Annotated in this window: 50 protein-coding genes, 2 tRNA genes and 1 other RNA gene (1 of these 53 cut by a window edge); 34 read left to right on the forward strand and 19 right to left on the reverse strand. The window is 65.0% G+C overall.

Going from position 1 to position 56,734, the window contains the following annotated elements; genetic code table 11:
• The 3 genes from KYN89_RS00005 to KYN89_RS00015 form a co-directional block, all read left to right on the forward strand.
• A partial coding sequence (locus KYN89_RS00005; RefSeq protein ID WP_222823257.1) for an acyl-CoA dehydrogenase family protein occupies positions 1–753 on the forward strand: 753 nt, incomplete at its 5' end.
• A gap of 14 nt (positions 754–767) precedes the next feature.
• A complete protein-coding gene (locus KYN89_RS00010; RefSeq protein ID WP_222823258.1) occupies positions 768–1,832 on the forward strand; it encodes an acyl-CoA dehydrogenase family protein in 1,065 nt (354 codons plus the stop codon).
• Positions 1,833–2,076: 244 nt separating this feature from the next.
• Positions 2,077–4,806: a TonB-dependent receptor gene (locus KYN89_RS00015; RefSeq protein WP_222823259.1), complete on the forward strand. Its 2,730-nt coding sequence runs from the start codon at positions 2,077–2,079 to the stop codon at positions 4,804–4,806.
• A gap of 106 nt (positions 4,807–4,912) precedes the next feature.
• Here KYN89_RS00015 and KYN89_RS00020 read toward each other — a convergent pair whose 3' ends face one another.
• From KYN89_RS00020 to KYN89_RS00030, 3 genes are all read right to left on the reverse strand, one after another.
• Positions 4,913–5,206: a GNAT family N-acetyltransferase gene (locus KYN89_RS00020; protein WP_222823260.1), complete on the reverse strand. Its 294-nt coding sequence runs from the start codon at positions 5,204–5,206 to the stop codon at positions 4,913–4,915.
• Between the two features lie 96 nt (positions 5,207–5,302).
• Positions 5,303–6,265: a FecR family protein gene (locus tag KYN89_RS00025; RefSeq protein WP_222823261.1), complete on the reverse strand. Its 963-nt coding sequence runs from the start codon at positions 6,263–6,265 to the stop codon at positions 5,303–5,305.
• Positions 6,262–7,098 carry an RNA polymerase sigma factor gene (locus KYN89_RS00030; protein WP_248284920.1) on the reverse strand — a complete coding sequence of 279 codons (837 nt, stop codon included), beginning with the start codon at positions 7,096–7,098 and terminating at the stop codon, positions 6,262–6,264. Before KYN89_RS00030 ends, KYN89_RS00025 begins: the two co-directional genes overlap by 4 nt.
• Here KYN89_RS00030 and KYN89_RS00035 point away from each other — a divergent pair.
• Together KYN89_RS00035 and KYN89_RS00040 are read left to right on the forward strand one after the other, a co-directional pair.
• Positions 7,097–10,183 carry a TonB-dependent receptor gene (locus tag KYN89_RS00035; protein ID WP_222823262.1) on the forward strand — a complete coding sequence of 1,029 codons (3,087 nt, stop codon included), beginning with the start codon at positions 7,097–7,099 and terminating at the stop codon, positions 10,181–10,183. The two genes, KYN89_RS00030 and KYN89_RS00035, sit on opposite strands and share 2 nt — an antisense overlap.
• Positions 10,184–10,251: 68 nt before the next feature.
• A complete protein-coding gene (locus KYN89_RS00040) occupies positions 10,252–13,161 on the forward strand; it encodes a M16 family metallopeptidase (protein WP_222823263.1) in 2,910 nt (969 codons plus the stop codon).
• 282 nt (positions 13,162–13,443) lie between these two features.
• On the opposite strand, the gene KYN89_RS00045 is transcribed toward KYN89_RS00040, so the two are convergent.
• Positions 13,444–13,520, reverse strand: a tRNA-Pro gene (locus KYN89_RS00045).
• Positions 13,521–13,764: 244 nt separating this feature from the next.
• Between KYN89_RS00045 and yajC the strand changes: the two genes are divergently transcribed.
• Genes yajC through secF form a run of 3 tightly spaced genes read left to right on the forward strand, consistent with a single transcriptional unit; the run spans position 13,765 to position 16,695 of the window.
• Complete coding sequence (gene yajC / locus KYN89_RS00050) at positions 13,765–14,079, forward strand: preprotein translocase subunit YajC (RefSeq protein WP_010239239.1); 315 nt, start codon at positions 13,765–13,767, stop codon at positions 14,077–14,079.
• Positions 14,080–14,099: 20 nt separating this feature from the next.
• Positions 14,100–15,698, forward strand: coding sequence for a protein translocase subunit SecD (gene secD / locus KYN89_RS00055; protein ID WP_222823264.1), 1,599 nt, complete (start codon positions 14,100–14,102; stop codon positions 15,696–15,698).
• Positions 15,699–15,717: 19 nt separating this feature from the next.
• Positions 15,718–16,695, forward strand: a complete 978-nt coding sequence (gene secF / locus KYN89_RS00060) for a protein translocase subunit SecF (protein ID WP_222823265.1) — start codon at positions 15,718–15,720, stop codon at positions 16,693–16,695.
• A 63-nt stretch (positions 16,696–16,758) separates the two neighbouring features.
• On the opposite strand, the gene KYN89_RS00065 is transcribed toward secF, so the two are convergent.
• Positions 16,759–17,940: a glycosyltransferase gene (locus tag KYN89_RS00065; protein WP_222823266.1), complete on the reverse strand. Its 1,182-nt coding sequence runs from the start codon at positions 17,938–17,940 to the stop codon at positions 16,759–16,761.
• A gap of 11 nt (positions 17,941–17,951) precedes the next feature.
• A complete protein-coding gene (locus KYN89_RS00070; RefSeq protein WP_222823267.1) occupies positions 17,952–18,524 on the reverse strand; it encodes a helix-turn-helix domain-containing protein in 573 nt (190 codons plus the stop codon).
• Between the two features lie 98 nt (positions 18,525–18,622).
• On the opposite strand from KYN89_RS00070, the gene KYN89_RS00075 reads away from it, so the two are divergent.
• Positions 18,623–19,096 carry a DUF6456 domain-containing protein gene (locus KYN89_RS00075; protein ID WP_222823268.1) on the forward strand — a complete coding sequence of 158 codons (474 nt, stop codon included), beginning with the start codon at positions 18,623–18,625 and terminating at the stop codon, positions 19,094–19,096.
• Between the two features lie 38 nt (positions 19,097–19,134).
• Here the strand turns inward: KYN89_RS00075 and KYN89_RS00080 are convergent, their stop codons facing one another.
• Together KYN89_RS00080 and KYN89_RS00085 are read right to left on the reverse strand one after the other, a co-directional pair.
• Positions 19,135–19,731: a uracil-DNA glycosylase family protein gene (locus KYN89_RS00080; protein ID WP_222823269.1), complete on the reverse strand. Its 597-nt coding sequence runs from the start codon at positions 19,729–19,731 to the stop codon at positions 19,135–19,137.
• The gene (locus KYN89_RS00085; RefSeq protein ID WP_222823270.1) at positions 19,728–21,527 is read right to left on the reverse strand and encodes an ABC-F family ATP-binding cassette domain-containing protein; all 1,800 of its coding nucleotides are present in this window, start codon (positions 21,525–21,527) and stop codon (positions 19,728–19,730) included. Before KYN89_RS00085 ends, KYN89_RS00080 begins: the two co-directional genes overlap by 4 nt.
• A 101-nt stretch (positions 21,528–21,628) precedes the next feature.
• On the opposite strand from KYN89_RS00085, the gene KYN89_RS00090 reads away from it, so the two are divergent.
• From KYN89_RS00090 to KYN89_RS00105, 4 genes are all read left to right on the forward strand, one after another.
• Complete coding sequence (locus KYN89_RS00090) at positions 21,629–22,354, forward strand: SIMPL domain-containing protein (protein WP_222823271.1); 726 nt, start codon at positions 21,629–21,631, stop codon at positions 22,352–22,354.
• Positions 22,355–22,450: 96 nt separating this feature from the next.
• Positions 22,451–22,786: a PepSY domain-containing protein gene (locus KYN89_RS00095; RefSeq protein WP_248284921.1), complete on the forward strand. Its 336-nt coding sequence runs from the start codon at positions 22,451–22,453 to the stop codon at positions 22,784–22,786.
• A 104-nt stretch (positions 22,787–22,890) separates the two neighbouring features.
• A complete protein-coding gene (locus KYN89_RS00100; RefSeq protein ID WP_010239256.1) occupies positions 22,891–23,568 on the forward strand; it encodes a response regulator transcription factor in 678 nt (225 codons plus the stop codon).
• Positions 23,525–25,036 (forward strand): sensor histidine kinase, encoded by a 1,512-nt coding sequence (locus KYN89_RS00105; protein ID WP_429699532.1) that lies wholly within the window; start codon positions 23,525–23,527, stop codon positions 25,034–25,036. The genes KYN89_RS00100 and KYN89_RS00105 overlap by 44 nt, the downstream gene beginning before the upstream one ends.
• A gap of 83 nt (positions 25,037–25,119) precedes the next feature.
• On the opposite strand, the gene KYN89_RS00110 is transcribed toward KYN89_RS00105, so the two are convergent.
• Both KYN89_RS00110 and KYN89_RS00115 read right to left on the reverse strand, forming a co-directional pair.
• Positions 25,120–25,347 (reverse strand): hypothetical protein, encoded by a 228-nt coding sequence (locus KYN89_RS00110; RefSeq protein ID WP_010239258.1) that lies wholly within the window; start codon positions 25,345–25,347, stop codon positions 25,120–25,122.
• 213 nt (positions 25,348–25,560) lie between these two features.
• Positions 25,561–25,767 carry a hypothetical protein gene (locus tag KYN89_RS00115; protein WP_222823273.1) on the reverse strand — a complete coding sequence of 69 codons (207 nt, stop codon included), beginning with the start codon at positions 25,765–25,767 and terminating at the stop codon, positions 25,561–25,563.
• Positions 25,768–25,959: 192 nt separating this feature from the next.
• Between KYN89_RS00115 and KYN89_RS00120 the strand changes: the two genes are divergently transcribed.
• On the forward strand, positions 25,960–26,982 hold the full coding sequence (locus KYN89_RS00120) for a polyprenyl synthetase family protein (protein ID WP_222823274.1): 1,023 nt from the start codon (positions 25,960–25,962) through the stop codon (positions 26,980–26,982).
• A 176-nt stretch (positions 26,983–27,158) separates the two neighbouring features.
• Here the strand turns inward: KYN89_RS00120 and KYN89_RS00125 are convergent, their stop codons facing one another.
• Positions 27,159–27,683, reverse strand: a complete 525-nt coding sequence (locus KYN89_RS00125; protein ID WP_222823275.1) for a hypothetical protein — start codon at positions 27,681–27,683, stop codon at positions 27,159–27,161.
• Positions 27,684–27,892: 209 nt separating this feature from the next.
• On the opposite strand from KYN89_RS00125, the gene KYN89_RS00130 reads away from it, so the two are divergent.
• The 6 genes from KYN89_RS00130 (at position 27,893) to ffs (ending at position 32,455) form a co-directional block, all read left to right on the forward strand.
• On the forward strand, positions 27,893–28,297 hold the full coding sequence (locus KYN89_RS00130) for a hypothetical protein (protein WP_248284922.1): 405 nt from the start codon (positions 27,893–27,895) through the stop codon (positions 28,295–28,297).
• Positions 28,297–28,515, forward strand: a complete 219-nt coding sequence (locus KYN89_RS00135) for a helix-turn-helix transcriptional regulator (protein WP_222823276.1) — start codon at positions 28,297–28,299, stop codon at positions 28,513–28,515. Before KYN89_RS00130 ends, KYN89_RS00135 begins: the two co-directional genes overlap by 1 nt.
• Positions 28,516–28,566: 51 nt before the next feature.
• Positions 28,567–31,047 carry an ATP-dependent helicase HrpB gene (gene hrpB, locus KYN89_RS00140; RefSeq protein ID WP_222823277.1) on the forward strand — a complete coding sequence of 827 codons (2,481 nt, stop codon included), beginning with the start codon at positions 28,567–28,569 and terminating at the stop codon, positions 31,045–31,047.
• Between the two features lie 110 nt (positions 31,048–31,157).
• The gene (locus KYN89_RS00145; protein ID WP_222823278.1) at positions 31,158–31,436 is read left to right on the forward strand and encodes an ETC complex I subunit; all 279 of its coding nucleotides are present in this window, start codon (positions 31,158–31,160) and stop codon (positions 31,434–31,436) included.
• Positions 31,437–31,443: 7 nt separating this feature from the next.
• The gene (gene bla, locus KYN89_RS00150) at positions 31,444–32,331 is read left to right on the forward strand and encodes a class A beta-lactamase (RefSeq protein ID WP_222824068.1); all 888 of its coding nucleotides are present in this window, start codon (positions 31,444–31,446) and stop codon (positions 32,329–32,331) included.
• A 29-nt stretch (positions 32,332–32,360) separates the two neighbouring features.
• Positions 32,361–32,455, forward strand: an RNA gene (ffs, locus tag KYN89_RS00155) — signal recognition particle sRNA small type.
• Here the strand turns inward: ffs and KYN89_RS00160 are convergent.
• Positions 32,455–32,937, reverse strand: coding sequence for a DUF4188 domain-containing protein (locus KYN89_RS00160; RefSeq protein WP_054523985.1), 483 nt, complete (start codon positions 32,935–32,937; stop codon positions 32,455–32,457). The genes ffs and KYN89_RS00160 overlap by 1 nt on opposite strands.
• A gap of 92 nt (positions 32,938–33,029) precedes the next feature.
• Here KYN89_RS00160 and KYN89_RS00165 point away from each other — a divergent pair, with 92 nt between their 5' ends.
• The 4 genes from KYN89_RS00165 (at position 33,030) to KYN89_RS00180 (ending at position 38,203) form a co-directional block, all read left to right on the forward strand.
• Positions 33,030–34,847 carry a DNA polymerase III subunit gamma/tau gene (locus KYN89_RS00165; RefSeq protein WP_222823279.1) on the forward strand — a complete coding sequence of 606 codons (1,818 nt, stop codon included), beginning with the start codon at positions 33,030–33,032 and terminating at the stop codon, positions 34,845–34,847.
• Positions 34,844–35,185, forward strand: a complete 342-nt coding sequence (locus tag KYN89_RS00170) for a YbaB/EbfC family nucleoid-associated protein (protein WP_010239277.1) — start codon at positions 34,844–34,846, stop codon at positions 35,183–35,185. The genes KYN89_RS00165 and KYN89_RS00170 overlap by 4 nt, the downstream gene beginning before the upstream one ends.
• Positions 35,186–35,332: 147 nt before the next feature.
• Positions 35,333–37,729, forward strand: a complete 2,397-nt coding sequence (lon, locus tag KYN89_RS00175) for an endopeptidase La (RefSeq protein WP_222823280.1) — start codon at positions 35,333–35,335, stop codon at positions 37,727–37,729.
• Between the two features lie 201 nt (positions 37,730–37,930).
• A complete protein-coding gene (locus KYN89_RS00180) occupies positions 37,931–38,203 on the forward strand; it encodes an HU family DNA-binding protein (RefSeq protein ID WP_010239281.1) in 273 nt (90 codons plus the stop codon).
• A gap of 103 nt (positions 38,204–38,306) precedes the next feature.
• Here KYN89_RS00180 and rlmB read toward each other — a convergent pair whose 3' ends face one another.
• A complete protein-coding gene (rlmB, locus tag KYN89_RS00185; protein ID WP_222823281.1) occupies positions 38,307–39,104 on the reverse strand; it encodes a 23S rRNA (guanosine(2251)-2'-O)-methyltransferase RlmB in 798 nt (265 codons plus the stop codon).
• Positions 39,105–39,231: 127 nt separating this feature from the next.
• On the opposite strand from rlmB, the gene KYN89_RS00190 reads away from it, so the two are divergent.
• A tRNA-Tyr gene (locus tag KYN89_RS00190) sits at positions 39,232–39,317 on the forward strand.
• A 49-nt stretch (positions 39,318–39,366) separates the two neighbouring features.
• Here KYN89_RS00190 and KYN89_RS00195 read toward each other — a convergent pair.
• Positions 39,367–40,515: a CaiB/BaiF CoA transferase family protein gene (locus KYN89_RS00195; protein ID WP_248284923.1), complete on the reverse strand. Its 1,149-nt coding sequence runs from the start codon at positions 40,513–40,515 to the stop codon at positions 39,367–39,369.
• 121 nt (positions 40,516–40,636) lie between these two features.
• Between KYN89_RS00195 and KYN89_RS00200 the strand changes: the two genes are divergently transcribed.
• The 3 genes from KYN89_RS00200 (at position 40,637) to KYN89_RS00210 (ending at position 45,471) form a co-directional block, all read left to right on the forward strand.
• The gene (locus KYN89_RS00200) at positions 40,637–41,815 is read left to right on the forward strand and encodes an iron-containing alcohol dehydrogenase (protein WP_222823282.1); all 1,179 of its coding nucleotides are present in this window, start codon (positions 40,637–40,639) and stop codon (positions 41,813–41,815) included.
• A 10-nt stretch (positions 41,816–41,825) separates the two neighbouring features.
• Complete coding sequence (locus KYN89_RS00205; protein WP_222823283.1) at positions 41,826–43,451, forward strand: AMP-binding protein; 1,626 nt, start codon at positions 41,826–41,828, stop codon at positions 43,449–43,451.
• A gap of 64 nt (positions 43,452–43,515) precedes the next feature.
• Positions 43,516–45,471, forward strand: coding sequence for a flavin-containing monooxygenase (locus KYN89_RS00210; protein WP_222823284.1), 1,956 nt, complete (start codon positions 43,516–43,518; stop codon positions 45,469–45,471).
• Positions 45,472–45,626: 155 nt separating this feature from the next.
• Here the strand turns inward: KYN89_RS00210 and KYN89_RS00215 are convergent, their stop codons facing one another.
• The 3 genes from KYN89_RS00215 to KYN89_RS00225 form a co-directional block, all read right to left on the reverse strand.
• Positions 45,627–46,511: an MBL fold metallo-hydrolase gene (locus KYN89_RS00215; protein ID WP_222823285.1), complete on the reverse strand. Its 885-nt coding sequence runs from the start codon at positions 46,509–46,511 to the stop codon at positions 45,627–45,629.
• 16 nt (positions 46,512–46,527) lie between these two features.
• The gene (locus KYN89_RS00220) at positions 46,528–48,825 is read right to left on the reverse strand and encodes a TonB-dependent receptor (RefSeq protein ID WP_222823286.1); all 2,298 of its coding nucleotides are present in this window, start codon (positions 48,823–48,825) and stop codon (positions 46,528–46,530) included.
• A 98-nt stretch (positions 48,826–48,923) separates the two neighbouring features.
• Positions 48,924–49,565 carry a TetR/AcrR family transcriptional regulator gene (locus tag KYN89_RS00225; RefSeq protein WP_222823287.1) on the reverse strand — a complete coding sequence of 214 codons (642 nt, stop codon included), beginning with the start codon at positions 49,563–49,565 and terminating at the stop codon, positions 48,924–48,926.
• A 199-nt stretch (positions 49,566–49,764) separates the two neighbouring features.
• On the opposite strand from KYN89_RS00225, the gene KYN89_RS00230 reads away from it, so the two are divergent.
• From KYN89_RS00230 to KYN89_RS00240, 3 genes are all read left to right on the forward strand, one after another.
• A complete protein-coding gene (locus tag KYN89_RS00230; protein WP_222823288.1) occupies positions 49,765–50,943 on the forward strand; it encodes an alpha-hydroxy-acid oxidizing protein in 1,179 nt (392 codons plus the stop codon).
• 112 nt (positions 50,944–51,055) lie between these two features.
• Entirely contained in the window at positions 51,056–52,201 is a 1,146-nt protein-coding gene (locus KYN89_RS00235; protein WP_222823289.1) for a beta-ketoacyl-ACP synthase III, read from the forward strand.
• A 42-nt stretch (positions 52,202–52,243) separates the two neighbouring features.
• Complete coding sequence (locus tag KYN89_RS00240; protein ID WP_222823290.1) at positions 52,244–52,981, forward strand: phosphatidylserine decarboxylase; 738 nt, start codon at positions 52,244–52,246, stop codon at positions 52,979–52,981.
• Positions 52,982–52,995: 14 nt separating this feature from the next.
• Here KYN89_RS00240 and KYN89_RS00245 read toward each other — a convergent pair whose 3' ends face one another.
• The gene (locus KYN89_RS00245; protein WP_222823291.1) at positions 52,996–53,334 is read right to left on the reverse strand and encodes a hypothetical protein; all 339 of its coding nucleotides are present in this window, start codon (positions 53,332–53,334) and stop codon (positions 52,996–52,998) included.
• Positions 53,335–53,591: 257 nt separating this feature from the next.
• On the opposite strand from KYN89_RS00245, the gene rpsB reads away from it, so the two are divergent.
• Entirely contained in the window at positions 53,592–54,335 is a 744-nt protein-coding gene (gene rpsB, locus KYN89_RS00250) for a 30S ribosomal protein S2 (protein WP_197635937.1), read from the forward strand.
• 89 nt (positions 54,336–54,424) lie between these two features.
• Entirely contained in the window at positions 54,425–55,351 is a 927-nt protein-coding gene (tsf, locus tag KYN89_RS00255) for a translation elongation factor Ts (RefSeq protein ID WP_222823292.1), read from the forward strand.
• 21 nt (positions 55,352–55,372) lie between these two features.
• On the opposite strand, the gene KYN89_RS00260 is transcribed toward tsf, so the two are convergent.
• A complete protein-coding gene (locus tag KYN89_RS00260) occupies positions 55,373–56,266 on the reverse strand; it encodes a metallophosphoesterase (RefSeq protein WP_222823293.1) in 894 nt (297 codons plus the stop codon).
• A gap of 136 nt (positions 56,267–56,402) precedes the next feature.
• Between KYN89_RS00260 and pyrH the strand changes: the two genes are divergently transcribed.
• Positions 56,403–56,734, forward strand: the 5' end (the start) of a protein-coding gene (gene pyrH, locus KYN89_RS00265) for a UMP kinase (protein WP_010239297.1). 388 nt of this gene lie beyond the right edge of the window; 332 of the gene's 720 nt are visible here — the first part of the coding sequence; the start codon lies at positions 56,403–56,405; its stop codon lies beyond the right edge, outside the window.

Raw genomic sequence — 56,734 nt, forward strand, 5'->3', positions numbered from 1 at the left:
GCGGAGGACAAGGGCGACCACTACCTCGTCAACGGGCAGAAGACCTGGACCAGCGGCGGGCAATGGGCGGACAAGTGCTTCTGCCTCGTGCGCACCAGCCGCGCGGACAAGCACAAGGGCATCTCGTTCCTGCTGATCGACATGCACGCGCCCGGCGTCGAGGTGAAGCCGATCAAGATGATTTCGGGCATGAGCCCGTTCTGCGAAACCTTCTTCACCGATGTCGAGGTGCCCAAGGAAAACCTCGTCGGCGAGGAGGGGCAGGGCTGGACCATCGGCAAGAAGCTGCTCCAGCACGAGCGGACCAATCTCTCGGGGGGCGGCGCGCTCGCCGCGCTCAATTCGCAGCCGCTGGGCAAGGTGGCGGAGCGCTACATCGGGCTGGACGAGAACGGCAAGCTGGCCGACGCCGAACTGCGGGTGAAGATCGCCGATTTCGAGATGCGCTGGAACGCCTTCCTGCTCACCGCGCGGCGCGCGATGGAGGAAAGCAAGGCGCAAGGCGGCGTGTCGGAGATCAGCTCCATCCTGAAGAAGGCGGGCACGAAGCTGGGCCAAGAACGCGCCGAGCTGATGATCGCGATCCAAGGCTATCGCGGGCTCGGCTGGGAGGGCGAGGGCTTCGAGCAGAAGGAGCTCGACGGCACGCGCGCCTGGCTCTTCGGCAAGGCGACCACGATCTACGGCGGGTCGACCGAAATCCAGAACAACATCATCGCCAAGCGCATCCTCGGGATGCTCGACCACCAGTAAGGGGAGCGGGACTCATGGCGGTTCTCAACGACGAACAGGAAATGCTGCGCGACATGGCGCGCGAGTGGACGAAGAACGAGCATCCGGTGGGTGCCTGGCGTAAGGTGCGCGATGCGGGCGAGCCATTCGACGCGGACGCGTGGGGCGCGATGGCCGAGATGGGCTGGGCAGGGATCATCGTCCCCGAAGAGCACGGCGGTAGCGATTTCGGCTGGATGAGCCTCGGCTTGGTGGTCGAGGAACTGGGCAAGAGCCTCGCCGCGAGCCCGCTGATCGCCTCCGCGCTCGCCGCATCGGCGATCGTGCTGGGCGGTAGCGACGAACAGAAGGCGCAATATCTGCCCCGGCTGGCGAGCGGGGAACTGATCGGCACGCTCGCCTTCGATGAAGGCCCGCGTCATGTCGGGCTGAAGGCGAACGCCAGCGTGCACGACGGGCGTCTGACCGGCACCAAGGCTTTCGTCCATGAAGCCAGCCGTGCCGGGCTGTTCGTCGTCTTGGCGAGCGATGGCGTCTATCTGGTCGAGCAGGGGCAGGGCGTTACGCTCTCGAGTCGCGCGCTGGCCGACATGCGCGACCATGCCGAGATCGACTTCAACAATGCGCCTGCGCAGAAACTGGCCGCTGGCGGGGATGATCTGGCGCAGAAGATCCTCGACCGGGCGCGCGTGCTGACCGCCGCCGAAATGCTGGGCATGTGTCAGGCGGTGTTCGACACCACGCTCGACTATCTGAAGCAGCGCGTGCAGTTCAATCAGGTGCTCAGTTCCTTCCAGGCGCTGCAGCACCGGATGGCGGACCTCTACAGCGAACTGGAAATGACCCGTTCGGCGGTAGAAGGCGGACTGCAGGCGCTCGACAGCGGGTTCGCGGTGACCGAGGCGGCGATGCTCGCCAAAACGCGCGCGAACGATGCGCTGCACCTGATGAGCAAGGAGGGCATTCAACTGCATGGCGGAATCGGGATGACCGACGAATACGACGTGGGCTTCTACCTCAAACGTGCGCGCGTGCTGGAGGCGGCGTGGGGCGCGAGCAGCCATCTGCGCGACCTTTATGCGATGACCAAGGGCTACTGACGTTACGGAATGCAAGCGCGTGCCGCACAGTGTTACGCAACTGTCACAGTCGCACGGCGACCGCAGGTCGCGCTTGTAGTTTGACGAGAACACGCGCAGAATAGCGCGGCTTGGGAGAGCATGCATCGGTGGGCGCGACAGGCAAAAAGCTGCGCGCCCCCTTTAAAACCAATCACGCAACCGCCGTTGGCGGTGCGTCGAGGCGCAGTCTCTCCCCCGCAAGAACATTGGGATTGGGAGACCTATGAAAGCCATTCTGACTCGCTCGATCGCGCTCGGTGCACTTGCCGGAGGCCTCGCCTTCCAGCCGGTGGCGGCGCTGGCCCAGACGACCGACGCACAAGATACCGAAGCCGAACTGCAGGACGAGCTCACCGAGGGAACGACGATCGTTGTTACCGCGCAGGGCCGTACGCAGGAACTGACAGATGTGCCAGTCGCGGTGAACGTGGTCTCCGCGGAAGAGCTGCGCAATTCGGGCGCCAGCGACATTCGCGAACTCAACCAGGTCGCGCCGTCGCTGCTGGTCTCCTCCACCGGCAACGAAGCCAACGGCTCCGCCCGTATCCGCGGCATCGGCACCGTGGGCGACAACCCCGGCCTGGAAAGCTCGGTCGCGGTGTTCGTCGATGGCGTGTACCGCTCGCGCTCGGGCAACGCGCTCAGCGAACTGGGCCCGATCGACCGGGTCGAAGTGCTGCGCGGCCCGCAGGGCACGCTCGGCGGGCGCAACAGCTCGGCCGGCCTGATCAACATCTACACCGCGCCGCCCGAGTTCGAATTCAGCGGCTATGGTGCCTTCACCTACGGCAATTACGACGCGATCAAGATCGAAGCCGGAATCAACGCACCGCTCGGCGATACGGTCGCCGCACGTCTCGACGGCGTCTATTTCAAGCGTGACGGTTTCTACAACGACGTCGTCAATGGTACCGACGTGAACGATCGTGACCGTTACCTGATCCGCGGCCAGATGCTGTTCGAGCCGACCGATACGCTCTCGATCCGGCTGACCGGCGACTATTCGAAGAAGGACGAGGCGTGCTGCGCCGCGACCTTCGTGCAGCCCGAGTTCGCTCCGCTTGCGCGGGTCAGTCCGGGGCTCGATCCGTTCACCCGCCCCAATGGCGGTCCGGCGCTGACGAGCACGCAGAACCCCATCGTCAACATCCTGCTGGGCCTGGGGCAGAACCCCAACGCGCTGACGCAGAGCACCTTTGATCGCGATATCTATGTCACCCCGGGCCGCAGCTATGCCGGCCAGACCGAGGACTATGGTGCCGCGCTGGAACTGAACTGGGATTTCGGCGGTGCGCGACTGACTTCGATCACCGGCTATCGCGACTATTCGAACACGCAGGGGTCCGACACCGACTACACCCAGGTCGATATCCTCTATCGCGCGCCTGGCCCCAACGCCGGGGCGCGTGAGTTCCGCACCTTCAGCCAGGAACTGCGTTTGCAGGGTGAGGCTTTCGACGGCACGCTGGACTGGCTGGTCGGCGGCTACTTCGCCAACGAGAAGCTGGAAACCCGCGACAACCTGCGCTTCGGTACGCAGTACGGCACCTTCGCCAACTGCCGCATCGCGCTGGCGATCAACCCGGCGCTGGCCAATCCTTCGGCGGCCAACTGCTTCGGTGCCAATATTGGTGCGCTGACGGCGGCCAATGGTGGTGCCGGCGCGTTCGGGGCGGCCACGCCGCTGATTATCGCGGGGATCAACAACCTCGCGACCGTCAGCGACCGGGGCAGCACAGGCGACCTGTACAATCAGGAAAGCACCAACTGGGCGCTGTTCACCCACAACATCATCAACATTACCGACCGGCTGAACCTGACGCTCGGCCTGCGGTACACCAACGAGAACAAGGATTTCTCGGCCACCTTCGGCAATGACAACACCGCCTGCCCGGCCAACCGTGCGCTGCTTGGGCCGCTGCTCGGCGTTCCGGCGCTCGCGGGTCTCGCCGGCGGCCTCATCTCGCTCTCGTGTCAGGGCAACAGCACCAGCGAACTGAACGGCGTTTCGATCGCCGACAGCCGCGACGAGGACGAGTTCACCGGGACTGCGATCATCTCGTTCAAGCCGACCGATCGTCTGATGACTTACGCCAGCTATTCGCGCGGCTACAAGGCAGGCGGGTTCAACCTCGACCGTTCGGCGCTGGCAAACCCGCTGGCGCTCAACGTGGCGGCGCTCAATACCGCGAACCTCCAGTTCGGGCAGGAAACGGTCGATGCGTTCGAGGTGGGCGGCAAGTATGACGGCCGCGACTGGACGCTGACGGCCGCTGCCTTCTACCAGCGGTTCTCAAACTTCCAGCTCAACACGTTCAACGGCTCGGTCTTCCTGGTCCAGAACGTCAATTCGTGCGGTGCGGACCTGGGCGGGGCGGATCGCGATGCGAGCGCCACGACCGGTGCCTGTGCAGCCGACGACGTGCAGCCGGGCGTGATCGCCAAGGGTGTCGAGCTGGAGCTGAGCCTGCGGCCCGCGCGGTTCCTCAACGCAACCCTCGGCATGACCTATGCCGATACGAGCTATGAGGATGATCTCATCGGCAATGACACGGGCGCTCCGCTGGACCCGGCGCTGCGGCTGCTTCCCGGCGACAACCTGTCGAACGCGCCCGAGATCACGGCCACGGCCTCGCTCAGCTACACTCCGCCGCTCGGTAACAGCGGTCTGAGCGGCCTGTTCTACCTGAACACCCGCATGACCAGCGACTACAACACCGGCTCCGACCTGGTGTATGGCAAGGAGCAGGACGGCTACATTCTGGTCAACGGCCGCATCGGTATCCGCGGCCCGGACGAGAAGTGGGCGATCGAACTGTGGGCGCAGAACCTGTTCGATCAGGACTACACCCAGGTCGCGTTCAACACGCCGTTCGTGGCTCCGCAGCAGACCTATTCGGCCTACCTCGCCGAACCGCGGACCTACGGCATCACGGTGCGCGCGGGCTTCTGATCCACGCAGCGCCGTAAGGGCGAAGAGAAACGGCGCGGGGGGCAACCCCCGCGCCGTTCTTCTTATGGCGTGTGAAGAGCGGGTTAGCCCAACCGTGCGCGCAAGATTACTGAACTACGTCAGCCCAGTCGGGATGGCGCATCGCCTGCGCCTTGAAGAAGGGGCACAGCGGCACGATGCGGAAGCCTTCCGCGCGCGCATCCGCCACCACCCGCTCTGCCAGTGCCGAGCCGACGCCCTTGCCGCGCAGGCTATCAGGAACGCCGGTATGATCCACGATCACCAGCGTGGGGCTGGCGCGCGAGAAGGTCAGTTCGCCGACTTCGTCGAAACCATCGACCTGGGCCACGTAGAGCCCCTTGGTGTCGTTATCGACACGCGTGATCGTGATGCTGCTCATGATGCAGGTGGCTTACCGCAATGCACACCGCGTGCAATAGTGTGCCCGTCGTAGCCATGCCGATCGCGCCTGACGGCCAAGCCTCAGGGCGCCGGATCAGCGCTTGAGTTCGATCATATCCTCGCCGCGATCGACATGCAGGCCGTAGGCCGATTCCAGCAGGTCGAGAAATGCATCGGCGTTGTGCGTCTGGAACGAGCCGCCGATCCTGATCTGCTGGATGTCCGGGGCCACCTGGATCGGCTTGCCGGAATAGCGGTTGAATTCCGCCACGGCGGTGCGCAGCGGCGTGTTGTCGAACACCAGCAACCCCTCGCGCCACGCAGTCATCGCGTTGACCTCGTCTCCGTTGGACCCGACCACCAGCGTGTTCTGCTTGCGTATGTACGCGACATCACCGGTCGACACGATTGCTGCACCTGCGCTCTCGGCGCTGGCGCTATCTTCGACCTTCACCCGTCCCGAAACCACGGCCACGGTCACATCGTCGCCGGAGCGCTTGACCGAGAAGCGCGTGCCGAGAACGACGATCCGCCTGGGTCCGGCATGGACGATGAACCGGCGATCCGGGCGGTGCACGATGTCGAAAAAGGCCTCGCCTTCGTCAAGCCACACCTCGCGTGCGTCCGGGCCGCTGGCGGCCCGCAGCCTGGTTGCGGTATTCAGTTCCACCGTGCTGCCGTCGGCGAGTTTCACAGCTTCGCGCGCCCCGCGCGCCGTCTCGTACCGGGCAGGCGGCTCGGTCGGCACCGGCGGACTCCACATCGCAATCCCGGTCAGCGCCAGAACGAGCGAGGCGGCCAATGCGCCGACAAGCGCGAAGACCGTCCGGCGGCGGCCCGGAGCCTCCTCTTCCTCAACGCAAGACGGCGTGTCGCCCAATGCGGGAATGCGATCGGCCTCTCGCCAGCCGTGCTCCAGCCGCCAATAGGCCGCCTTGTGCGCCATGGACCGCTTCATCCAAGCGGCGAACTCGGCCTCGTCCTGGTCGGTCCAGCCGGGTTCCTCGCGTCTGATCAGCCAGCCGGCTGCGACATCTTCGATCTCTGCGGCGCTCATTGCGATTTGCTCCGCCGCGCACGCTGCGGCTTTTCGCGCTGGATCCGCCCCGATCCGCCGAGCATGGCATCCGCCATGGCACGAATGCCGAGCCGCAATTGCCGGTCGATCGTGTCGAGCCCGACGCCCATCGCCTCGGCCGCTTCGAGCCGCGACATCCCTTCTACCTTGCGCAGGCGGACCACTTCGCGGCAGCGCGGGGGCAGGTCTTCCATACCCGCTTGTGCCCGGCGCAGGGCATCGCGCGCGGCAAGATGACGCTCCGAACCTTCGATATCGATGTGCACGTTCGCCGCGCTTTCCAGGTCGGCCACCTGTTCGAAGGAGACAATTCGGTCGCGCTTGGCCCGGTTGATCAGAATGTTGCGCGCGATGGTGAACAGGTAACCCTGCGTGCGATCGGGCAAGCCGCGACGCGCGCCGTTCAGGGCGGCCTCGTATACGTCTTGTCGCAGATCGGTCACGTCGTCCTCGGTGCGCCAGTTCTTACGCAAATAGCGCGTCAGCGAGGGTTCGAGGGGAAGAACCTCCTCACAGAACCATATCTGAAGCTGGGTGTCGTCCACCATCGCCCTGCCGACGCCATTTCCCTTGCGGTCACGAATGCCACGACAATCGAACGCGGCAAATCCGTAACATCTTTTTGCACCCGGCTTGAAAATTTCACGGCGGTGACATTTTTTTGAGATCGGCGTTACGGATCGATGACGCTCGCTTGTCCCAGTGTTCGAGGCCGGCCCAAAGCGCGTGCCGGCGAAAAGAACCGGGGGGTTACTTATGTCATTTGCGAAATCCGTCTCACTGCTGTTGGCCGGGGTTGCAGGCGGTGTCATGGCCGTGCCGACGGCAGCCGTTGCGCAGGGAGAGGTTGCCTCCACCAAGCAGCAATTCGCCATTCCGGCAGGCACGCTCAAGGGCGCACTCGACCGCTGGACGCGTCAGTCGCGCCGCGAACTGGTCTATCGCGAGGCGGATATCGCAGAGGTTCGCAGTCAGGGTGTCTCCGGGGTCTTCACGCCGGAAGAGGCGCTGATGAGGATTCTCGACGGGACGGGCTTCGGCGTCGCCTTTCACGAGAGCGGCGCGATCGCGATCGTCCGGCAGGAGGCGCGGGGAAACGCCACCCCCGAAATCCTCGTCACCGGAAAGCGCAACTGGTCGCTCAACACCGGCATCGAACGTAGCGAGGACGACAGCCAGCCGTTCATCGTCCTCACCCAGAAGGACATTCAGGAGTCCGGCGCGCCGGATCTCGACACCTTCCTGCGCAACCAGCTGAACGTGAATTCCGCCCCCTCGACCAGCGATATGAGCGGGCGGACCAATTACACCCAGCGCGGCCTCAGCAATATCAACCTGCGCGGTCTCGGTTCGCGCGATACGCTGATCCTGGTCGACGGGCGCAGGCAGCCGGGAATCAATCTGGGGCAGGGGCAGATCAACCAGCCGCAAATCACCGGCATCCCGCTGGCCGCGGTCGAACGGATCGAGGTGCTCGCCTCCTCCGCCTCGGGCCTTTACGGCAGCGGCGCGAGCGGGGGCGTCATCAACATTATCCTGCGCCGCGACTATCAGGGTGCGGAGATCAGCGCCAACTACTCCGACACCTATGATTTCGCGCAGCCTGACTTCCGCATCGACTTCACCGGCGCGACCACGATCGAGGGTGGGCGGACCAACATTTCGTTCACCGGCAGCTGGCGCAAGCAGGCCCCGCTGCTCTACGGCGATCGTTCGGAACTGTTCGAGCGCGGGCGTCAGCGCATTCTCGAAAACGATCCCACGTTCTTCTACGGTGCGTTTCCGCCCTCCGGCGCGACCCCTAATATCCAGACCGTCGACGGAAGCCCGCTTCAGCTCGATCCCGAATATGGCGGTACGCTGTTCGACAGCCCGATCGCTTATGTGCCCAATGGCTATCGCGGGGTGGCGCTGGACGGGGTCGATCCGCTGATCGCGACGATCGGCAGTTACAATTTCGATCAGCCGATCAGCGCCGTTGGCGAAGGGAAGCTCGCGCCGCTGCTCTACGGTGCGGAAAATCTCGCCGGCACCCTCGCCGTGCGGCGCGAGTTCAACGACTGGCTGAGCGTCTATGTCGAAGGCGCGGCCTCGCGGGCGATCTCGCGCACCACGGTTACGCGCGCTCCTTCGAGCGTGACGCTGCTTGCCGATGCGCCGAACAATCCCTTCGCACAGGATATCAGCGTCGCACTGCCGCAGGGCGATGCCGAGGCCGACGTATCGAGCCGGAACGACCAGCTGCGCGGGGTCGCCGGCGCGATCGTGAAGCTGCCGTATGACTGGCAGGCGGTGGCCGACTTTTCCTGGTCGAAGAACCGCTACACCGCAGACAAGTCGCCTTCCAACTACACCCCCGGCCTGACCCTTCTGCTGGGGTCGGGATCGCAGGATGTGCTGCGCGACCTGCGGCTCGATCCACTCGACCTGACCTATATCGACAGCGATTTCGGCTCGATCACGACGCCCGCCACCACCACCATCGCGACCCAGTCGCTGCGGCTGGCGGGACCGGTGCCGATCGACCTGCCGGGCGGGCAGCCGCGCATGACGCTGAATGTCGAGCGTTCGGTCGAGGTGGCGGGCAGCGTGATTTCCGCGATTAATAGCGAGTTTTCGAGCGTGACCTACACGCCCGAGCGCAAGCAGACGATCCTCGCCGGGTTTGCCGAGATCGCCTTCCCGATTATCGGCGCGGATAACGGGGTTCCGCTGATCCGCTCGCTCGAACTGCGGATCGCCGCCCGGCACGAGCGGTACAAGGGCGAAGGCGCGCTGGCCAATATCATTTGCCAGTTCGGGTTCGGCGCGCTGCCCAGCGACGACATCTATCAGGATTGCCCGCCGCAGGGGGCGGACCTCGGCCTGGCGACGACCGAGAACAGCCATACGGACCCGTCGGTCAGTGTGCGCTGGTCGCCGATTGAGGACGTGACCTTCCGCGGCTCCTACACCACCGGCTACCTGCCGCCCACGCTCGACCAGCTGACCAAGCTTCAGGGCGTTCTGGGCGTGGAGGCTCGCGACCCCCTGCGCGGAGGGGAGCCGATCGGGACGCCGACAGCGTTCGGGTATGAGATCCCGGGCTATTACGGCGGCAACCCCGACGTGAAGCCGGAAAGCTCCGAGACCTGGACCATCGGCGTGATCCTGACGCCGCGCTTTCTGCCCGGCCTGCGGTTCTCCGCCGACTGGACCCGGATCCGCAAGGAAGACAACTACTTCACGCCGAACCTGCTATACGCGACCGACGAAGCCACGCAGGAGGCGCTGGAGATATTCCTCGAACGCTATCCGGACAGGGTGGAGCGTGGCCCCGCGTCGGACGGCTACGACGTCGGCCCGATCACCTCGATCGATATCTCGATGGCCAACCTCGTCGGGTCGACGGCGGAAGCGGTCGATTTCTCGCTCGACTACAGCGACGAACTGTTCGGCGGGACAATCGATTTCTCCGCTTCGGCGACCTGGGTGCGCGAATTGTCTGTCGAGACCTATCCGGGCCAGCCCGAGGAAGACTACGCCGGTGTGAACACGGTGAGTTACGGCCAGGGCTACGGCGAAAACGGCGCGCTGCGCTGGCGCGGCAACGGCAGCATCCGCTGGAGCAAGGGGCCGCTCTCGATCGCGTGGCAGGGCCGCTATGTCGACAGCTACTACCTCCAACTGGACCGGTCCGTCGTTGCAACCCAGGGCTCGGCCAAGGTGGATAGCGTGTTCTATCACGATATCGCGGCAACCTACGATTTCGATCGCGGGCTCAAGGTTCGCGCCGGGATCAACAACGTGCTCGGCAGCAAGCCGCCGATCGACACGCTGGCCTCTCCGATCTTCTACAGCCGCAACGCCGATCCGCGGCTGACGAACTTCTATCTGACGCTCACCAAGTCCTTCTGATCCGTAGCTGCGGGCTGGCACGATCACGTGCCGGCCCGCACCTGCGCGCATTCCCCCGGAGCCACACCATGAACCTCAAAGCCCTTTTCCTTGCCGGCTGCGCATTGTCGCTGCTTCCCCTCCCGGTTGCGGTCCAGGCACAGGAAGCCGCGCAGGACACCGCTGCGCAAGCAGCGGATGCCGTCGAGGCGACGACCCCGCTCGAAACCTTCGTTTCGCAGATCGACATCCCCTATGCCGAGTTCACGCTCGACAACGGCCTGACCGTGATCGTCCACACCGACCGGACCACACCCGAGGTTTCGATCGGCGTATGGTACGATGTCGGATCGAGGAACGAGCCCGAGGGGCGCAGCGGCTTCGCCCACCTGTTCGAACACCTGATGTTCAACGGCAGTGAGAACGTGCCGGGCGACTTCTTCAAGCCGCTGGAAGAAGCCGGCGCGACCGGGATCAACGGCACCACCAGTAACGACCGGACGAACTATTACGAGACCGTGCCGGTCTCCGCGCTGGAGCGCGCACTGTTCATGGAATCGGACCGGATGGGCTACCTGCTGGGCGCGGTGACGCAGGAGGTGCTGGATGAACAGCGCGGCGTCGTCCAGAACGAGAAGCGGCAGGGGGAGGACAACCCCTATTCGGTGATCAGCGACCGGATGACCGCGACGCTTTATCCCGCAGACCACCCCTATGGGCACAGCGTGATCGGATCGATGGCCGATCTCGATGCCGCCAATCTCGACGATGTGAGGGGCTGGTTCCGAAGTCATTACGGCCCCAACAACGCGATCCTCGTGCTTGCCGGCGATATCGGCGAGGAAGAGGCGCGCCGGGTGGTGACGAAGTATTTCGGCGCGATCCCGCGCGGGCCGGAAAACCCGGAAATCGTCGCGCCCGTGCCGACCCTTCCCGAACGGATCGACGAGACGGTAACCGCGCCGGTCACCCAGCCCACCATCGTGCGCACATGGGCCGTGCCGGGTTACGACAATACCGATGCCCTCGGCCTCGATGTCGTGGCGGGCGTGCTGGGGCAGATCGACAATGCGCTGCTCGACCGGGTGCTGGTGCGCGAGCGCAAGCTGTTCGACCGCATCGGGACCGAGAATTCGACCCTCGCCCGGGGCGGTACCTTCACCATCCGTGGACAGGTGGCCGAGGGGGTCGATCCCGAGGTCGCAGGCAAGGCGCTGGACGAGACGATCGCACAGTTCCTGTCCCGCAAGCCGACCGAGGACGAAGTGACCCGGTGGGTGACGCGGTTCGTTGTCGGCTATGCGATGGGGCAGGAATCGCTCGCCGGACGCGGTCAGGCGCTGGCCAATGGCAAGGTCCTGATCGGCGATACCGACGCCTACCGCCGCGATATCGACTTCTACGCCCGGCAGACGCCTCAGGATGCGTTCGACACGGCACGCAAATGGCTGACCCGCCCGGTTTACGCGCTGACCGTGGTGCCCGGCGCGCGGATCGTGGAAGAGGATGCCGCGACGCGGTCGGAAACGCCGTCGGCACAGACGCCCTCCGCAGAGGCGAGCACTGAGGCGACTGGGGTCGTGCGCAAGCAGCGCATGCCGATGCCGCCGCTGGGCGAGCCGAGCGGAACACGCTTCCCCGAGGTGACTCGCACGACGCTGTCGAACGGTATCGAGGTGATCTACGCGCAGAAGGACACCGTGCCCTTCACGCAGATCTCGCTCAATTTTCCGGTCGGCACCGCGGTGGACGCGCCGAGCGAGGATGGCCTGTTCGGAATGATGATGGCGACGCTCGACCAGGGCATTCCCGGTCGCGATTCCGCCTCGATCGAAGCCGAGAAGGAACGGCTGGGCCTCTCGCTCGGCGGCGGGGCCACGGTCGATGAAAGCTCGGTCTATGTCCTGACCCCGTCGATCAACCTCTCATCCGCGCTGGATCTGATGGGCAGCGTGGTGAAGGAGCCGACCTTCCCGCAGGAAGAGATCGACCGGCTGCGCCGCGATTATCTGACCCGCTATGACAACAGCCGGATCCTGCCCGACGCACTGGTGCAGGAGGTCCTGCCGCGCCTGATCGACGCCAATTCGCCCTATGCGATCCATCAAGGCATGGGCGATCCCGCGGTTCTCGCCAGCATCACGCCCGCGCAGCTCGACGCGTCGCACGACGAATGGGTCCGACCCGAGGGCGCCCGGATCTTCGTGGTCAGCGATCTACCGCTGGCGCAGCTCCAGCCCGGACTAGAAGAGGAATTCGGTACCTGGGAGGTCGCCGGTACGGCGCCGCCCATGCCCACGCGGGCGGCGCCCGATCCGGCCCCGCCGCAGATCGTCCTCATCGACCGGGTGGATTCGGCCCAGACCACGATTGCGGGCGGCCAGCTGGTCGAAGGCGTGACCAGCGACGATCTCGTCTCACTGGACCTCGCCGACCAGGTGCTGGGCAGCGGATTCCTCAGCCGGATCAACATGAACCTGCGCGAGGACAAGCACTGGGCCTATGGGGCGAGCGGCAGCTTCGTCGATCAGCTGCAGGAGACATCCTATGTCGCCGCCACCAGCGTGCAGCAGGACAAGGCCGGCCCTGCGGTGGACGAGCTGCGCAAGGAGGTGACCGATTTCGTCACCACCCGCCCGATCAGCCAGGAAGAGCTCGATTTCGTGCGCGACAGCCGCCTGCGTTCGATGAGCAGCTGGTTCAGTTCGGCTGGCGGTGTGCTGGCGGGCATGCAGGAAAACGTGCGTCGCGGACGGCCCGACGATTATTACGCGACGCTGGGCGAGGAGTACAAGACGGTGGAGCTGGACGAGCTACGCGCCGATGTGAAGGCCGCGCTCGCGCCATCGCAGTGGGTGTGGGTCGTCGTCGGCGATGCCGACATCGTCAAGCCGCAGCTCGAGCCGCTGGGACTGCCGATCACCGTGCTGAAGCCCGAGGACGTGCTGCCGCCTTTCCGCAGCGGCGATTCGGGCGACGCGGAAGAACCCGAGGGCTGATCGCCGACAGGCGCGATCCGTGACAGCGAAGAGCGGCAGGCCTGCATGGGGTCTGCCGCTCTTTGCATGTCTGGCTGCCACGCGCTGCTGAAGAGCGGCGCGCTGGCGGAGCCGGGGTATGTGGCGCCGCTCGGCCTTGGCAAAATGGGTGAGGGGAGGCGTCTGCATCAGCTGTGCAGGCCTGCCAGAGTGCTCTGCTGAAAGGGGACTCCCGACTAAAACCCGGCCGCAGCCGATACGGCAAGGCGTCGTGCGGGATGGGTTTTAAGGGGGTAATTCCACTGGTCGGGAAGACAGGATTCGAACCTGCGACCCCCACACCCCCAGTGTGATGCGCTACCAGGCTGCGCTACTTCCCGAGCAGTGGAAGGGGGCCTATAGGCGCGCACTTCGCGGCTGGCAATGCCCGTTTGCCACTGTTTGTGAATGCTGGCCGGAAGGCGCGCTGCGCCGCAGATTGCTCTTGTCTCCCAAGGCTGCTAGGCGCGCGGGTCTGGAGGGCTGGTGGCGCTGCAGCGGGATGGATTTGTTTCCGCCCGGCTTGTGCTCGCCACATGGACGCTCCATTTCTACACTCGGATTTCAACAGGTACCCGTACCCTCATGCTCGACCTTATGACCGCCGCGGCCAGCGCATCAGCGCCCCCGGCCTGGATCCAGTTCCTGCCCTTCGTGGGCATGATCCTCATCTTCTGGTTCCTGATCATCCGCCCGCAGATGAAGCGGCAGAAGGAACACCAGGAAAAGATCGGCGGCCTCAAGAAGGGCGACCGGGTGGTCACCGCAGGCGGACTGATCGGCAAGATCGTCGCCGTGCGTGACGATGAGGTCGAGCTGGAACTGGCGCGCGATGTGCGGGTCAAGGCCGTGAAGAGCACGATCGGCGACGTGATCCTGCCCAAAGCCAGCAACGACTGAGCGCGAAGAGGCTTCTACCAATGCTCGAATTTCCGCGCTGGCGTAAGATCTGGTTGTGGGCGTTGACCCTGGCGGTGGCGGCGTGCGCCATCCCTTCGTTCTTCTCCATCGCCAACATTCCTTTTCCGCGCAGCCTGCCCGATCCGACGGTCAATCTCGGGCTCGACCTTGCCGGTGGCAGCCACATCCTGCTGGAAGCGCAGCCCGCACAGGTCGCGGCGCAGCGGCTTGAAAATCTGGAGGAATCGGTCCGCACCGCAATGCGCGATGCGAACCCCGAGATCCGCATCGGCGATCTTTCGACCCGGGGCGGGCGCCTGTCTTTCATGCTCGACGATCCGAGCGAGATCGACCGGGCGCGCGAAGTCCTCACCCCGCTGATGAATGGCACCGGGCTGACCCGCCAGTGGGAGCTGAGCGTGGTCGATACCAGCCGGATCGTGCTCACCCCCACCGCACAGGGCCTCGACGAGGCGGTGACCCAGGCGATGGACAGCGCGACCGACGTGGTCCGCCGCCGGATCGACGAACTGGGCACGCGCGAGCCGACCATCCTGCGCCAGGGCGACACCCGCATCGTGGTCCAGGTGCCGGGCCTGCAGGATCCCGAACAGCTCAAGGAACTGCTCGGCCAGACTGCGAAGCTCGAATTCAAGCTGGTCGATGAGGAAGCCCTGCCAAGCGACGTTGCCGAGGGTATCGCCCCTCCGGGCAGCGAGATCTTCCCCTTTGCACAAGGCTCAGCATTCGAAGGCAGCAGCATTGCTGTTCGCCGGCTTGGCGGCATTCAGGGTGACAGCCTGGTCAATGCGCAGGCCGGGGTCGACCCGCAGGACAACAGCAATATCGTCAACATCCAGTTCGACAGCCAGGGCGGCCAGCGTTTCGCCCAGCTGACGACGCAGAACGTGGGTAAGCCCTTCGCGATCATCCTCGACGGTGAAGTGCTTTCCGCACCCAACATCAACGAGCCTATTCGTGGCGGCGCGGCGCGCATTTCTGGCGGGTTCACCGCCGACAGCGCCAACGCACTCGCCATCTCGCTGCGTTCGGGTGCGCTGCCGGTCGATCTCTCGATCGTCGAGGAACGCACCGTCGGGCCCGACCTTGGCGCCGACTCGATCCGTGCCGGCCTGCTCGCGATGGGCATCGGTTCGCTGCTGGTGGTCGCGCTGATGATCGTTACCTATGGCCGCTTCGGGGTCTATGCGACCTGCGCGCTGGTCATCAACGTGATCATGATCCTGGGTATCATGGCGGCGCTCAACACAACGCTGACGCTGCCCGGTATTGCCGGTTTCGTGCTGACGATCGGCGCGGCGGTGGACGCCAACGTGCTTATCAACGAACGCATTCGTGAAGAACGAAAGCGCGGGCGGCGTGTCGTCACCGCGGTGGAGAACGGCTACCGCGAGGCAAGCCGTGCGATCTATGATGCGAACATCACCAACTTCATTGCCGGGGTGCTGCTGTTCCTGTTCGGCTCGGGTCCGATCCGCGGCTTCGCGGTGGTCCTGATCATCGGCCTGTTCACCAGCGTGTTCACCGGCGTGACCATGACCCGTATGTGGGTCGCGGGCTGGCTCAAGGCCAAGCGTCCGCGCGAAATCAACATCTGACGGGGCATCGAGTAACATCATGAAACTTCTCAAGCTCGTTCCCGACGACACCAACATCCTCTTCCTGCGCTGGCGGGTGCCGTTCTACATCGTCAGCGTGATCCTGATGATCCTGAGCTGGGTCGCGGTGTTCACCATGGGCCTCAACTACGGGGTCGACTTCGCCGGTGGTCAGGAAGTGCGTCTGACCTTCCAGCAGCAGAAGGAAGCCCCGATCCCGCAGCTGCGCGATCTGGTCGGCGACCTTGGCTATGGCGAGCCGGTGGTGCAGGAATTCGGCCAGCCCAACCAGGTCTCGATCCGCGTGCCGCTGCCCGAGGATGTCGAGAACACGCCCGGCGCGGCGACCGAGATCGGCAACAAGGTGATTGCCGCGATCGACCAGCAATATCCCGACGCGCGGACCGACGGTAACGACACCGTTTCCGGCAAGGTCGCGGGCGAGTTCCGGGAGCGCGCGCTGTGGGCGCTGCTGGCCGCGATGGCCGCGATCGCGATCTATATCTGGGTCCGCTTCGAATGGCAGTTCGGGGTGGGCGCGCTGTTCGCGCTGGTCCACGATGTCTCGCTGACGATGGGCTTCTTCGCGATCACCCAGCTGGAATTCAGCCTGCAGATCATCGCCGCGATCCTCGCCATCATCGGCTATTCGCTGAACGATACCATCGTCGTATATGACCGTATCCGCGAGAACCTGAAGAAGTTTCGCAAGATGCCCGTGCCCGAGCTGCTCGACCTGTCGGTCAACGAGACGCTGGCACGTACAATCATGACCTCGCTGACGCTGCTGGTCGCGCTGATCCCGCTGCTGCTGTTCGGCCCGGCCAGCCTGTTCGGCATGGTCGCTGCGATCACGCTGGGGATCTTTATCGGGACCTACAGCTCGATCTACATGGCCGCACCGATCCTGATCTGGATGGGGGTGACCGGCACCAGCTTCGTGCCCCAGGAAAGCAAGGCCGATCAGCAGGAGAAGGTCGCCCGCGGCGAAGCCTGACGATCCGCTTACGTCTGAATTTGAGGCCGCTCGTCCCGATGGGGGCGGGCGGCCTTGCTGTTTCTAGCGCCCGATGATGTCCGAATAGATCGCGTCGAGCGCCTCTGCGTGCTCGGCCCAGCCGAACCGCTCGACCATCTGCGCCGTATCCCTCGGCGCGGGCGGGTCGCGCAGGATCATCCGCACACCGTCGGCCACCGCATCGCTGTTTCGCGCTACCAGCACCCCGGCAGCCGGGCCGCGCACCAGCTCGCGCGCGCCGCCGACATCGGCGACCACCAGCGGGGTGCCGCAGGCAAGCGCCTCGACCCACGCATTGGCGAGCCCTTCGCTGGCCGAGGGCAGGACCATCGCATCGGCGGCGGAGAGCACCAGCGGCAGCAGGTCGTGGTCCAGCAGGCCCAGGAAGTGGACCCGCTCGGCGACCCCCCGCTCGCCCGCCAGCGCGCGCAGCTGCGCCTCGTCCGGCCCCTTGCCGACCAGCAGCAGCTGCGTATCGGGCAGCTGCGCCAGCGCGCGCACGACCATCTTCTGCCCCTTGCGCTCGATCAGCGCGCCGACCGTCGCGATCAGCGGTCCTTTTTCGGGCAGCGCCACGCCCAGCCGCCCGCCCAGCATCCTGCGCAGCCCTGCATTCTGCAATGGCCGGAAGCGGTCGCGGTCGAGCCCGGTGTAGTGGATCGCGATTCTACCCCGGTCCATCCCCAGCGCGGCCATATCCTGCGCCAGCGCCTCGCTCACCGCGAGCACCCGGTCTGCCTGCCGTGCTGCGTCGAGCATCTTCGCCCGGCCGAAGCCGCGCGAGCCCCAATAGTGGATGTCCGCTCCGCGCGCCTTGATTGCCAGCGGCAGGTCCAGCGCGCGGGCGATCGTGGCGGCTGCGGGTCCGTCCGGGTAGAAGAACTGCGCATCGATCAAGTCGAAGGGCTGCCGTGCGTGCAGCTCGCGCGCCAGCGGCAGCACAGCCCTTGCGATCATCGCCGGGTTCAGCCGTCCGCCGACCCTGGGCAGCAGCGTGAAAATGGGGCGATGCACGCTCAGCCCATTGCTGCGCCCGTCGACCGCCGCCTGCTCCAGCGCGCGATATTCGCCCATCCTGACCGGTGGCAGGCCGATCGGGTTGATTACCGTCACCTCCCAGTCGGGCCGCGCGGCAAGCGCCTCCATCGAACTGGCCACAAAAGTGCCGAAGCGCGGGCGGGCCGCGTTGGGGTACAGCGTCGCGAGCGAGAGGAGCCGTTTCATGCGCGTGGCCGTCACAAAGGCCGGACCAGCGTTTCGGCGACCGCAATCCACGCCGGGTCTTCCACGATCACCTGCTTGTGCCCCGGTTCCGGGGGCAGCAGCGCAATCCGGCGCGGTTCGCTGTCGACCAGCCGCCCGAAGGCGAAGCGGCCCGCACGGCGCGGCACCAGCACGTCGCGGTTGATCGCGCGCGGTGCGTCCTCGGGTGCGATCTGGCGCAGCCATAGTTGGTCGCCGGTGCGATAGGCCCCGGTACTTGCGCTGACCTGCATCACCATCCGCGAGCCCGTTGCTCCCATCGCCTCGGGCAGGATCGCCTCGCGCGGGGTCTCCAGCGCCTGCGCGCCGTTATCGCCCAGCACGGCGACCACCGCGACCGGCTCCGCCTTGTCCGAGCGGACCAGCGTTTCTGGATCGACGCCCAGCGCGCTGCCGATCCGCTCCATCCATTTGAGCGAGAGGTTGCGCGTTCCCGTTTCCAGCCGACCGATGGTCTGCGCGGTCGTGGGCGGAGTGCAGGCCTCCGCCAGATCGGCCAAGGTCCAGCCTTTCTGGCGGCGAATATCGCGGATTCGGTTTATCATCAGGGCAGGTCTTTCACCAAATCGGTAAAAAGCACTTTCCTACACCTGTTCCCGCTTGGCAAGCCGTCGCTCGATCAATCCGGGGAGACCATCTGCCAATGCAACGCGAACTTGCCGAACGCGAACTGACCAGCGAAGGACCACGCCGCAGCGGTGGCCCCAGTGCGAGGCGCCGCTCTGTCACCGTCAATCTCGCCGAAAGTCCGCTCACGTGGCTGCACGCGCGCGGGCACCTGAGCGACCGCCTGTTCGATGCGGGCGAGCGTCTGCGCGCCGATTACGAGAAGGCGCAGCTCAGCCCGTCGGTCACGATGCGGTGGGACCCGGTGCGGATCAAGGGCGGACCGGATGCGGGGCTGTCCCCCACGGAGCGTCAGCTAGCGGCGAAGGAGCGCTTTGACGGCGCACTGGCGGCGGCGGGCAGCGGCCTCTCGGACGTGCTGTGGCGCGTCGTGTGCGCGTGCGAGAGCCTGCCCGATGCAGAGCGCGCGCTGCACTGGCCTGCGCGTTCCGGCAAGCTGGTGCTCAGGCTGGCGCTGGAACGGGTGGCCGATTTCTACCGCATCGGGTGAGGCGCGTTTTTTGGTCCCTGGACTGTGTGTCAGGTGTGTCAGGCGCGATCCAGACGACTGGCGATCCGCGCCCTCAGACGCGGCAGCAGGTCGGCTTCGAACCAGGGGTGCTTGCGCATGAACAGGGTCGATCGCCAGGCGGGGTGGGGCAGGGGAATCGCTCCATCGAACGCGGCGCCGTCGGTCTCCAGCCAGTGCTCGACCCGCCGGGCCATGGTCCAGCCGCGCGTTTCGGGCAGGTTGGCCGCCTGCGCGTAGCTGCCGACCAGCAGCGTCAGCCGGTCGTCGGGCAGGGTGGCGAGCACACGCTCGTGCCACAGCGGCGCGCATTCGGGGCGCGGCGGTCGGTCGCCGCCGCTTGCCTTGCCGGGGTAGCAGAAGCCCATCGGGACCAGCGCGACCTGCTGTGCGTCGTACATCTGGTCGCGGTTCAGGCCGGTCCATTCGCGCAGCCGGTCGCCGCTGGCATCGTCCCACGGGATGCCGCTCGCATGGACCTTGCTGCCCGGTGCCTGCCCGATGATGAGGATGCGGCTTTTGGAAGAGAACTGGACCACCGGCCGCGGTGCAAACCCCAGCGCGGTTTCGCACACCCTGCAGGCGGCGATGTCGGCGTGCAGCGTCTCTGTGCTCAACCCTCGACCCGCTCGGCCAGCATCAGCCAGCGTTCCTCGGCCTCGTCCTTCTCGCTCCGCGCATTCTCGATGCCCTTCATGATGGTCGCGAAGCGCTGCGGGTCCTTGGTGTACAGCTCCGGATCGGCGAGGATTTCCTCCCCTCGGGCGATGGCGAGCTCCAGCTCCTCGATCCGCGCCGGCAGGGCCTCGTAATCGCGCTGGTCCTTGTAGGAGAGCTTGTCCGCCTTCGGTGGGGGAGGGGGCGGCGGCGGGCTCTGCTTGGCGGGTGCCTTGCTCTTGCCTGCGATGGGCTGGCGGCGCTTGGCCACCCAGTCCTCGTACCCGCCTGCGACCACGTCGACCTTGCCCGACCCGTCGAGGCCGAGCGTGACGGTGACCGTTCGGTCGAGGAAGTCGCGGTCGTGGCTGACGATCAGCACGGTGCCCTCGTAGTCCGCGATCACCTCCTGCAGCAGGTCGAGCGTCTCGAGGTCGAGGTCGTTGGTCGGCTCGTCCAGCACCAGCAGGTTGGATGCGCGGGCGAACTCGCGCGCCAGCAGCAGGCGGCTGCGTTCGCCGCCCGAGAGGATATCGACCTTGGTGTCGACGATGCCCGGATCGAACAGGAACTCCTTGAGGTAGCCCTGCACATGCTTGCGGTTGCCCCGCACATCGATCCAGTCGCCACCCTCGGCCAGCACCTGCCGCACGGTCTTGCCTTCGCCCAGCAGGCTGCGCTGCTGGTCGATCATCACGCCGGTCAGCGTCTTGGCGATCTCGACCGTGCCGCTATCGGGCTCGATCTCGCCGGTCAGCAACTTCAGGAGCGTGGTCTTGCCCGCGCCATTGGCACCCACGATCCCGATCCGGTCGCCCCGCTGGATGCGAAGCGAGAAGTCGCGGATGATCGTCCGGTCACCATAGGCCTTGGAGACATGGTCGGCGACGATCACCGACTTGCTCTTGAAGTCCTCTGCCGTCGCCAGCTTCAGTTTTGCCGTGCCGCTGGTGTCGATCATCGAGGCACGCTGGGCGCGCATCTGCCACAGCTTCTCCAACCGCCCCTGGTTGCGCTTGCGCCGCGCGGTGACTCCGCGTTCGAGCCAGTGCGCCTCCAGCTTCAGCTTCGCGTCGAGCTTCTCCGCCGCGCGCGCTTCCTCGGCATAGACCTGCTCTTCCCACGCCTCGTAGCCGCCGAAGCCGACTTCCTTGCGCCGCATCGTGCCGCGGTCGAGCCACAGCGTTGCGCGGGTCAGGCGCTTGAGGAAGGTCCGGTCGTGGCTGATCACCACGAAGGCACCGGTATAGCGGTCGAGCCAGCTTTCCAGCCAGTCGATCGCGGCCAGATCAAGGTGGTTGGTCGGCTCGTCCATCAGCAGCAGGTCCGGATCCTGCGCCAGCGCGCGGGCGATGGCGGCGCGGCGCTTCTCGCCACCGCTCGCACCCTTGCACTCGCGGCTCATGTCGATGCCGAGCTGGCCCGCGATCGCCTCTACCTCGTGTTCGGCAGGCGGGTTCTCGCCGCCCAGCGCGAAGTCCATGAGGGTTTTGTGAGCCGAAACGTCCGGGTCCTGCTCCAGCACCACGATCCGCGTGCCGGGCTTCACCTTGCGCTGGCCCTGGTCCGCGTCGAGCTTGTCGTCGATCAGCCGGAACAGCGTGGTCTTGCCAGCGCCGTTGCGCCCGATCAGCGCGAGCCGGTCGCGCGGGCCGATGTGCAGGTCGATATTGTCCTGGTTAGGGCCGCCGAACAGCCACCGGCCGCCCTGCTGGAGGCCGAGGTTTTCCCAGGAAAGAATTGGAGGCTGAGCCATTGTTGCGGCGAGTTAAGGCGCGAAGAGCTAACTCACAAGCCTTCCGCGAGCCGATGCTTGCGGGTAACTGCTGGAAAACAGCAATCGTCTGGAGAATGCCGATGATCCGCACCGCCATCGTACCCACCGTCCTTGCCGCGACCGCTCTGGCCGCAAGCCCCGCGATCGCCGCCGAAATCCAGGTCCAGGCCACCGGTCCGGTGATCGAACTGGTGGTCAACGAACAGGTCGAGGTCGAGCCCGACACGGTGACCATCAGCGCTGGCGTAACCACCCAGGCGCAGACCGCGCAGGAGGCGCTGTCGCAGAACTCCGCGCAGATGCAGAGTGTGATCGACCGGCTGAAATCGCTCGGCATTCCCGAGCGCGACATTCAGACCACCCGGATCAATCTGGGCGCGCGGTTCGACTATGATCAGCAGGCGCAAAAGCAGGTCTTCCGCGGCTATCAGGCATCCAATCAGGTCAGCGTGAAGCTGAGGGATACCGAAGAGGTCGGCGCGGTGCTCGATGCGCTGGTGAAGGCGGGGGCGAACGACATCAACGGGCCGAGCTTCTCCGTCTCGGACGATACTGGCCCCAAGGCCGAAGCCCGCAAGCGCGCGCTGGAGCGTGCGCGCAGCATGGCGCTGGATTACGCGCGGGTCGCCGGGTACTCCAACGTCCGGGTTCTGCAGATTTCCGAAAGCGTGCAGGGTTCTGCGCGGGAGTATAGCGCCGACGCGATCCGCGTGACAGGATCGCGCATCGAGCGTTCGCCGCCGATCCAGGCTGGGATGGTGGAAACCGGGGTAACCGTCAGCGTGACCTACGAGGCGGTCAATTAAGGCGATCGTTCACAAATCGATTTGGAAACCTGAACGAATGGTGGCATGTCGTATTCACAGGCTATTCAATGGTTTCCGCCTATCGCCGTGCGCATCATGAAATCGCTCCTCGCCTCGCTCCTTCTTGGATGTGCGCTCGCCGCCGCACCTGCGCCCGCGTTTGCCCAGAGCAACCCGGCGCAGGAAGCGGCGCGGCGCGATACCCAGTCGGGCAGGGCGCTGCCGCTTCGCCAGATCGAGGCGATCGTGTTCCGCTCGCTCGACGCGCCGGTCTGTTCCAACAGCGGCAGCGGGCGCGATTGCTACGAATATCTTGGCCCCGCCTATGATCCGGGCGCGATGGCCTATCGTCTCAAGTTCATGCGCAACAGCCGTGTGACTTTCGTCGATATCGATGCGCGTACCGGCCGCGTGCTGAGCCGCTCGCGTTGAGCGTCCGGCGGAAAAAGAGGCCCTGTTGTTGACGATGACGCGCCATTCGCTTCAAGGAGCGGCCTTGTTGAAAATACTTGCCAAGTGACAAGGACCACACGCCGATGCGCATCCTGATCGTGGAAGACGAGCCGACGCTGGGCCAGCAGCTCAAGTCGACGCTGGAACAGAACGGCTATGCGGTCGACCTGTCGACCGATGGCGAAGACGGCCATTATCTCGGCTCGACCGAGGATTACGACGCCGTGATCCTCGACCTCGGCCTGCCGGAAATCGACGGCCTGACCGTGCTGGGCATGTGGCGCAAGGAAGGCCGCAGGTTCCCCGTGCTGGTGCTGACCGCGCGCGACAGCTGGAGCGACAAGGTCGCCGGGCTGGACGCGGGCGCTGACGATTATCTCGCCAAGCCGTTCCAGACCGAAGAACTGATCGCGCGCCTGCGCGCGCTAATCCGCCGTGCTTCTGGCAATACCAGCAGCGAACTCACCGCCGGCGACGTGCGGCTAGACACCCGCTCGGGCCGCGTCACGCGCGGGGGCGACCCGGTCAAGCTGACCGCGCAGGAATACAAGCTGCTGAGCTACCTCATGCACCACAAGGGCAAGGTGGTCAGCCGCACCGAACTGATCGAACATATCTACGATCAGGATTTCGACCGCGATTCGAATACGATCGAGGTCTTCGTCACCCGCATCCGCAAGAAACTGGGCGCGGAAGTCATCACAACGATCCGTGGCCTTGGCTACAGCCTCGACGACCCCGCCGACGCCCCCCGCGCGTAACGGCACGCCGCCGGCCGGGGCGCTCACGCGGCCCTCCGGCAGGCGCGATCCGCGTGCGCCCGATCGGGTGGCGGGCGAGGCCTATCAGGAGCCGCCGCGCGACTTCGTTGCCCCGCATACGGGTAGCCTGACGTGGCGCATGATCGCGATTTCCGCGATCTGGATCGTCGTCCTGCTGCTGGGCGGGGGGCTGGCGCTGGATCGCACGCTGACCAATCTGGTCCAGAACAATTTCGACACCCAGCTCAACAACAACCTGACCGCGCTGATCGCCTCGGCGGAAATCCAGCCGGGCGGTGAGGTGTGGCTGACCCGGCCGATGGGCGACCAGCGCTTCATGGAACCCAATTCGGGCCTCTATTACCAGATCAGCCCCTCGGGCGAGCCGGTCGATCTGAACAATATCGACGTGCTGCCGTCGCGATCGCTCTGGGACGAGGCGCTGGAGCTGAGGACTTCGGCGAAGGACGAGCCGGTCTATTACGACAGCAGGCAGTTTCGCGGGGAGCCGCTGCGCATCGCCCAGCGCGATACGACCCTGCCCGGCAGGGACACGATGTGGACCTTCGCGGTTGCGCAGTCGCGCGCGGAGATCGACGAACAGATCGACCGGATTCGCCGCATCCTGGTGCTCAGCTTCGTGATCCTGGGGCTGGGCCTGATGGTGCTGGTGCTGCTGCAATCCTATGTCGGCCTGCGCCCGCTGCGCCGCATCCGCACCGCGATCCAGCATATCCGCACCAGCGGCAGCAACCGGGTGACCGACCCGCTGCCACTGGAAGTGCAGCCGCTGGTGCAGGAGCTTAACATGCTGCTCGAACATTCGGAGCGGCAGGCGGAAGAGGCGCGGACGCATGCAGGCAATCTCGCCCACGCGCTCAAGACCCCGCTGACGGTGGTCAACAACGCGGCGACCGCGCACGCACCCGACCTTGCCGATACGGTGATCCGCGAGGCGCGCACGATGCGCCGCCATGTCGACCACCATCTGGCCCGTGCCCGCGCGGTGGGGCGCCGGGCGGTCGGCCACGCGCGGACCCCGGTGCGCGATAGCGCGGAGGCTGTCCGCCGCGCGATCGAGCGGCTCTATCCCGACGTGCGGTTCGACATCGATGGCTCTAAGGACGCGCAGGTCTCGATCGAGCGGCAGGATCTCGACGAAATTCTCGGCAACCTGATCGAGAATGCGGCGAAATACGGCGGCGGCAGCGTGTTTGTGACGATCGATGCCGAGCCGGACGATCGCTGCTGCGTGATCTGGGTGGAGGATGACGGGATGGGCATCCCCGAGGAAAAGCGGGTCGAGATCTTCGATCGCGGTGCGCGGCTCGATACCGGCAAGCCGGGCACTGGCCTCGGCCTCGCCATCGTGCGCGATGTTGCGGAAATCTACGGTGGATCGGTCGACCTGGCCGAGAGTGAGGATCTGGGCGGGCTACTGGTAAGGCTGTCGCTTCCACGCAGCTAATCCGCTGCGGAGAGCAGGACTTCAGGCAACAAAAAAGGGACGCCGAAGCGCCCCTTTTCCGTATTCGATCCTGTGCGCCAGGCTCAGGCGCTCAGCGGCGGTTCGTTGATGTCGCGGTCGTCCGAAGTGACGACGGCAACCACGACCAGGCCAACCAGCGCTGCTGCGGCGATACCGGCAATGGCACCGCCACCGGCGAGGCTGTCTTCATTTTCGACCGGCGCGGCATCGCGGGTCTGTGCCTGCACGGCGAGGGGGGTGATGGCGAGCGTGGCACCGGCCAGCGCTGCGGTAAGCTTTCCGTACTTCATAGGTCTTTAAACCCCTTCTATTGAAACTCGATTAGCGAAAGGGCCAGAGACCAAGCGGTCACCAGCCCTTACGTACAGAAGGTGCCATCCTTAAGGAGGTTCCCTTCTTGCGCCTATTTTAGGACGAATTGTGGCAATATCGCGTAGAGCCGATACGAAAAAGGGCGCGAGTTGCCCCGCGCCCCTACCTGAAAAGGCAAATAATGTGTCGGCTTAGTTGCTGACGCTGTCGCTGCCGCCCGAAGCGGCGATACCGATGCCGAGGCCGACGAGGGCGAGGATGATCAGCGGAGTGTAGCCGCCGCCCATTTCGCTTTCGTCCGAAACCGGCGCTGCGGTGCGGACGTCGGCCTGCGCCGCGATCGGCGCGACGGCGAGGGTTGCAGCAGCTGCTACGGCAAAGGTTTTGCCAATCTTCATCAGTAAATCTCCAAGTTCTTCCCTGAACGGACAATTCTATGCGGTTTTTGCACCAGCCGCAACCTTGCGGCGGCACAAGCGGCAATCGCGCCCGACCTGCGGCGAAAAGGGCACAGTGATTGTGACGCGGGCATGACCGCGATGCGCGATCGTGCTTGAAATGATCGCGGCGCTTGGCCATGGCCCGCTGTAATGACCGCCGAGATCGTCCCACTCCGCAAAGCGTCTGGCGCGCCCGAAGCCTCGATCGATGCGATGCTCGGCCTGACCGCTTCCGGCCTCAACGCGGTGAATGCCGTGATCCTCGACCGGATGCAGAGCGAAATTCCCCTGATCCCGAGCCTTGCCGGGCACCTGATCTCGGGCGGGGGCAAGCGCCTGCGCCCGATGCTGACGCTCGCCGGAGCGGAGCTGGTCGGCTACCAGGGCACGCGCCATTACAAGCTCGCCGCCGCGGTCGAGTTCATTCACACCGCCACCCTGCTGCACGACGACGTGGTCGACGGCAGCGAGATGCGCCGGGGCAAGGCGGCGGCGAACATCATCTTCGGCAATCCGGCAACCGTGCTGGTGGGCGATTTCCTGTTCAGCCGCGCGTTCGAGCTGATGACCGAGGATGGCAGCCTGAAAGTGCTGAAGATCCTCAGCTCGGCCAGCGCGATCATCGCGGAGGGTGAGGTTGCCCAGCTGACCTCGCAGCGCAAGATCACCACCAGCGAACAGCGCTATCTCGACATTATCGGTTCGAAGACCGCCGCGCTGTTCGCCGCCGCCAGCCGCATTGCGGCGGTGGTCGCCGAATGCAGCGACGCGGAGGAGCAGGCGCTCGACGATTACGGCCGCAACCTCGGCATCGCGTTCCAGCTGGTCGACGACGCGCTCGACTATTCGTCCGACGCCGCCGAGATGGGCAAGGACCGGGGCGACGACTTCCGCGAGGGCAAGATGACCCTGCCGGTCATCCTCGCCTACGCCCGCGGCGATGCGGAGGAGCGCAAGTTCTGGGAAGCCGCCATCCTCGGCCACCGCACCTCCGACGAAGACCTCGCCCACGCGGTATCGCTGGTCGAACGCCACGACTGTGTCACCGCCACCCGCGACCGCGCCCGGCACTTCGCACAGAGGGCAGCGGATGCGCTGTCGATCTTCCCCGACGGCAAGGCGCGCGAAGCGATGGTCGAGGCTGCGCACTTCGCTGTGGCGCGGGGGTTTTAGGGTTTGTTCGGAGGTGCTGGTCGCAATTGAAGCGCGGCATCAACGGGAGGTGCGTTCACGTCAGCGCGAGGTATCCTCCGAAGTGTCGGGGTACCTTTGATTTTCGTCGCAATCGTCCTGAGGCGATGCGTGACGAACTGATAATGGCTTTTCGGCGCTAGGCACGACCATGGCCTCTAACAGTGCGTCAAACCTCTCCTTTTCCTCTTGTGACATTTCTCGTCCACTTTCTTCGAGGTTTTGCGGTAAGTCGCGATAAATTCCCTTAGCAACGCAAGAACTTCGTCCCGTATTGCTTGTCCATCTTCAAGCAGGGCGCGTGCGCTCGCTAGATCTTTTTTAGCCTCGTAGGTCAATTTGTCGGTTTTCCGAACGAGGCGAGCGCCTTTCATCCGTTGAAGGCGATGAAGGGCCATATAGCGGTCCATATTCCAGTACTTTTGGCCGATGTATCTACCAGCGAGAACGGCAAGAACAACAACAAGAAAACTGGCTACGTTGAGAATAATTATATAGCCCGGTTGGTCTAGCCTATCATCGGAAACAAAAAGGGAAAAAACGGGTTCGACTATCCCGGTATAAACCCCTCTCAATGTGACAGATACGACGAATAGGCCAATGCATGCCAGCAGGGCGGCGGTCCAACGTTTGCCGAAGTATTCCTCAAACTTATCGATTAACGCTCCAAAGCCGAAATCCACCATTATCCTCCCCAAGCGGGCTGGCAGCACAAATAAGCGCCCGATCCCAATGGCCCGCCTAGCTGCCCCAGTCACTTCAGAGGACTATCATGAGACACATTCTGAGTCTCATGACACTTACCGCAACGGATAATGTCGAAAATATTCGACATCTCCCTCGCGCTCTCCTATGTAGAAAATATTCTACATAACGGAGGAGATTCGCGATCATGTCGTTCAGGGAAAAATCCGCGTGGGTCATGGGGGCGATCATGCTCGCGACCGGCGTGTTTTACGCGCAGCTGGTCGCGGGGGCGCCGCAGGCTCCGGTGATCGGGCCGCTGATCCCCTATGTGCTCGCGGTGGTCGTGTTCTCGATCGTCGCGCAGGTCGGGCTCGCCATTGCCTCACCCAAGGAAGCCAACGCCCCCGCCGACGAGCGGGAGCGTTCCGCCATCGACCGTGCGGGCAACTGGTCGGGCGTGGTGCTGGGCTTCGGCGTCGTCTCCGCGATCATCATGTATATCGGCGGGTGGACCGCGACGATGCTGGTCCACGCCATCGTCGGCGCGCTGATCGTCTCGACGGTCGCGGAATATGCGCTGCAGATCTACTTCTTCCGCAGGGCCGTGTGATGGGCAAACGCTCGCCGATCACCAACCGCGTGCGCGAGCTGCGCGAGGAGCACGACAGGATGAGCCAGGCCGCACTGGGCGAGGCGGTGGGGGTGACGCGCCACACGATCATCGCGATCGAACAGGGGCGATACTCCCCCAGCCTGGAAACCGCCTTCCGCATCGCGCGCCTGTTCGGCGTGGGGGTGGAGGACGTGTTCGGCTGGGAGGGGGAGTGATCCACGAAGGACGCCTTCGCAGGGGTGGCGGACTGGGTTAGAGGCGGGGGAATGCCCGACGATTCCAGCCTCCCCATCCACGCCGTATTGCCGCAGCTGAAGGCCGCGCTGGCGGGCGGGCCCAACGCGGTGCTGGTCGCGCCGCCGGGGGCGGGCAAGACCACCGCGGTCGCGCCCGCGCTGCTGGACGAGGACTGGTGCACCGGCGAGATCCTGCTGCTCTCGCCCCGCCGCGTTGCCGCGCGCGCCGCTGCCGAGCGGATGGCGGCGATGCTGGGGGAGAAGCCGGGCGAGACCATCGGCTACCTCACCCGGCTCGACTCGAAACGGTCTGCGAAAACGCGCGTAACCGTCTTGACCGAGGCGATTTTTCTCAACCGCATCGTGGCGGATCCCGAACTGCCGGGCGTCTCCGCCGTGCTGTTCGACGAAGCGCATGAGCGGCATCTGGACAGCGACTTCGGCCTCGCTCTGGCGCTGGAGACGCAAGGCGTGCTGCGCGAGGATCTGCGGCTGCTGGTGATGTCCGCCACGCTCGACGGAGAGCGCTTCGCCGGGCTCATGAACGATTGCCCGGTGATCGAGAGCGAGGGGCGCAGCCATCCCTTGCGGATCGAGTGGCTGGGCGTGAGCGGCACGCAGCGGTTCGAGGATGCGATGGCCGATGCCGTCGCGCAGGCGTGGCGGGCGGAGGAGGGCGACATCCTCGCCTTCCTGCCCGGCGTGCGCGAGATCGAGCGGGTGCGTGAGCGGCTGGAGGAGCGCTTGCGCGGTGCGGTGATCCTGCCGCTGCACGGACAGGTCGACCCGGCGGGCCAGCGCACCGCGATCCGCCGCGATGCCGAGGGTCGCCGGCGGATCGTGCTGGCGACCGCGATTGCGGAAACCTCTCTGACATTGGACGGTGTGACCGTGGTGGTCGATGGCGGGCTCTCGCGCCGGGCCGAGTACGATCGCGCGGCGGGCGGCAACCGGCTGGTGACCGTGCAGGCATCGCAGGCTTCGGCCACGCAGCGGGCAGGGCGCGCGGCGCGGCAGGCGCCGGGTGTGGCCTATCGCCTGTGGGCCGAGGCCGCGCATGCGGGTCGCCCCGCGTTCGAGCCGCCCGAGATCGCCACCAGCGACCTCGCGCCGCTGGTGCTGACGCTGGCCAAGTGGGGCGAGAGCGAGCCCGCCAACCTCCGCTGGCTCGATCCTCCCCCGGAAGCTTCTCTCGCGACCGCGCGCGAGGAGTTGCGGGCGCTCGGCGCGCTCGACGGGGAGGGGCGGATCACGCCGCTGGGTGAGGCGCTGGCGCAACTGCCGCTCGACCCGGCAGGCGCGGCGATGGTGCTGTTCGGCGCGCGACATGGCTGTGCCGAGCGCGCGGCGCGGCTCGTGCTGCTGTTGCAGGAGCGCGGACTGGGCGGTCGCGGCGAGGATCTGGAGGCGCGCCTCTCGCGCTGGAATGGCGAGCGGGGCGGGCGTGCAGACGCGAGCCGCAAGCTGGCTGGGCGATGGGCGGCGGCTGCTGAAAACCTAACCTCCGTTCGCCCTGAGCCTGTCGAAGGGCGTGGGCGCGAACGTGCTTCGACAAGCTCAGCACGAACGGTTCTTGGGGTTCCACTCGCCATCATCCTCGCCGCCGGTCGCCCGGGTTTCATCGCAAAGCGCCGCGATGCTTCGGGCGAGGACTGGCTGGCGGCGAATGGGCGTGGATACCGGCTCGATCCGACCTCTTCGGTGGCGCGCGCCGAGTATTGCGTGATCGGCGATGCGCAGGGATCGGCCCAGGGCGCACGGATCACCGCCGCCGCTGCGCTCGAAGAGGCGGACCTGCGCCAGTGGTTGGGCGAGCGGATTGCGCTCCATCGGACGCTGCGCTGGACCGGTGAACGGGTCGAGGCGCGGCGCGAGGAGCGGCTGGGGGCACTGGTGCTGTCGAAGGGGCAGGACCCGGAGCCGGACATGGATGCGGTACAGGCGCTGCTTGTGGACAAGGCTCTGGACAAGCTGGGGGAACTGCTCCCCGCTGCGCTGCTTGCCCGCGCGCGTTTTGCGGGGATCGAGGGGCTTTCGTCCGAAGCGCTGCGGGAAACTGCGGAGCTATGGCTCGCGCCGCTGCTGGCCGGTCGTCGCGATCTCGCGGTGAGCAATGGCAGGCTGGTCGATGCTGTCCTGGCTCAACTCGACTGGAGCGAGCGCCAGCGGCTGGATGAGGCCGCCCCGCGCGAATTTACCTCGCCCGCAGGCACGCACCACGCGATCGATTACGACGGACAGGATGCGCCCTCGGTCGAGGTGCGGGTGCAGGCGCTTTACGGGCTTGATCGCCATCCGATGATCGGTCGCACGCCGCTGCTGCTCAAGCTCACCAGCCCCGCAGGACGCCCGGTGCAGGCGACCCGCGATCTGCCCGCGTTCTGGCGCGGCAGCTGGGCCGATGTGCGCAAGGACATGAAGGGCCGCTATCCCAAACACCGCTGGCCGGACGAGCCGTGGACCGAGGTCGCCAGCCTCAAGACGAAGAATGCCTTTCAACGGTCGCGATGATTGACTACCGAGCCGTAGGCGAGGCAAGGGCGACTGCCCGCCCGAGCTCATGCGAGGAAGCCAAGGCGGACGGATGTCCGCCGCCCGGCGTCTGAGGGACCAAACAAGAAATGCCAGCACGTATTTACCAGCGACCCAAGAACGCGATGCAGAGCGGCAAGGCGCGTATCGACGAATGGGTGCTCGAGTTCGAGCAATCCGAAGCGCGGCGGCCCGATCCGCTGATGGGCTGGACCGGAAGCGGCGACACGCAGGCGCAGGTCATCCTGACCTTCCCGAGCAAGGACGAGGCGAAGGCCTATGCCGAGAAATACGGCATTGCCGCGCGCGTCCATGCGACCCCGCCCAAGACGCTCAAGCTGCAGTCCTACGCCGACAATTTCCGCTGAGCGGATGATGAAAGTCTTCCTCGGGGCGATTGCGCTGGCGACGGCCGGCTGCGCTGCGCATTCGACGCCGTCACAGCCGACCGAGGTTTCGACCGAACAACTCGCTGCGCAGATCGAACGTCTGGAGGCGGCTTCCGGCGGCCGGCTGGGTCTGGCCCTGTTCTCGCAGGACGAAGGCCTCGTTTTCGCGCATCGCGGGGCCGAGCGCTTTGCCATGTGCTCCACATTCAAGCTCGCGCTTGCGGCGATGGTGCTGGAGACTCCGGGTGTGCGTGAGGAAGGGCTGGATTTCGGGCCGGACGAGATCCTCTCCTACGCGCCCTATGCGAAAGAACGCGCGCAGATCGGCTGGATGTCCGGTTTGGAAGCGGCGAACCACGCGGTGACGCTGAGCGACAATACTGCGGCCAATCTACTGCTCGCCCGACTCGGTGGGCCGGAGGCGTTCACTGCATGGCTGCGCGATGCTGGCGATCGGGTGACGCGGCTCGATCGCAACGAGCCCACCTTGAACGAGAATGCGCCGGGCGATCCGCGCGATACGACCACACCGGAGGCGAAGGCGGAACTTGTCGGCAATCTGCTGTGGGGCGACCGGCTCTCCGCAACCGACCGCGACATGCTGCACGGCTGGCTGGTCGAGACATCTACGGGCATGGCGCGTCTGCGCGGCGGATTGCCGGAGGGTTGGAATGCGGGCGACAAGACCGGAACCTGCGGCGGGGAAGGGCAGCCCGAGTTCAACGACATCGCGGTGTTCGAAACGCCGACCGGCTCACGGTACGTGTTGGCGGCATTTCTCGACCGTCCGACAGGCACCAGCGCCGAGGCGGATGCCGTGCTTGCCGATGCCGCACGCGCGGTAGCCGAGTGGATTCGCAAAAGCGGCGCTTGAAATCCTGAGCCGAGTTCGCCATGTGGCGAGCGGGAGTCGGGTGGACGTTTGCGTTCGCTCACCGGGTCAGGTCCGGAAGGAAGCAGCCCAGGTGAATTGCGGCGGGTCGCTCGGCTCCTTTTCCTATTCTGCCGATGTCTTCATTCGAGAGCGCGCCTCGTTGCGCGATCCGGTTGCGTCGGTGATCCCTGACACCTTGCCGAGGCCCCAGGCGGGCATGTTGGCGTAGATCGTTTCGTGACGACCGGCGTCGACCGCATAGGTCTCGTGGAAAATACCCACTGTCCCGTCGCCGCCCACCGCCTTGTTGAACGCGACCCAGGCCGGCCAGTGCTGCCTGTCGCGCGAACGCGCATAGGCTTCGAGACTGTCGAAATCGCGCCAATATTGCAGGAGGCAGACCTGTCGCGGCCCGGCAAGCATGTTCTGGGAGCCGAGAAATCCACTGTCCGGGTCCTTCGCCAGTTCTTCCAGCATCGGCGGCATCGCCCTGAGCACAGGCAGCCACTTGCCGACCTTGTGGAAGTGGTTGATGCGCATGCCGATGACGAAAACCACCAGCGGACCACTGAATTGGGCAGTCTTGCGCCCTGCGATGATGCTCATGTGCCGTTCTCCCCGATGCGTACTAAGTTGCGTTTTAAAACTTAAAAGTCAAGCTTCGACAAAGCCGCTCGGCGTGCCTAGATTGGGCCCTCATGCCTGATACCGATCTGCCCGATAGCGAAACCGAAGCACCGACCGCCGCCGAACTGGAGGCTGCGGGGCAAAGTGCGATGTTCGGAGGCGAGCCAGCCAAGCCCGAATCCGGCGCGTCGGAGGCCGCTGAAGCTGCGCCTGCGCCCGCATCGCCTGCCGTCGCCGACCCGGCGCAGCCTTATCGCGTACTGGCGCGCAAATATCGTCCGCAGACCTTCAGCCAGCTGATCGGGCAGGAGCCGATGGTTCAGACGCTGGCCAACGCCATTCGGCGCGACCGTCTGGCGCATGCCTTCCTGATGACCGGCGTGCGCGGGGTGGGGAAGACATCGACCGCGCGCCTGATCGCCAAGGCATTGAACTGCATCGGCCCGGACGGGCAGGGCGGGCCGACCATCGATCCCTGCGGCGTGTGCGAACCCTGCCAGGCGATCGCGGAAGGTCGTCATATCGACGTGATCGAGATGGACGCCGCCAGCCATACCGGTGTCGACGACGTGCGCGAAATTATCGAGGCGGTCCGTTATGCGGCCGTCAGCGCGCGCTATAAGATATACATCATCGACGAAGTCCACATGCTGTCTCGCAATGCTTTCAATGCCTTGCTCAAGACACTTGAGGAACCGCCCGCCCACGTGAAGTTCCTCTTCGCGACAACCGAGGTCGACAAGCTGCCGGTCACCGTGCTCAGCCGAACACAGCGCTTCGACCTGCGGCGCATCCCGACCGACAGGCTGGGCGAGCATTTCGCGTGGGTTTGCACCGAAGAAGGCGTCGAGGCCGAACCGGAAGCGCTGCATCTGGTTGCCGCAGCGGCGGAAGGGTCGGTCCGCGATGGTCTCTCGATCCTCGACCAGGCGATCGCCCACGCCGATCTGGACAGTGACGCGAAGGTCACCGCAGCGCGCGTGCGCGATATGCTCGGCCTTGCCGATGCCGGCGCGCAGCGTCGGCTGCTCGGCGCGATCCTCGAGGGCGAACCCAGGACCATGCTGGACGCGGTGGCAGACCAGTACGCGCTCGGCGTGGAGCCGCTCGCGCTGATGCGATCGCTGATGGAGATCGTCCACCGGATCACCGTGATGCAGATCGGTGGCGCGATGCCCGATCTGGCGGGCGAGGAAGAGCGCGAGCAATTGTCGCAATGGGCCGCGCGGCTCACCCCCGGCCAGCTTCATCGCCTGTGGCAGATGCTGCTGAAGGGGTACGACGAGGTAAAGACCGCGCCCGACCCGCTGGTTTCGGCGCAGATGGCGCTGTTGCGGCTGATCCACGCTGCCAACGCGCCCGACCCGGGCTCGCTGGTCAAGCGGATGGAGGAGCTTGCCAAGGGCATTCCCGCAGCATCCGCCGATTCGGCTCCGTCCGCCTCCGGCTCCGGCGACAGCCCCGAAGCCCGCACCCGGCCAGCCTCGCTCGCACGCCCCGATTTTGCCAGCCTGGTGGCGAAGGTGGAAGATGCGGGCGAATATATCGCGGCGAGCATCATGCGGCTTCAGCTGCGGGTCGTCTCGCTGGAAGACGGCGCGCTGACTTTCGCGCGCGCGCCGGAGTTCAGGGACAAGATCGAAACCGAACTGCGCGGCGCTCTCGCCAAGGCAACGGGGCGTTCGTGGGTGCTGACCGAGGTCGAGGACCCTGCTGCCCCGCCGAGCATGGCCGAAGCCGCGCAGGCAGAGGCCGCCGCGCTGCGCGACGCAATGGAAGCCCACCCCCTTATGCAGGCGGCGCGCGCCGCCTTCCCCCAGGCGGAACTGCTCGACGAGAAAGAGCAGGCCGCCGCCAACAACGCCCGCCAATGGAGTAAGCAAGCATGAAGTCGATGGAAGAAATGATGGCCGCCGCGCAGAAGGCTGCCGAGACGATCCAGAGCCAGATGGGCGATGCGCAGGCCAAGCTCGATTCGATCGAGGTCGAAGGCACCGCCGGGGGCGGGCTGGTGACTGTGAAGTGCACCGCGCGCGGGCGGATCCTGGGTGTGTCGATCGACGAAAGCCTGATGAAGCCGGAAGAAAAGCAGATGGTCGAGGATCTGGTCGCCGCCGCGTTCAACGATGCGCGCGGCAAGGCCGACCGCGTTTCCTCCGAGGAAATGCAGCGTATCCAGTCGGGCATGGGCCTGCCGCCGGGCTTCAATCTGCCCGGCATGGGATAGGGCTTTTCCGGCGGCCGTAGGGAGCGCAGCCGCCGATTGCGTCGTATCCATACAGCTCTGACCAGCGGCATTGCAGCCCTGCAGGGTCCGACCCATATTGACTGACAAGGACGGGTGCGCGCCCAATCCGCGCGCCAAAGAACATCTATGACTCAGCGCTTTCCCCTGCTTCCCCTTCGCGACATCGTCGTCTTCCCCGGCATGGTTGTGCCGATCTTCGTGGGCCGCGACCGCTCGGTCGCCGCGCTCGAAGCCGCGATGGAGGGCGACAAGGACATCTTCCTGCTCGCCCAGATCGACCCCTCTTGCGAGGACCCCGACGGGTCCGACCTGTACGACATCGGCGTGGTCGCGCAGGTGCTGCAGATGCTCAAGATGCCCGACGGCACGGTCCGCGTGTTGGTCGAAGGGCGCGAGCGTGCGCATCTGAGCGAGCTGCACGATCAGGGCGAACTGACCGTCGCCGAAGTTCGCCCGATCCAGCCGACGACTGTGTCTGGCAGCGAAGTGACGGCGCTGATGCGTTCGGTGGTCGAGCAGTTTGCCGAGTACACCAAGCTGTCCAAGAAGAACGAAGGCGCGGCGGACGAGCTGGGCGATGTCGACGATGCCGGCGCGCTGGCCGATGCGGTCGCGGCGGCGCTGTCGATCAAGGTGGCCGACAAGCAGGCGCTGCTGACCGAGCCCGATCCTCGCAAACGGCTGGAAATGCTGCTCTCCTTCATGGAAGGCGAACTGTCCGTGCTGCAGGTCGAACGGCGCATCCGGGGCCGCGTGAAGCGGCAGATGGAGAAGACCCAGCGCGAATATTACCTCAACGAACAGTTGAAGGCGATCCAGAACGAGCTGGGCGGTTCGGGCGAGGGTGGTGAAGGCGACGAGATCGCCGAACTGCAGGAAAAGATCGAAAAGCTCGACATGTCGGACGAGGCGCGCGCCAAGGCCGAGAGCGAGCTGAAAAAGCTCAAGGCGATGCAGCCAATGAGCGCCGAAGCCACTGTTATCCGCAATTATCTCGATGTGCTGCTCGACCTGCCGTGGGGCGAGAAGAGCGAGCTCAACCGCGACATCGAGGATGCGGAGAAGGTTCTCGACGATGACCACTACGCGCTTGAGAAGGTCAAGGAGCGGATCATCGAATATCTCGCCGTTCAGGCGCGGACCAACAAGCTGAAAGGCCCGATCCTGTGCCTCGTCGGCCCTCCCGGCGTCGGCAAGACGAGTCTCGGCAAATCGATTGCGCGCGCCACGGGCCGCGAGTTCGTCCGCCAGTCGCTGGGCGGGGTGCGTGACGAATCGGAGATTCGCGGCCACCGGCGGACCTATATCGGCTCGATGCCGGGCAAGATCGTCAAGAACCTGACCAAGGCGGGCAGCAGCAATCCGCTGTTCCTGCTCGACGAGATCGACAAGCTGGGCCAGGATTTTCGCGGCGATCCGGCCTCGGCGCTGCTCGAAGTGCTCGACCCGGAGCAGAACGCGCGCTTCCAGGATCACTACCTGGAGGTCGACTACGACCTGTCCGACGTGATGTTCGTGTGCACGGCCAACACGCTCGACCTGCCGCAGCCGCTGCTCGACCGGATGGAGATCATCCGGCTGGAGGGCTACACCGAGGACGAGAAGGTCGAGATCGCGCAGCGCCATCTGCTACCCAAGCAGATCGCCGACCACGGGCTGGAGGAGGGCGAATTCTCGCTCACCGAAGACGCCCTGCGCGACCTGATCCGCTATTACACCCGCGAAGCTGGCGTGCGGACGCTGGAGCGCGAGATTGCGCGGCTGGCGCGCAAGTCCTTGCGCAAGATCCTCGAAAAGAAGGCCGAGACGGTCGCGATCACGCCTGATAACCTCGGCGAGTTCGCGGGCGTGCGCAAATACAAGCACGGCCTTGGCGAGGAAGAGGCGCAGATCGGCGCGGTCACCGGCCTCGCATGGACCGAGGTGGGCGGCGAACTGCTGACCATCGAAAGCGTGACTACGCCGGGCAAGGGCGAGATCAAGACGACCGGCAAGCTGGGCGAGGTGATGAATGAAAGCGTCGCCGCAGCATTCAGCTTCGTGAAGGCGCGCTCGCCCGCCTATGGCATCAAGCCGTCGATCTTCCGCCGCAAGAACATCCACATCCACCTGCCCGAAGGCGCGGTGCCCAAGGACGGGCCGAGCGCGGGCGTGGGCATGGTCACCTCGATCGTTTCGACGCTTGCCGGGATTCCGGTGCGCCCGGATATCGCGATGACCGGCGAGGTCACTTTGCGCGGGCGCGTGCTGGCGATCGGTGGGCTGAAGGAAAAGCTGCTCGCCGCAAGGCGTGGCGGTATTCCCAAGGTGCTCATCCCCCAGGAGAACGTGAAGGACCTTGCGGAAATTCCCGACCGCATCACCGACGGCGTCGAGATCATCCCGGTGGCCCATGTCGATGAGGTTCTGGCCCATGCGCTGGTGCGCAAGCCGGAACCGATCGAGTGGACCGAGGCCGACGACCTTGCGAGCCAGCCGGTCAGCGAGCCGCCGTTCGCGGAAAGCGGGCAGACTACGCACTAATCCGAGGGGGAGAACGCCGTCTGTGCCTCGCCGGGACGGAGTTTTTCCCCAAGGTTAACGTATGTGAACCAAGAAATCGCACGAAACGGCGCTTTTTGGGCAATTTGCCTTTGACAGACTCGTGACGAAGGTATCAGGTGGGCGCATTCGCACTATCGCGGATCACCACTTTGAATGTCTGGGACTGAGGGGTTTTTCCGAATGAACAAGAATGAACTGATCGGCACCGTTGCCGAATCCTGCGGCCTTTCCAAGAGCGATGCCTCGAACGCTGTCGAAGGCGTTTTCGACGCAATCCAGAAGGCCCTCGCCAATGGCGATGAGGTTCGGCTTGTTGGGTTTGGCACGTTTTCGGTCGCCAAGCGGAAGGCCTCGACCGGCCGCAACCCGCGCACCGGCGAACCGATGGAAATCAAGGCGTCCAACCAGCCGAAGTTCAAGGCCGGCAAGGGCCTCAAGGACGCGGTGAACTAAGCCTCTTACGGCTTGGCGTGCCGACCGATCGGCACACGACATAAGAAAAACCCCGCCGGGTGGTGGACCGGCGGGGTTTTTTGTTATCTTTTTTCGGGAGAAGTCAGTCGCCGCTCGTGGCCAGCGCGTAGAGCGCGATCGCCGCTGCGTTCGACACGTTCAGGCTCTCGATCGCGTCCGAGATGGGCAGCTTTGCCAATGCATCGCAGTGGCCCGCGATATTGTGGCGCAGCCCTGCGCCTTCGGCACCCAGCACCAATGCAACCGGCCCGGTCGGAATCGCCTCTGCCAGCGTCATCTCCGCCTCGCCCGCCAGGCCGATGCGCCAGAAGCCGCGTTCGGCCAGATCGTCGAGCGCGCGCGCCAGATTGACCACACGCACCCACGGCACGGTTTCCAGCGCGCCTGATGCAGACTTGGCGACCACGCCGCTTTCCGGCGGAGCGTGCCGGTCCTGCGTCACGATCGCCGCGGCATTGAAAGCAGCGGCAGAGCGCAGGATTGCGCCGACATTATGTGGATCGGTGACCTGGTCCAGCAGCACGATTGGGCGGCCCGGCTCGCCGCTCTGAATGACTTCGGCCAGATCGCGCTCTTCCAGCGGTGCGCATTCGAGCACCAGCCCCTGGTGCGGCGCATCGCGCGCAACCAGCCGGTCGAGATCGGGAGTATCGGCATACTCGACCGGGAAATCGGGGGGCAACTCGCCGTCGAGCGATTCGATTCCCTCGCGGGTCGCCCACAGCTTGCGGTGTTTGCGTTCGGGGTTGAGCAGCGCCGCCTCGACCGCATGGCGGCCCCACAGGCGTACCTGCCCCGTGCTCGCGCGCCCGCTTCCGCGGCCACCCTTCATTCGTCCTGCGCGTCCGCGCAGCGCTCTTTTGCGTTCCGGTTTTGCCATTGCCGCACGCCCTGCCACCGCGACCATTGACAGGCAAGCGCGGCTTCTCCAAAGGGGCGCTCCTCGGCAGACGATGGCCGCTTCCGGTACATCGTTTCTTGCATTGCCTCACGCATACCAGCCCTGTGGACAGGTGGCCGAGTGGTTAAAGGCAGCAGACTGTAAATCTGCCCGCGCAAGCGTACGCTGGTTCGAATCCAGCCCTGTCCACCATTTCCTCCCAACTTTCCGGGGCGAGCGTCGAAACGGCTCGCCCGGGCGGTCAGCCCGCTCCGGACGCGCCCCACCGTGTGAGCGCGTCGTGCAGGCTTTCCTGCCCGACCCTGTCGGCAGGCTGGCGCGTGTGCGACCGGCCGAATCGCGGGGCGGGGAGGGGCTGGAAGGATGTTTCGGTCGAATGGAAAGAGGTGCGGCCACCCGTGGCCTTCGCCGCGGCGGCCTCTTCGAGCGAGAGGACCGGCGTCACGCAGGCATCCCTTTGCGAGAACTCGGCATCCCATTCCTGCAGGCTGCGCGTCGCCACGATGGGCGCGATCGCCTCTGCGCGGGCGTCCCAGTGGCGCGGATTGAGGTGATCGGCGTAATCCTGCGGCTCAAGGCCCAGGCCGGCGATAAAGGCATCGTGAAACGGCTTTTCCAGCGCGCCGACCGCGATATGGCGGCGGTCTGCGGTTTCGTAGCAGCGGTAGAAATAGGCACTCCCGTCGAGCAGGTTGCCACCGCGGCCCCGGTTCCAGCGATCCATCTGCATCCAGCCCGCCAGCTGCGTCATCAGCACGCTGATCCCGTCGACCATCGCGACATCGATCACCTGGCCCTTGCCCGATCGATTGCGCTCCTGCAGCGCGGCGAGCACGCCCATCGCCAGGAACGTGCCGCCCCCGCCGAAATTGCCGACGAAGTTCAGCGGCGGCACAGGCGGCCCGTCGAAGGGCCCGATCGGGTAGAGCCCGCCGCTCATCGCGAGATAGTTGATGTCGTGTCCGGCCCGGTTGGCGAGGGGGCCTTCCTGGCCCCAGCCGCTCATCCGGGCGTAGATCAGCCGCTCGTTGTGGGGGCAGACATCATCAGGGCCAATGCCCAGCCGTTCCATCGTTCCGGGGCGAAAGCCCTCGATCAGCACGTCGGCCTTGTCCGCCAGTTCGATGATGCGCCGCTTCCCGTCGGGCGATTTCAGATCGATCGGAAGGACAGGACGCCCGCGATAGATGAAGTCGAACTCCGGCGATCCGCCCAGCGGGCTGGCTGCATCCTTCCGATCGATCCGAATCAGGTCCGCGCCCAGGTCGGCGAGCAGCATCGCACCGAACGGGGTCGGGCCCAGGCCGGAGATTTCGAGTATCCTGATTCCGGCCAGCGGCATGTCCCGCGCCTGCCCGGTCGCCTCGGTATTCCCCTGATCGTCTCCCATGGCGCCTCTCCTTGATATTCCCGTGAGTTGAAAAATCTACTAGCCAGTAAGGCGATTGCCTGTCACTATCCAACAGCACGATCCGCAAGAAATGCGGACGCCATGGGAAAGAGGAACTGAGATGGCACACGTAACCCCGAGCGAGCTGCGCTTTACCCGGACCGAAAGGGTCACGATGGGCATGCCAGCGGCCGATGCGCTGGTCGATCAGGCGCAGGCGATGGACTGCAAGAAGGTCTTCCTCATCGCGTCGACCACCTTGCGCGAGGATACGGACGAGATTGCGAAGATCGAGCGGGCGCTGGGTTCGCGCCACGGCGGTACTTTCAGCGGCATCGCGCCTCACGCGCCCCGCGCCGACGTGCTTGCGGCGACCAATGCGGCGCGCGATGCTGGTGCCGATCTGATCGTCTCGATCGGCGGCGGCTCTGCGACCGATGCCGCGAAGATCGTCAGCCTGATGATCAAGCACGACGTGCGGACCGTCGAGGATTTCGAGCCGCTGCGCACCTATGTCACCGATGACGGGCAGGTCATCAATCCGATCACAGCCGGACCCGACATTCCGGTCATCTGCGTGCCGACCACGCTTTCAGGTGGCGAGTTCAACGCGCTGTCCGGATCGACCGACGAGGTGACCCAGCACAAGCAGGGTTACGAGCATCGCAACATGGCGCCCGTGATGGTCGTGCTCGATCCCGCGATCACCGTCCACACGCCCGAATGGCTGTGGCTGTCCACTGGCGTGCGCTCGGTCGATCATGCGATCGAGACGCTCTCTTCCGACAAGTCGAACGATTTTGCAGACGGGCTTGCCGAAAGCGCGCTCAAGCTGCTGGTCGAGGGGCTGCCGCGCGTGAAGGCGGACCCGACCGATCTCGAAGGTCGGCTCAAGTGCCAGATCGGCGCTTGGCAATCGATGATCAGCATCATCGGCGGCGTGCCGATGGGGGCGAGCCATGCGATCGGCCATATCCTGGGCGGCACCTGCGACGTACCCCATGGGCACTGTTCGTGCGTCATGGCGCCCTACGTGCTCCAGTGGAACGCCGAGTACGACGACAGCCGGCAGCAGCGCACCCTCGCGGTGCTCGGCAACACGCACCCTACTGCGGCGGAGGCGCTCGACGCGTTCATCCGCAACCTCGGCATGCCGCGCACGCTGAGCGAGGTCGGCGTGGACGAATCGCGTTTCCAGCAGGTCGCCGAATACACGCTGCTCGATATCTGGGGGCGGACCAACCCGCGTCCGGTGAAGAGCGCCGACGACATCATGCAGATTCTCCGTCTGGCAGCCTGAGGGGCGAGCAATGACACGAGAACGCGATTTCGCGGACCCGCGCATTCCCAATCGTGACGAGTGCGTCCTTCGCTACCTGCTCGATCGATGGGCGGTCGAGCGGACCGACAAGGCGCACATCGTCTTCGCCGATGGTGAGGAATGGACCTTCGGAGAGCTTCAGAAGAAGGTTCGCGCCAAGGCCGCAGGCTTTCGCGAACTGGGCGTGCAGCAGGGCGAGCATGTCGCCGTGTGGCTCCCCAACGGGCGCGATGCGATCATCACCTTCTATGCTCTGAACTACCTCGGCGCGGTGTTCGTGCCCTTCAACACGGCCTATCGCGGGCAGTTGCTGGAGCATGTCGTCGCCAATTCCGGCGCGCGCTTCATGGTGGTGCATCCCGATTTGGTCCCGCGCCTGGCGGGCGTGGGTCTGGCGCGGCTGGAACGGCTGGTGGTGACGACCGATCGCAGCGTTGACGGTGCGCCGCTACCGGTCACGGCGTATGACGACCTGCTCGGCGATCCGGCGGACGAGCTTCCGCTCGAACGACCGATCCAGCCGTGGGACATCCAGTCGATCATCTACACCTCGGGCACCACGGGCCCCTCCAAGGGTGTGCTCTCGTCCTACCTGCACATGTTTTCCAACGCGGGGCCCGAATCCTGGCCCATGGTGGGCGAAGACGATCGCTACCTGTGTGTCGCGCCGATCTTCCACATCGGCGGCATGGGCCCGCCCTTCGTGATGCTGGCGCGCGGTGCGTCGGTCGCCATGATCGACAATTTCTCGACCGACGAGTTCTGGTCGATCGCGAAGGCGACCAAGTCGACCATGGTCTTCCTGCTCGGCGTGATGGCGACCTTCCTGCTCAAGGCCGAACCCCGGCCGAGCGACAAAGACCACACGGTGAAGAAGGCGTTCATGGTCCCGCTGACCGGCGACGCCGCCGCCTTTACCGAGCGGTTCGGCGTGGACATCTACACGATCTTCAACATGACCGAGGTGTCCTCGCCGATCGTGTCCGAGGCCAACCCCGACAAGATCGGGACCTGCGGCAAGGTCCGCGAAGGGGTCGAGGTCCGGCTGGTCGATGCCAATGACTGCGAGGTCGCGGTGGGCGAGATCGGCGAAATGCTGGTCCGCACCGATCGCCCCTGGGCGATGAACAGCGGCTATAACGCCAATCCCGAAGCGACTGCGGAGGCCTGGCGCAACGGCTGGTTCCACACCGGCGACGCGTTCCGCCAAGACGAGGATGGCTATTTCTACTTCGTCGATCGGGTGAAGGACGCGATCCGGCGGCGGGGCGAGAATATCTCGTCCTTCGAGGTCGAGGCCGACGTCTGTCGCCACCCCTGCGTGCGCGAGGCCGCCGCCATCGCCGTGCCGAGCGAATATTCCGAAGACGAGGTCATGGTCATCGTCGCGCCGGTTCCCGGTCGCGAGATCGACCCGCGCGAGCTGGCCGAGTTCCTGATCGACGCGATGCCCTACTTCATGGTGCCGCGATATATCCGCCTGCTCGACGAACTGCCCAAGACCCCCTCTGCCAAGGTGATGAAGGCCGAACTGAGGGCCGAAGGCGTCACCCATGACACCTGGGACCGCGAAGCGGCGGGCATGCGGGTTCGGCGCGAGAGCTTCAGCGCGTGACCTTTTCCGACCTTTTCCTTGCGGCAGGCCCGGCCTGCCCGAACGCTGCAGGACAATGCATTCGATGAGCAATCCCTTCGCAACCCCTCCGATCCCTGCCGACGAGGTCGATCGCGATCTGCTGGATGATGGCATCGCGCGGGGCAATATTCCGGCCCTGCTGATGGTGCTGTACCAGATGACCGGCGATGATCGCTGGCTGGCAGACCCTTACGCGCCGGGGCGGTCGCCCGGGCTCGACGATAATGACAGCGGGCAGTTGCCCGTCCCCCGCCAGCACGAGATTCGCGAGGCGGCTCGCGATGCGATCACCGCGTGGCTCGACGGTCAGCCACTCGCGGTTCCCCGGCCCAGCAACGCGCGACTTGCCGAAATGCTGACGGTCGCGATGACTGAACATGTGCCGCAGGAATATGGCGATATCATCGCATCGGGCATGGATTACGGGGCCGAGGAACCTGCCCAAGCTATCGTACCCGAGGGCAAGACCGCGATCGTGATCGGCGGCGGCGTCTCGGGGATCTGCGCCGGGATCGAACTCGGCAGGCTTGGCATCCCCTACACCCTGTTCGAAAAGAACGAGGATTTCGGCGGCACCTGGTTCGAGAACCGCTATCCCGGCTGCGGCGTCGACACGCCCTCGCTCACCTACACCTTCTCGTGCCGGCCCAACGACTGGTCGATGTACTTCCCCCTGCGCGACGAGATCGAGGGGTATCTGCTCGATACGGCCAAGCACTTCGAGCTCTACAAGAACGCGCGGTTCAACACCTATGTCGAGGAAGCGCGCTGGAACGAGGGCACCGGCAAGTGGGGCGTCACCGTCACCACCGCCGATGGCAAGCGCGAGACCCACAGCGCGGATTATCTGTTCAGCGCGGTGGGGATTCTCAACATCCCCAAATATCCGAACATTCCCGGGCTCGAAGAGTTCGCGGGCGATGTCTACCACACCAGCCGCTGGCCCGATGATGCACAGGTCGCGGGCAAGCGGGTCGCGGTGGTCGGCAATGGTGCGTCGGGCATGCAGGTCGCCCCGGCAATCGCGGACGAGGTGCAAAGCCTGACGATCTTCGCCCGGTCCAAGCAGTGGGCCGCGCCGTTCCCGCAGTTCCGCAAGACCATCCCGGCAGGCGTGCGCTATCTGATGCAGGTCGTGCCGCTCTATCGCGCATGGCTGGAACAGCGCCTGTCCTGGACCTTCAACGATCGGGTTCACGGCACGCTGTTCCGCGATCCGGAGTTCGAGCACCCGGAACGCGCGGTCAACGAGATCAACGATGGCCACCGCCGTGCCTTCACCCGCTATGTGAAGGAACAGTTGGAGGACCGGCCCGAACTGATCGAGCACGTCCTGCCCGATTATCCGCCTTTTGCGAAGCGCATGCTGCTGGACAATGGCTGGTATCGCACGATCAAGCGCGACAATGTGACCCTGATCCCCGAACATCTCGCGAAGGTGGAAGGGCACACGCTGCACTCCTCGTCCGGCAAGACGGTAGAGGCGGATGTCATCATCCTTGCGACCGGTTTCCAGACGACCAACGTGCTCGGCTCCTATGGCATCTATGGCAGGGACGGGGAAAACCTGCACGACAAGTGGGGCGAGGACGATGCGGCCGCCTATCTCGGCACGCTGGTGCCGGGGTTCCCCAATTTCTTCATCCTGCTGGGCCCCAATGTCGGCTCGGGCCATGGCGGCAGCATGATCCGCAATATCGAGAACCAGATGCACTTCGCAGGCGAGGTCGTCCTCTCGGCGAACAAGCATGGTGCGCGCACGGTCGAGGTGCGCGACAAGGTCTACGAAGACTACCTGCGCCGGATCGATGAAGCGCATGAAAAGCTGGTCTGGACCCATCCGGGAACGGAGAACTGGTATCGCAATTCCAAGGGCCGGGTTATCGCCATCACTCCATGGCGCAACGACGCCTTCTGGCGGATGACCCGCTCACCGGACGAAAGCGACCTCGCCTTCGACGGCGAAGCGCAGACGTCGCAACGCTCCGCCACCGGCTGAAAAGCGGTGGCGGTCTAGCAGGGGAGGGCGGTCGGCGAATCTGCGCCCGCTGCCTCAGGCAGTCGCGCGTGGCGGGCTGCCGCCCCGGCAGTCCGCATGGAAAAGATCAAGCAGGCCGTTTTCGCGTCTTGCGGCAAAGACGCCCGGGGGGGGTATCAGCGGTAGATGGGCCTGAACCCGTCGCCATCGCGTTCCACGAATACCGAGTGAGGCGCGCCGAAATGCGCGGGCACGATGCGGGCATGCTGATCTGCCGCCTGCTCCAGCACCTTGCGTCTGGTGGCGGCCGCCGTGGCGCGGTCTTCGCAATAGACGCTGTTCCAGTCGGGCCGGAGGACCTGCATCGGGTGGTGGAGAATATCTCCGGTGAACAGTGCGACATCCCCGTCCGCTTCTACCTGCAGGACCATGTGGCCCGGTGTATGGCCGGGTGAAGCGAACGCGGTCATCCCGTCCGCAATCGAGTGGCCGCTCTCGATGAGCCGGGCCTGTCCGCTTGCGATGACGGGTGCCACGCTGTCTTCGAAGACGTTGGCGTTGACCGCCGCTCCGCCGAGCGACGGGTAGATTTCCTTGTCCGGATTCCACGCCTGCTCGTCGAGGTCCGGGAAGAAATAGAGCGCGTTGGGGAAGGTCGGCTTCCATTCGCCGTCGACCAGCTGCGTGTTCCAGCCCACGTGATCGATATGGAGATGCGTGCAGAAGACCTTGTCGATGTCTTCCGGTGCAAATCCGGCCTCGCCCAGACGCGTCAGAAAGTCGCTTTCCAGGTCGCCGAAGATGGGAATGCCGGGGCGGGACTTGCCGTTGCCCGCCCCGGTATCGACCAGCACCGTCTCTTCGCCGGTGTCGATCAGCCAGCTCTGGAGATAGCCGTAGATCAGGCCGTCGCGCAGAAAGTCTGGCTCGAATGCGCTCACGTGGCCGCCGAAGGCCGAGGCTTCGTATTCGGCGAAGAGGGCTTCGGGAGGGGCGAACCCGCCCTGCCATTCCTCGATCCGATGGACCTTGTGCGATCCGATACGAAATTCCCCGGCCATCGCGTGCACCCCCGCTCTAGAAGTCGTAGCCGAGCGTGATCCCGTAGGTCCGCGGAGGACGCAGCGAGCCGACCGACACGTAGCTGTAGAGGGGCGAGGCGATGATGGTGTTGGCCAGCACCTCCTCGTCGAACAGGTTCTTCCCCCAGACCGAGGCGGACCACCGGTTGCCCGGGGCGCGGTAGGTGATGCTGGCATTGGCGATCGCGAAGGCTTCCTGCCGGGCATCCTGGTTGTTGAATTCGGTGAAGAACACTTCGTCCTGGAAGTTCACGTCCGCCGAAAGATCGATCGTTGCGCCATTGCCCAACTCGATCGTGTGGTCGGCAAAGACGGCGACGGAAACCTCCGGCGCATTGGCGAGCTTGTTGCCCGAAAGGTCAGACAGGGCCGGATCGGTCGGGCAGGTGGGGAACTGGCGACGCGCCGGATCGCCCGCTGCGTAATACCCGTTGCAGAAGTCGGTGTACTTCGCATTCAGATAGGTGCCGAAGATACGGAATGTGGTGTTCGGCCCGGGCCGCAGGGTCGTCTCGATCTCGATCCCGTAGTTGCGGGCCGAAGCTGCGTTGATCGTTTCCACGATGCTGTTGGCGTTGACGAAGCCGACCTGCAGGTTGGAATAGTCGTAATAGAAGCCCGCCACGCTGTAGCCGAAGGTGCGATCGATGGTCTCGCCCCGTACCCCGATTTCGTAGCTCCACACATCCTCCGGATCGATCACGGCATTGACCGACCCGATGTTCACCACACCCGATTTGAAGCCCTTGGTGACCTTGCCGTAGAGCAGGGTGCCGCCCAGCGTTTCGTATTCGAGCACGAACTTCGGCGTGATCGCATCCCAGTCGCCGGTTTTGTCCGTCGGGATGTCGATACCCTGCGCATCGAAGGTGAAGCGACCGACGCCCGAACGTTCTTCCCAGTTATAGCGCGCGCCTGCGGTGAAGGTGAGGCTGGGCGTGATCTCCAGCGACCCTTCGAGATAGGCGCCCACTGCGGTGGTATCGACGGTTCCGCGCTGGAGGTAGTTGCCGTTGTCGAAGGCGTCGGCAGGCAGATTGGTGCCCAGCGCAATGTTGAAATACTGCGCGAGGTTGACCGTAGGCACGCGCACTTCGCCGAACAGCGTCTCTTCGAAATACATCGCACCGCCGAGCAGCGAGAGGCGGCCCAGATCTGCAGTGAAGGTCAGCTCCTGACTGAAGGATTCGCTGTCTTCGGTGTAGTTGTTCTGGCCGAACGCGTTCACATCGCTCACGTCGAGATCGTCGCGATTGAAACGCTCGAACTTGCGGTAGGCGGTGGTGGAGGTGAGGGTGAAGTCGCCCTTGTCGAGGGTGACGATGCCCTGCACGCTGGTGCCCTTGCGATCATTGATCGCGTCCTCGTCCGAATAGATGTTGCGGACATCGGTCGGCTCGCCGCGCGCTGCGTAATAGTCGTTGATCGTCTGCCCGCCGAGCAGCGACGAGGCGATCTGGTCTTCCGGCACCACGGTGGGCCCGAAATAGTGGAAGGCGTAGTTGAAGTCGTCTTCCCGGAAATGGTCCGCCACGACGAGCACTTCGAGATCGGGGCTCAGGTTGGCGAGCAGCGATCCGCGGATGGAGTAGGCGTCGCGGTTGTCGACCGGATTGCCGGTGAACAGGTTGGTGCCGTAGCCGTCGCGGTTCTCGTATTTGCCTGCGACCCGGAAGGCGAGCGTATCGCCCGCGATCGGCCCGCCGACCGCGCCTTCCAGAGTGATCGCATCGTAGTTGCCGTAGGTTGCGCGTGCATAGCCTTCGAAGGTGGAGGTCGGCCGGGCGGTGACCAGGTTGATGACCCCGCCGGTCGCGCCGCGACCATAGGTGGTGCCCTGGGGACCGCGCAGGACTTCGATCTGTTCGATGTCGTAAAAGCCGCTCAGCTGTGCGGCGGGGCGGCTGATGATGGCCCCGTTCTGAAGGAAGGCGACCGCGCCATCCGCACCCAGATCGATGCTGGTCAGGCCGATCCCGCGGATGAAGGTGCGGTTGACCCCGAACTGGTCGCCGACCGACAGGTTGGGGACCGCGATCGACAGGTCGCTCGCATTCTCGATGCCGCCCGCGCCGATCTGGTCGGCGCTCACGACGGAGATGGCGGCCGCCGTGTCTTCAAGCGACTGGCCCGACTTGGTGGCTGTCACCACGATGGTCGCCGAGTCCTCGACTTCGCGCTTCGTCTCGCTGTCGTCCGGCGCACCGGCGGTCTGCGCCGAGGCCTGGGTGGCACCCGCGATTGCGGCCACCGCGGCAGCCGACATGAGCGCGCATTTGATGCTCTTCTTCATCGCTTTCTCTCCCACTCTACCAGCCCTATAATTTTCTACTGGCCGGTATTTTCAGTTAAAACTCGACGGATGCGTGTCCGCTTTTTCCCCTCATCGGATTACTCGGCGCCCGCCAGCCGCAGGGCCGCCGTCACCAGTTGATCGATTACTTCTCCGGAGGAACGCTGGCCCCCCGGCGAATACCAGGTCGGAATCCAGCTGATCAGACCGCCGATCCAGACCGCGACAAAGGAATCGGTGTCTTCCCGGAATTCGCCCGCTTCCACGCCTTCGCGGATCAGCTCGGCGATCTGGTGGTCGAAAGACGCCCTCATCCGCAGGATACGGTTGTGATCGGTCGCGCTCAGATGCTTCATTTCGCGCTGGTAGACGACGACATATTCCTGCCGTTCGATCACGATTCTGCCGACCTGCCGCACGACTTCGGTCAGCAGGGCGCGATGGGTCTTGTGCTCGTCTGCCAGTGTGGCTTCCAGCACGGCCAGCGACTCGCTGATGCCCACCTCGCAGATCGCGGCGAGGATCGCTTCCTTGTTCTTGAAGTAGGAATACAGGAACGGCTTGGTGACGCCCAGATTGTCCGCAACAAGGTCGAGCGTGCAGCTGCTGTAGCCGCGCTGGTAGAACAGGTTGCTGGCGACTTCGATGATGCGATTGGTCTTGAAGGCGACGAATTCGCTTTTCAGCGAGTCGTTCGCCCCGGCAGACGCTTCGCGAGCGTTCGTGGCTATCGATGACATAGCCGCTCCATCGCCGATCCAGGGCGTTCAGGCAATTCGGTCTCTCCGTTGGTGGATGTATCTCCACCTTGGAGCACGTGATGCCAAATAAGCGCCGTACTGGCCAGTAGTTTTTTCTGACTCTTGGTAACGGGCCGGTGCTGCTCTAGGCTGGGCTGAGGCAAAAGACCTTAAAAACATGCGGAGCGGAGAACCTGGAATGCCCCACTACGGCGATATGCAGAACGCGATCTACAATGCCGGGCTGAGCGGGATTCAGCCGGACTATCCGGTCGATTTCGCCACCCTGGAAGCGCGTGCGGAGAAGGCTCTTTCGCCGTCCATGCGCAATTATATCCAGGGCGGGTGCGGGGACGAGCACACGCAGGATCGCAATGCGGATGCATTCCACAACTGGGGGATGGTGCCGCGCATGCTGGTGGACTGCACGCAGCGCGATCTGTCGATCGATCTGTTCGGGATGCGTCTTCCCTCACCGGTGTTCATGGCGCCGATCGGCGTCAACGGAGAGGCGACGCAGGATCGCAAGGGCGATCTGGCGGCGGCGCGTGCTTCGGCTGAAACGGGCGTTCCTTTCTGCGCCTCCACGCTTTCCAACACGCCGCTGGAAGAGGTGGCGCGCGCGGCGGGGGATACGCCGGGCTTGTTCCAGCTTTACACGCCCAAGAACGAGGATCTGACCCAGAGCCTGATATCCCGGGCGCAGAAGGCGGGCTACCGCGCGCTGATAATTACGCTGGATACCTGGGTGACCGGGTGGCGCCCGCGCGATCTCAACACCGCCAATTTCCCTCAATTGCGCGGCAAGGTGCTGGAAAACTACTTCAGCGATCCAGTGTTCAGGGGCCTGCTGGAGCGGCCGCCGGAAGAGGATCTGCCCGCCGCCGTGGCCAAGTGGGCAGCGACGTTCGGCAAGGTGCTGACGTGGGACGATATCGCCCGCTTCAGGGAAATGACCGACATGCCGATCGTCCTCAAGGGCATCTGCCACGGCGAGGATGCGCGCAAGGCGGCGGATCACGGGGTCGATGCGATCTACTGCTCCAATCATGGCGGCAGACAGGCCAATGGCGGGATTGCCGCGATCGACATGCTTCCGGCGGTGGTCGAAGGGGCGGGGCAGACGCCCGTGTTGTTCGACAGCGGCATCCGCTCCGGCAGCGATGTGATCAAGGCGATCGCGCTGGGCGCGACGGCGGTCGGGATTGGGCGGCCATACACCTACGGGCTGGCGGTCGGCGGCACGGCTGGCGCGGCGCACGTGCTGCGCTCGATTTTGGCGGAGGCCGATCTGCTGATGGCGGTGAACGGCTATCCCGATCTGGACGCGGTGCGGGAGGCGGGCGCTTACCGCATGCCGCCGCTGACTTTGCCTTGAGAGGTGCGAGTGGCGCGCATGCGGGAACCGGCATGGCAAACGCCTCGATATCCATAGCCACGGTGGATGCGGCTTGCCGCATTTCGCCCACGTCGCTACTCCTCGGCACCCAATGAACGCGCATAACAATACCGGGGCCGCACGGCCGGTCATCTCCGCCACCGGGCTCTTCACGCCCGAGGACAGCATCAGCAACGCCGAACTGGTCGAGAGCTTCAATGCCTTCGTCGACCGGCACAATGCCGCACATGCGGACGCCATCGCGGCGGGTGAGGTGGAGCCACTGGTCCACAGTTCGGTCGAATTCATCGAGAAGGCGAGCGGGATCAAGGCTCGCCACGTCATCAACAAGACACCGCTGATCGATCCCGACATCATGGAGCCGCGCCACGAGCCGCGCGGCAACGACGATATGTCGATGATGGCGGAAATCGGCGTCGCCGCTGCGCGCGATGCGCTGGCACGGGCAGGGCGCGATGCCGCCGACGTCGATGCGGTGCTGTGCGCCGCGTCCAACATGCAGCGGCCCTATCCCGCGATGGCGATCGAGATCCAGCAGGCGCTCGGGATCGACGGGTTCGCCTTCGACATGAACGTCGCGTGTTCGTCCGCCACTTTCGGCATCCAGACCGCGGCCGACTATATCCGCTCGGGCAATGCGAAGAGCGTGCTGGTGGTCAGCCCCGAAATCACCAGCGGGCACCTCAACTGGCGCGATCGTGACAGCCACTTCATCTTCGGCGATGTCGCCACGGCCGTGCTGGTGGAAGACGTTTCCATCGCACCGGCGGAACACTGGGACATTCTGGGGACGCGGCTGAAGACCGTGTTCTCCAACAACATCCGCAACAATTTCGGCTTCCTCAACCGCGCGGAGCCGGAGACGATCGGCACGCCGGACAAGCTGTTCGTCCAGGAAGGGCGCAAGGTCTTCAAGGAAGTGGTGCCGATGGTCGCGCAGATGATCGTCGACGAGGCCGATCGGCTGTCGCTCGATCCCGCGGCTCTGCGTCGCCTGTGGCTGCACCAGGCCAATGCCGGCATGAACCGGCTGATCGCGCAGCGCGTGCTGGGCCACGAGGCGAGCGAGGACGAGAGCCCGACCGTGCTCGACACATACGGCAATACCTCCAGCGCAGGCTCGATCATCGCGTTCCACCTCAACAATTCCGATCTGGTGGCAGGCGACACGGGGCTGATCTGCAGCTTTGGCGCGGGATATTCGGCGGGCACGGTGTTCGTGCGCAAGGTGGCGTGATGATCCTGCAAGCGTCTGTACCGGAAGCGGGGGCGAGACGCCTTGGCTGGTGAGATCATGGACAATCGCGGTCGCGGCGAAGCGCGCGGCGGTCTGCCGTCGGTTCACCCGGAAGGGCGCAAGTATGCGCTGATCTGTGCGGGGCTATCGCTTATCGCGGCCTTGCTCGCGTGGGAGACGATCGCCTGGCCGCTGGCTTTCTTGAGCGTTTGTATCCTCGCATTTTTCCGCGATCCGGAACGCGTGGTTCCGCGCGGCGATGATCTGCTGGTGTCGCCGGCGGACGGGATCGTGACCCAGATCACGCAGGTCGAACCGCCGCTGGAAATGCGCGGTGATGACGGTGGGCTTGGCAGTTCGCCGCTGACCCGCATCTCGATCTATCTCAGCGTTTTCGACGTGCACATCAACCGCAGCCCGTGTGCGGGCACGATCGGGCGGATGAGCTATATTCCCGGCAAGTTCGTCAACGCCGAGCTCGACAAGGCGAGCGAGGAGAACGAACGCCAGCATCTGGTCGTGATGCGCAGCGATGGCGTGGCAATCGGGATGACGCAGATCGCCGGGCTGGTCGCGCGGCGGATCGTGCCCTTCGTCAAGCCGGGCGATATCGTCGCCGCAGGGCAGAGGCTCGGCCTGATTCGTTTCGGCAGCCGGGTCGATCTCTACCTGCCGGCAGGAACCTCCCCCCAAGTGCTCATGGGTCAGCGGGTGACCGCGGGCGAGACCGTGCTGGGGCGGCTGGGCGTTTCCGCCGAGCTTGAAGGCCTCCAGCAGTAACAGTCGGCAGAAGATCAGGCGGCGGCGCGCAGCCCTGCGGGTGCGGCGCGGTGCGGCGCATTCTTGCGACGGGTACGAAGCGAAGGGGCGGGGCGGTTGCCGCCCGCGATCGTTGCAGCGCCACTTGCCTGGCCGTTATCGGCCCGCAGCGTCCGCAATTGCGCTGCGAGCGCACGATAATGGCGTGCGCCGCGCAGCAGGCTGTCGGTCGCCGACAGCAGCGCAACAATGATAGTGGCGACAAGCAGGCAGGTAATGGCGAACGCGATCATGGTTTGTACTCCGACCTTCATCCTCCAAAGAGCCGGTGCAAAAGAGCTGGACCGGCTGTGGAAAACGTGGTGATAATCCATCAGCGACTCACGATGTTCCGCTGATGAACGTCAATGTTCTTCATTTGTTCTCGCCTGTCAAGGCAAATCGGGTCGATCTTCACCACAGGTGCGTCGAATTGAGGCTGGATTTTCGATCCGGTGATCGCTAAGTGCGCGCCTTCCGCGGAAGGATTCGCGGGAAAATCCACATGGAAGGCATCATAAACCGGTGCTCAAGGCGGGCTCTCCGCCGCGGGTTACCGCCTTCCAGAGGTCCAACCGGAAAGGAAATACCTATGGCGGCTCCTACCGTCACGATGCAGCAACTGATCGAGGCCGGCGCACACTTCGGCCACCAGACCCACCGCTGGAACCCGCGCATGAAGCCGTACATCTTCGGCGCGCGCAACGGTGTCCACATCATCGACCTGTCGCAGACCGTGCCCCTGATGGCGCGCGCGCTCGATTTCGTCGCCTCCACCGCGCAGGCGAACGGCAAGGTCCTGTTCGTCGGCACCAAGCGCCAGGCGCAGGAGCCCGTGGCCGAAGCGGCCCGCATGAGCGGCCAGCACTTCGTCAACCACCGCTGGCTGGGCGGCATGCTGACCAACTGGAAGACCATTTCCGGTTCGATCAAGCGCCTCAAGACGCTGGAAGAACAGCTTTCGGGCGACACCAGCGGCCTGACCAAGAAGGAAGTGCTCAACCTTACCCGCGAACGTGACAAGCTCGAGCTGTCGCTCGGCGGCATCCGCGACATGGGCGGCATTCCCGACGTGATGATCGTGATCGACGCCAACAAGGAAGACCTCGCGATCAAGGAAGCCAACGTGCTTGGCATCCCCGTGGTTGCGGTGCTCGATTCGAACACCGACCCGACCGGCATCGCCTTCCCCGTTCCGGGCAACGACGATGCGGCGCGGGCCGTGCGCCTGTACTGCGACGCCTTCGGCGAAGCGGCGCGCAAGGATGGATCGAACGATCCGGGCGTTGGCGAGATGGAAAATCCGCCTGCCGAGGCAGCCGAAGCAACCGCGTAACCGCGGCTTCACAATCGCTGACTAGCGACCCGGAGCGGATCGACCCGTTCCGGGGACGCTGACCACATTCAAATTCAAGGATACGATCGATGGGCGCTTTTACCGCCGCTGACGTAAAGAAACTCCGCGAGAAGACCGGCGCGGGCATGATGGACGCCAAGAAGGCTCTCGAAGCCGCCGATGGCGACGTCGAAGCCGCGGTCGACGCACTGCGCGCCAAGGGCCTCGCCACCGCACAGAAGAAGTCGAGCCGCACCGCAGCCGAAGGCCTGGTCGGCGTGGCCGTCGACGGCACCAAGGGTGTCGCGGTCGAGGTGAACTCGGAAACCGATTTCGTCGCCAAGAACGACCAGTTCCAGGATTTCGTCCGCAAGACCACGCAGGTCGCGCTGGGCGCGAACAGCGACGACGTCGAAGCGCTCAAGGGCATGGATCATCCCGATGGCGGCACGATCGGCGACAAGCTGACCAACAATGTCGCGACCATCGGCGAGAACCAGCAGGTCCGCCGGATGAAGTCCGTCTCGGTCGCGCAGGGCCTCGTCGTGCCTTACGTTCACAACGCGGTTTCGCCGAACCTCGGCAAGATCGGCGTGCTCGTCGCGCTTGAGAGCGAGGCGGATACCGCGACGCTCGAAACGCTCGGCACCAAGCTGGCCCAGCACATCGCGGCCGCGTTCCCGCAGGCGCTCAACGCCGAAGGTCTCGACGCCGAGCTGATCGAGCGCGAGCGTGCGATCGCCAAGGAAAAGGCAGCCGAGAGCGGCAAGCCCGAGAACGTGCAGGAAAAGATGGTCGAAGGTGCGGTGGCGAAGTTCGCCAAGGAAAACGCGCTGCTGAGCCAGATCCTGGTGCACGACAACAAGACCCCGATCGAGCAGGTCGTCGCGCAGGCCGGCAAGGAAGCCGGCAAGCCGATCGTCCTGAAGGACTACGTCCGCTTCCAGCTGGGCGAAGGCATCGAGAAGGAAGAAAGCGACTTCGCAGCCGAAGTCGCCGCGGCGGTGAAGGGCTAACGCCTCTTCGTCATCGACGCTTTATTTCGCGGCCGTCGGGTTTCTGCCCGGCGGCCGCATTTTTATGAGCCAAATCTCGGGCCCCGTGCCGAAGCGGATCGGGAGCAGGCTGGTGCCGAGCCCCGCGCCGACTATGGCGGTCCCGGCGGGATCGTTGGTCCTGCCGCAGGCAAAGCGGTCGCCGTAGCGCGACTGGGTCGCGATCGCGCCGACCAGCGGTAGCCTGATCTGGCCGCAATGCGTATGGCCCGCGAGGATGACCGAGCCTTTAGGCAGGTCTGGCAGCGGATCGGGACTGTGGCTGAGGATGATGCGGCCACCCTTCAGCCGGTCCATCGCGGCCAGCGTTTTCGGTATGTCGTCGCGGCCCGTGTAATCGTCGTCGAGCCCGCCGATCAGCAGCGGTCCGGCCTGCGCCGCTGCGTTCTCCAGCACGGTGATCGGCGTTTTGGCCAGCTCCCGCTTGAGCGCGGGCCACCCGAACCAGTGATCGTGGTTGCCGGGGACGAGGAAGACACCCAGCGGCGCCTTCAGTCCGGCCAGCGGCGCGACAATTTCGTTCGGGCGATAGACGTGGGACGCACCGCGCTTCTCGCTTACCAGATCGCCCGCGATCAGCACTGCGTCTGGCCGCAATGCGTTGATCTGCGCGACGATGCGCTCCACCCGTTCCGGCGGCATGTCGGGCCCGGCGACGTGAATGTCGGAGATCAGCGCCACGGTCACGGGCGCGCTGTCTGCGGGCATGTCGGACAGGGTCACCGTGGTCGCGCGCACAACCGGATCGCCGAGCGTGTTCTGCCACGCCTTGATGCCCGTGATCGCTGCGAGCACGACCAGCGGCAATAACAGCCAGCGCAGCCGCGGGAGACGTGGGCGAGAGATCGGCTCGGAAGGCTCGGGTAAGGCAGGCATTGGTGCGATCTGTCCTAAAGCTGGCCGTGCGACAAGCCGATGCCCGCGCGATGAAAACCGCGTGCGCCGCCGTTGCCACCCGCCTGCTTGCGGGTTAGGGGCAAACGCCTGCCTGTAAAGTCGAGACCCTATTCCCATGCCGATCAAGAACGCCAAGCGCATCCTCCTGAAACTCTCAGGCGAAGTGCTGATGGGCGAACAGGAATTCGGCATCGACCCGGCTTTCGTCCTCGAGCTGGCGCAGGAAGTGAAGCAGGCGAAGGACGAAGGGTGGGAAATCTGCCTCGTCATCGGCGGGGGCAACATCTTCCGCGGCATGGCCGGCGCGGCGCAGGGGATGGACCGTGCGCAGGCGGATTACATGGGCATGCTGGCCACGGTGATGAATGCGCTGGCGATGCAGAGCGCGCTCGAACAGCTGGGCGTGCCCACGCGCGTGCAGTCCGCCGTGCAGATGGATCAGGTGTG

The sequence above is a fragment of the Alteriqipengyuania abyssalis genome (genome assembly GCF_019857185.1).
GTDB classification, from domain to species: domain Bacteria; phylum Pseudomonadota; class Alphaproteobacteria; order Sphingomonadales; family Sphingomonadaceae; genus Alteriqipengyuania; species Alteriqipengyuania abyssalis.

Coding starts and splice junctions, on each gene's coding strand:
- KYN89_RS00010 (WP_222823258.1), top strand. CDS start 768: ATGGCGGTTCTCAACGACGAACAGGAAATGCTGCGCGACATGGCGCGC.
- KYN89_RS00015 (WP_222823259.1), top strand. CDS start 2,077: ATGAAAGCCATTCTGACTCGCTCGATCGCGCTCGGTGCACTTGCCGGA.
- KYN89_RS00020 (WP_222823260.1), bottom strand. CDS start 5,206: ATGAGCAGCATCACGATCACGCGTGTCGATAACGACACCAAGGGGCTC.
- KYN89_RS00025 (WP_222823261.1), bottom strand. CDS start 6,265: ATGAGCGCCGCAGAGATCGAAGATGTCGCAGCCGGCTGGCTGATCAGA.
- KYN89_RS00035 (WP_222823262.1), top strand. CDS start 7,097: ATGGCCGTGCCGACGGCAGCCGTTGCGCAGGGAGAGGTTGCCTCCACC.
- KYN89_RS00030 (WP_248284920.1), bottom strand. CDS start 7,098: ATGACACCGCCTGCAACCCCGGCCAACAGCAGTGAGACGGATTTCGCA.
- KYN89_RS00040 (WP_222823263.1), top strand. CDS start 10,252: ATGAACCTCAAAGCCCTTTTCCTTGCCGGCTGCGCATTGTCGCTGCTT.
- yajC (WP_010239239.1), top strand. CDS start 13,765: ATGCTCGACCTTATGACCGCCGCGGCCAGCGCATCAGCGCCCCCGGCC.
- secD (WP_222823264.1), top strand. CDS start 14,100: ATGCTCGAATTTCCGCGCTGGCGTAAGATCTGGTTGTGGGCGTTGACC.
- secF (WP_222823265.1), top strand. CDS start 15,718: ATGAAACTTCTCAAGCTCGTTCCCGACGACACCAACATCCTCTTCCTG.
- KYN89_RS00065 (WP_222823266.1), bottom strand. CDS start 17,940: ATGAAACGGCTCCTCTCGCTCGCGACGCTGTACCCCAACGCGGCCCGC.
- KYN89_RS00070 (WP_222823267.1), bottom strand. CDS start 18,524: ATGATAAACCGAATCCGCGATATTCGCCGCCAGAAAGGCTGGACCTTG.
- KYN89_RS00075 (WP_222823268.1), top strand. CDS start 18,623: ATGCAACGCGAACTTGCCGAACGCGAACTGACCAGCGAAGGACCACGC.
- KYN89_RS00085 (WP_222823270.1), bottom strand. CDS start 21,527: ATGGCTCAGCCTCCAATTCTTTCCTGGGAAAACCTCGGCCTCCAGCAG.
- KYN89_RS00090 (WP_222823271.1), top strand. CDS start 21,629: ATGATCCGCACCGCCATCGTACCCACCGTCCTTGCCGCGACCGCTCTG.
- KYN89_RS00095 (WP_248284921.1), top strand. CDS start 22,451: ATGAAATCGCTCCTCGCCTCGCTCCTTCTTGGATGTGCGCTCGCCGCC.
- KYN89_RS00100 (WP_010239256.1), top strand. CDS start 22,891: ATGCGCATCCTGATCGTGGAAGACGAGCCGACGCTGGGCCAGCAGCTC.
- KYN89_RS00110 (WP_010239258.1), bottom strand. CDS start 25,347: ATGAAGTACGGAAAGCTTACCGCAGCGCTGGCCGGTGCCACGCTCGCC.
- KYN89_RS00115 (WP_222823273.1), bottom strand. CDS start 25,767: ATGAAGATTGGCAAAACCTTTGCCGTAGCAGCTGCTGCAACCCTCGCC.
- KYN89_RS00120 (WP_222823274.1), top strand. CDS start 25,960: ATGACCGCCGAGATCGTCCCACTCCGCAAAGCGTCTGGCGCGCCCGAA.
- KYN89_RS00130 (WP_248284922.1), top strand. CDS start 27,893: ATGTCGTTCAGGGAAAAATCCGCGTGGGTCATGGGGGCGATCATGCTC.
- KYN89_RS00135 (WP_222823276.1), top strand. CDS start 28,297: ATGGGCAAACGCTCGCCGATCACCAACCGCGTGCGCGAGCTGCGCGAG.
- hrpB (WP_222823277.1), top strand. CDS start 28,567: ATGCCCGACGATTCCAGCCTCCCCATCCACGCCGTATTGCCGCAGCTG.
- KYN89_RS00145 (WP_222823278.1), top strand. CDS start 31,158: ATGCCAGCACGTATTTACCAGCGACCCAAGAACGCGATGCAGAGCGGC.
- bla (WP_222824068.1), top strand. CDS start 31,444: ATGAAAGTCTTCCTCGGGGCGATTGCGCTGGCGACGGCCGGCTGCGCT.
- KYN89_RS00160 (WP_054523985.1), bottom strand. CDS start 32,937: ATGAGCATCATCGCAGGGCGCAAGACTGCCCAATTCAGTGGTCCGCTG.
- KYN89_RS00165 (WP_222823279.1), top strand. CDS start 33,030: ATGCCTGATACCGATCTGCCCGATAGCGAAACCGAAGCACCGACCGCC.
- KYN89_RS00170 (WP_010239277.1), top strand. CDS start 34,844: ATGAAGTCGATGGAAGAAATGATGGCCGCCGCGCAGAAGGCTGCCGAG.
- lon (WP_222823280.1), top strand. CDS start 35,333: ATGACTCAGCGCTTTCCCCTGCTTCCCCTTCGCGACATCGTCGTCTTC.
- KYN89_RS00180 (WP_010239281.1), top strand. CDS start 37,931: ATGAACAAGAATGAACTGATCGGCACCGTTGCCGAATCCTGCGGCCTT.
- rlmB (WP_222823281.1), bottom strand. CDS start 39,104: ATGGCAAAACCGGAACGCAAAAGAGCGCTGCGCGGACGCGCAGGACGA.
- KYN89_RS00195 (WP_248284923.1), bottom strand. CDS start 40,515: ATGGGAGACGATCAGGGGAATACCGAGGCGACCGGGCAGGCGCGGGAC.
- KYN89_RS00200 (WP_222823282.1), top strand. CDS start 40,637: ATGGCACACGTAACCCCGAGCGAGCTGCGCTTTACCCGGACCGAAAGG.
- KYN89_RS00205 (WP_222823283.1), top strand. CDS start 41,826: ATGACACGAGAACGCGATTTCGCGGACCCGCGCATTCCCAATCGTGAC.
- KYN89_RS00210 (WP_222823284.1), top strand. CDS start 43,516: ATGAGCAATCCCTTCGCAACCCCTCCGATCCCTGCCGACGAGGTCGAT.
- KYN89_RS00215 (WP_222823285.1), bottom strand. CDS start 46,511: ATGGCCGGGGAATTTCGTATCGGATCGCACAAGGTCCATCGGATCGAG.
- KYN89_RS00220 (WP_222823286.1), bottom strand. CDS start 48,825: ATGAAGAAGAGCATCAAATGCGCGCTCATGTCGGCTGCCGCGGTGGCC.
- KYN89_RS00225 (WP_222823287.1), bottom strand. CDS start 49,565: ATGTCATCGATAGCCACGAACGCTCGCGAAGCGTCTGCCGGGGCGAAC.
- KYN89_RS00230 (WP_222823288.1), top strand. CDS start 49,765: ATGCCCCACTACGGCGATATGCAGAACGCGATCTACAATGCCGGGCTG.
- KYN89_RS00235 (WP_222823289.1), top strand. CDS start 51,056: ATGAACGCGCATAACAATACCGGGGCCGCACGGCCGGTCATCTCCGCC.
- KYN89_RS00245 (WP_222823291.1), bottom strand. CDS start 53,334: ATGGATTATCACCACGTTTTCCACAGCCGGTCCAGCTCTTTTGCACCG.
- rpsB (WP_197635937.1), top strand. CDS start 53,592: ATGGCGGCTCCTACCGTCACGATGCAGCAACTGATCGAGGCCGGCGCA.
- tsf (WP_222823292.1), top strand. CDS start 54,425: ATGGGCGCTTTTACCGCCGCTGACGTAAAGAAACTCCGCGAGAAGACC.
- KYN89_RS00260 (WP_222823293.1), bottom strand. CDS start 56,266: ATGCCTGCCTTACCCGAGCCTTCCGAGCCGATCTCTCGCCCACGTCTC.